Annotated in this window: 51 protein-coding genes, 1 other RNA gene, 1 pseudogene and 1 other annotated feature; of the genes and pseudogenes, 24 read left to right on the plus strand and 29 right to left on the minus strand. The window is 53.1% G+C overall.

Annotated elements, in window-relative coordinates; genetic code table 11:
- Positions 1-26 precede the first annotated feature (26 nt).
- From FDW95_RS00545 to FDW95_RS00580, 8 genes are all read right to left on the minus strand, one after another.
- The gene (locus tag FDW95_RS00545) at positions 27-1,028 is read right to left on the minus strand and encodes a L,D-transpeptidase family protein (RefSeq protein WP_115258626.1); all 1,002 of its coding nucleotides are present in this window, start codon (positions 1,026-1,028) and stop codon (positions 27-29) included.
- Positions 1,029-1,151: 123 nt separating this feature from the next.
- Positions 1,152-1,568: a cysteine desulfuration protein SufE gene (gene sufE, locus FDW95_RS00550; protein WP_115258627.1), complete on the minus strand. Its 417-nt coding sequence runs from the start codon at positions 1,566-1,568 to the stop codon at positions 1,152-1,154.
- Between the two features lie 12 nt (positions 1,569-1,580).
- On the minus strand, positions 1,581-2,801 hold the full coding sequence (gene sufS / locus FDW95_RS00555; RefSeq protein ID WP_115258628.1) for a cysteine desulfurase SufS: 1,221 nt from the start codon (positions 2,799-2,801) through the stop codon (positions 1,581-1,583).
- Entirely contained in the window at positions 2,798-4,069 is a 1,272-nt protein-coding gene (gene sufD / locus FDW95_RS00560; protein ID WP_115258629.1) for a Fe-S cluster assembly protein SufD, read from the minus strand. The genes sufS and sufD overlap by 4 nt, the downstream gene beginning before the upstream one ends.
- Positions 4,044-4,790 (minus strand): Fe-S cluster assembly ATPase SufC, encoded by a 747-nt coding sequence (gene sufC / locus FDW95_RS00565; protein ID WP_115258630.1) that lies wholly within the window; start codon positions 4,788-4,790, stop codon positions 4,044-4,046. The genes sufD and sufC overlap by 26 nt, the downstream gene beginning before the upstream one ends.
- 16 nt (positions 4,791-4,806) lie before the next feature.
- Entirely contained in the window at positions 4,807-6,294 is a 1,488-nt protein-coding gene (sufB, locus tag FDW95_RS00570; protein ID WP_096757217.1) for a Fe-S cluster assembly protein SufB, read from the minus strand.
- 8 nt (positions 6,295-6,302) lie between these two features.
- Positions 6,303-6,671 carry a Fe-S cluster assembly scaffold SufA gene (sufA, locus tag FDW95_RS00575; RefSeq protein WP_115258631.1) on the minus strand — a complete coding sequence of 123 codons (369 nt, stop codon included), beginning with the start codon at positions 6,669-6,671 and terminating at the stop codon, positions 6,303-6,305.
- A gap of 499 nt (positions 6,672-7,170) precedes the next feature.
- Complete coding sequence (locus FDW95_RS00580) at positions 7,171-8,046, minus strand: LysR family transcriptional regulator (RefSeq protein ID WP_115258632.1); 876 nt, start codon at positions 8,044-8,046, stop codon at positions 7,171-7,173.
- A 122-nt stretch (positions 8,047-8,168) separates the two neighbouring features.
- Here FDW95_RS00580 and FDW95_RS00585 point away from each other — a divergent pair, with 122 nt between their 5' ends.
- Entirely contained in the window at positions 8,169-9,020 is an 852-nt protein-coding gene (locus FDW95_RS00585) for a Vmh family MBL fold metallo-hydrolase (protein ID WP_115258633.1), read from the plus strand.
- A 68-nt stretch (positions 9,021-9,088) separates the two neighbouring features.
- Here the strand turns inward: FDW95_RS00585 and FDW95_RS00590 are convergent, their stop codons facing one another.
- The 3 genes from FDW95_RS00590 to FDW95_RS00600 form a co-directional block, all read right to left on the minus strand.
- Entirely contained in the window at positions 9,089-9,277 is a 189-nt protein-coding gene (locus FDW95_RS00590) for a YdiH family protein (RefSeq protein ID WP_135912127.1), read from the minus strand.
- Between the two features lie 77 nt (positions 9,278-9,354).
- The gene (menI, locus tag FDW95_RS00595; protein ID WP_115258634.1) at positions 9,355-9,765 is read right to left on the minus strand and encodes a 1,4-dihydroxy-2-naphthoyl-CoA hydrolase; all 411 of its coding nucleotides are present in this window, start codon (positions 9,763-9,765) and stop codon (positions 9,355-9,357) included.
- Positions 9,762-12,818, minus strand: coding sequence for an FAD-binding and (Fe-S)-binding domain-containing protein (locus tag FDW95_RS00600; protein WP_115258635.1), 3,057 nt, complete (start codon positions 12,816-12,818; stop codon positions 9,762-9,764). Before FDW95_RS00600 ends, menI begins: the two co-directional genes overlap by 4 nt.
- Positions 12,819-13,031: 213 nt before the next feature.
- Between FDW95_RS00600 and ydiK the strand changes: the two genes are divergently transcribed.
- Entirely contained in the window at positions 13,032-14,141 is a 1,110-nt protein-coding gene (gene ydiK, locus FDW95_RS00605) for an AI-2E family transporter YdiK (RefSeq protein WP_137363382.1), read from the plus strand.
- 185 nt (positions 14,142-14,326) lie between these two features.
- Positions 14,327-14,434: antisense sRNA RprA (rprA, locus tag FDW95_RS00610), an RNA gene on the plus strand.
- Between the two features lie 3 nt (positions 14,435-14,437).
- Here the strand turns inward: rprA and FDW95_RS00615 are convergent.
- A complete protein-coding gene (locus tag FDW95_RS00615; RefSeq protein WP_115258637.1) occupies positions 14,438-16,813 on the minus strand; it encodes a glycoside hydrolase family 3 N-terminal domain-containing protein in 2,376 nt (791 codons plus the stop codon).
- 272 nt (positions 16,814-17,085) lie between these two features.
- Here FDW95_RS00615 and FDW95_RS00620 point away from each other — a divergent pair, with 272 nt between their 5' ends.
- The 7 genes from FDW95_RS00620 (at position 17,086) to FDW95_RS00650 (ending at position 24,775) form a co-directional block, all read left to right on the plus strand.
- The gene (locus FDW95_RS00620; protein WP_115258638.1) at positions 17,086-17,442 is read left to right on the plus strand and encodes a YdiL family protein; all 357 of its coding nucleotides are present in this window, start codon (positions 17,086-17,088) and stop codon (positions 17,440-17,442) included.
- Positions 17,443-17,489: 47 nt separating this feature from the next.
- On the plus strand, positions 17,490-18,701 hold the full coding sequence (locus FDW95_RS00625) for an MFS transporter (RefSeq protein ID WP_115258639.1): 1,212 nt from the start codon (positions 17,490-17,492) through the stop codon (positions 18,699-18,701).
- 239 nt (positions 18,702-18,940) lie between these two features.
- Complete coding sequence (locus tag FDW95_RS00630; RefSeq protein WP_115258640.1) at positions 18,941-20,176, plus strand: MFS transporter; 1,236 nt, start codon at positions 18,941-18,943, stop codon at positions 20,174-20,176.
- A 21-nt stretch (positions 20,177-20,197) separates the two neighbouring features.
- Positions 20,198-21,064 carry a quinate/shikimate dehydrogenase gene (gene ydiB, locus FDW95_RS00635; protein WP_115258641.1) on the plus strand — a complete coding sequence of 289 codons (867 nt, stop codon included), beginning with the start codon at positions 20,198-20,200 and terminating at the stop codon, positions 21,062-21,064.
- Between the two features lie 35 nt (positions 21,065-21,099).
- Positions 21,100-21,858 (plus strand): type I 3-dehydroquinate dehydratase, encoded by a 759-nt coding sequence (gene aroD, locus FDW95_RS00640; RefSeq protein WP_096757228.1) that lies wholly within the window; start codon positions 21,100-21,102, stop codon positions 21,856-21,858.
- 156 nt (positions 21,859-22,014) lie between these two features.
- The gene (locus FDW95_RS00645) at positions 22,015-23,610 is read left to right on the plus strand and encodes an acyl CoA:acetate/3-ketoacid CoA transferase (RefSeq protein ID WP_115258642.1); all 1,596 of its coding nucleotides are present in this window, start codon (positions 22,015-22,017) and stop codon (positions 23,608-23,610) included.
- 13 nt (positions 23,611-23,623) lie between these two features.
- Entirely contained in the window at positions 23,624-24,775 is a 1,152-nt protein-coding gene (locus FDW95_RS00650) for an acyl-CoA dehydrogenase (protein WP_115258643.1), read from the plus strand.
- Positions 24,776-24,828: 53 nt separating this feature from the next.
- Here the strand turns inward: FDW95_RS00650 and FDW95_RS00655 are convergent, their stop codons facing one another.
- Entirely contained in the window at positions 24,829-25,719 is an 891-nt protein-coding gene (locus FDW95_RS00655) for an AraC family transcriptional regulator (RefSeq protein WP_115258644.1), read from the minus strand.
- 507 nt (positions 25,720-26,226) lie between these two features.
- On the opposite strand from FDW95_RS00655, the gene FDW95_RS00660 reads away from it, so the two are divergent.
- The 5 genes and pseudogenes from FDW95_RS00660 to fadK all read left to right on the plus strand — a co-directional run bounded on the left by FDW95_RS00660 (position 26,227) and on the right by fadK (position 31,293).
- Complete coding sequence (locus tag FDW95_RS00660) at positions 26,227-26,991, plus strand: electron transfer flavoprotein (RefSeq protein WP_115258645.1); 765 nt, start codon at positions 26,227-26,229, stop codon at positions 26,989-26,991.
- A gap of 21 nt (positions 26,992-27,012) precedes the next feature.
- Positions 27,013-27,948, plus strand: coding sequence for an electron transfer flavoprotein subunit alpha (locus FDW95_RS00665; RefSeq protein WP_115258646.1), 936 nt, complete (start codon positions 27,013-27,015; stop codon positions 27,946-27,948).
- A 59-nt stretch (positions 27,949-28,007) separates the two neighbouring features.
- On the plus strand, positions 28,008-29,297 hold the full coding sequence (locus tag FDW95_RS00670; RefSeq protein ID WP_115258647.1) for an FAD-dependent oxidoreductase: 1,290 nt from the start codon (positions 28,008-28,010) through the stop codon (positions 29,295-29,297).
- Positions 29,294-29,587: a ferredoxin family protein gene (locus FDW95_RS00675; protein WP_115258648.1), complete on the plus strand. Its 294-nt coding sequence runs from the start codon at positions 29,294-29,296 to the stop codon at positions 29,585-29,587. Before FDW95_RS00670 ends, FDW95_RS00675 begins: the two co-directional genes overlap by 4 nt.
- 81 nt (positions 29,588-29,668) lie before the next feature.
- Positions 29,669-31,293: pseudogene (gene fadK / locus FDW95_RS00680) on the plus strand (medium-chain fatty-acid--CoA ligase).
- Between the two features lie 93 nt (positions 31,294-31,386).
- Here the strand turns inward: fadK and ppsA are convergent.
- Positions 31,387-33,765 carry a phosphoenolpyruvate synthase gene (gene ppsA / locus FDW95_RS00685; protein ID WP_115258649.1) on the minus strand — a complete coding sequence of 793 codons (2,379 nt, stop codon included), beginning with the start codon at positions 33,763-33,765 and terminating at the stop codon, positions 31,387-31,389.
- Between the two features lie 329 nt (positions 33,766-34,094).
- Between ppsA and ppsR the strand changes: the two genes are divergently transcribed.
- From ppsR to FDW95_RS00725, 8 genes are all read left to right on the plus strand, one after another.
- Positions 34,095-34,928, plus strand: coding sequence for a posphoenolpyruvate synthetase regulatory kinase/phosphorylase PpsR (gene ppsR, locus FDW95_RS00690; RefSeq protein WP_096757238.1), 834 nt, complete (start codon positions 34,095-34,097; stop codon positions 34,926-34,928).
- 155 nt (positions 34,929-35,083) lie between these two features.
- Positions 35,084-36,130, plus strand: coding sequence for a 3-deoxy-7-phosphoheptulonate synthase AroH (gene aroH, locus FDW95_RS00695; protein WP_115258650.1), 1,047 nt, complete (start codon positions 35,084-35,086; stop codon positions 36,128-36,130).
- Positions 36,131-36,308: 178 nt separating this feature from the next.
- Positions 36,309-36,497 carry a hemin uptake protein HemP gene (gene hemP, locus FDW95_RS00700; RefSeq protein ID WP_115258651.1) on the plus strand — a complete coding sequence of 63 codons (189 nt, stop codon included), beginning with the start codon at positions 36,309-36,311 and terminating at the stop codon, positions 36,495-36,497.
- Positions 36,498-36,572: 75 nt separating this feature from the next.
- A complete protein-coding gene (locus tag FDW95_RS00705; protein WP_115258652.1) occupies positions 36,573-38,555 on the plus strand; it encodes a TonB-dependent hemoglobin/transferrin/lactoferrin family receptor in 1,983 nt (660 codons plus the stop codon).
- A 46-nt stretch (positions 38,556-38,601) separates the two neighbouring features.
- Positions 38,602-39,630 (plus strand): ChuX/HutX family heme-like substrate-binding protein, encoded by a 1,029-nt coding sequence (locus FDW95_RS00710; RefSeq protein WP_115258653.1) that lies wholly within the window; start codon positions 38,602-38,604, stop codon positions 39,628-39,630.
- Complete coding sequence (locus FDW95_RS00715; protein ID WP_115258654.1) at positions 39,627-40,448, plus strand: hemin ABC transporter substrate-binding protein; 822 nt, start codon at positions 39,627-39,629, stop codon at positions 40,446-40,448. The genes FDW95_RS00710 and FDW95_RS00715 overlap by 4 nt, the downstream gene beginning before the upstream one ends.
- Positions 40,448-41,434, plus strand: a complete 987-nt coding sequence (locus tag FDW95_RS00720) for an iron ABC transporter permease (protein ID WP_115258655.1) — start codon at positions 40,448-40,450, stop codon at positions 41,432-41,434. Before FDW95_RS00715 ends, FDW95_RS00720 begins: the two co-directional genes overlap by 1 nt.
- The gene (locus FDW95_RS00725) at positions 41,427-42,206 is read left to right on the plus strand and encodes a heme ABC transporter ATP-binding protein (protein ID WP_115258656.1); all 780 of its coding nucleotides are present in this window, start codon (positions 41,427-41,429) and stop codon (positions 42,204-42,206) included. Before FDW95_RS00720 ends, FDW95_RS00725 begins: the two co-directional genes overlap by 8 nt.
- Here the strand turns inward: FDW95_RS00725 and selO are convergent.
- The 14 genes from selO to thrS form a co-directional block, all read right to left on the minus strand.
- Complete coding sequence (selO, locus tag FDW95_RS00730) at positions 42,203-43,645, minus strand: protein adenylyltransferase SelO (protein ID WP_115258657.1); 1,443 nt, start codon at positions 43,643-43,645, stop codon at positions 42,203-42,205. The genes FDW95_RS00725 and selO overlap by 4 nt on opposite strands.
- Positions 43,646-43,706: 61 nt before the next feature.
- Complete coding sequence (locus FDW95_RS00735) at positions 43,707-44,420, minus strand: EAL domain-containing protein (RefSeq protein WP_115258658.1); 714 nt, start codon at positions 44,418-44,420, stop codon at positions 43,707-43,709.
- Between the two features lie 318 nt (positions 44,421-44,738).
- The gene (locus FDW95_RS00740) at positions 44,739-45,203 is read right to left on the minus strand and encodes an NlpC/P60 family protein (RefSeq protein WP_096757248.1); all 465 of its coding nucleotides are present in this window, start codon (positions 45,201-45,203) and stop codon (positions 44,739-44,741) included.
- 77 nt (positions 45,204-45,280) lie between these two features.
- A complete protein-coding gene (btuD, locus tag FDW95_RS00745) occupies positions 45,281-46,030 on the minus strand; it encodes a vitamin B12 ABC transporter ATP-binding protein BtuD (RefSeq protein WP_115258659.1) in 750 nt (249 codons plus the stop codon).
- Positions 46,030-46,581 (minus strand): glutathione peroxidase, encoded by a 552-nt coding sequence (locus tag FDW95_RS00750; protein WP_115258660.1) that lies wholly within the window; start codon positions 46,579-46,581, stop codon positions 46,030-46,032. The genes btuD and FDW95_RS00750 overlap by 1 nt, the downstream gene beginning before the upstream one ends.
- A gap of 66 nt (positions 46,582-46,647) precedes the next feature.
- Positions 46,648-47,628 (minus strand): vitamin B12 ABC transporter permease BtuC, encoded by a 981-nt coding sequence (gene btuC, locus FDW95_RS00755; protein WP_096757251.1) that lies wholly within the window; start codon positions 47,626-47,628, stop codon positions 46,648-46,650.
- A 279-nt stretch (positions 47,629-47,907) separates the two neighbouring features.
- The gene (gene ihfA / locus FDW95_RS00760) at positions 47,908-48,207 is read right to left on the minus strand and encodes an integration host factor subunit alpha (protein WP_003030571.1); all 300 of its coding nucleotides are present in this window, start codon (positions 48,205-48,207) and stop codon (positions 47,908-47,910) included.
- Between the two features lie 4 nt (positions 48,208-48,211).
- Entirely contained in the window at positions 48,212-50,599 is a 2,388-nt protein-coding gene (gene pheT / locus FDW95_RS00765) for a phenylalanine--tRNA ligase subunit beta (protein WP_115258661.1), read from the minus strand.
- Between the two features lie 15 nt (positions 50,600-50,614).
- Positions 50,615-51,598, minus strand: a complete 984-nt coding sequence (gene pheS / locus FDW95_RS00770) for a phenylalanine--tRNA ligase subunit alpha (protein ID WP_045442121.1) — start codon at positions 51,596-51,598, stop codon at positions 50,615-50,617.
- 125 nt (positions 51,599-51,723) lie between these two features.
- Positions 51,724-51,848 (minus strand) — a sequence feature (Phe leader region).
- Positions 51,799-51,843, minus strand: a complete 45-nt coding sequence (gene pheM, locus FDW95_RS00775) for a pheST operon leader peptide PheM (RefSeq protein ID WP_001386830.1) — start codon at positions 51,841-51,843, stop codon at positions 51,799-51,801. It overlaps the preceding feature by 45 nt.
- 120 nt (positions 51,849-51,968) lie before the next feature.
- On the minus strand, positions 51,969-52,325 hold the full coding sequence (rplT, locus tag FDW95_RS00780) for a 50S ribosomal protein L20 (RefSeq protein ID WP_003030578.1): 357 nt from the start codon (positions 52,323-52,325) through the stop codon (positions 51,969-51,971).
- Between the two features lie 55 nt (positions 52,326-52,380).
- Positions 52,381-52,578, minus strand: coding sequence for a 50S ribosomal protein L35 (gene rpmI, locus FDW95_RS00785; protein ID WP_003030583.1), 198 nt, complete (start codon positions 52,576-52,578; stop codon positions 52,381-52,383).
- A gap of 96 nt (positions 52,579-52,674) precedes the next feature.
- Positions 52,675-53,217: a translation initiation factor IF-3 gene (gene infC, locus FDW95_RS00790; protein WP_071830666.1), complete on the minus strand. Its 543-nt coding sequence runs from the start codon at positions 53,215-53,217 to the stop codon at positions 52,675-52,677.
- 3 nt (positions 53,218-53,220) lie between these two features.
- Positions 53,221-55,149: a threonine--tRNA ligase gene (gene thrS / locus FDW95_RS00795; RefSeq protein ID WP_137363383.1), complete on the minus strand. Its 1,929-nt coding sequence runs from the start codon at positions 55,147-55,149 to the stop codon at positions 53,221-53,223.
- A gap of 305 nt (positions 55,150-55,454) precedes the next feature.
- Here thrS and yniD point away from each other — a divergent pair, with 305 nt between their 5' ends.
- Entirely contained in the window at positions 55,455-55,562 is a 108-nt protein-coding gene (gene yniD, locus FDW95_RS00800) for a small membrane protein YniD (protein WP_096757254.1), read from the plus strand.
- A gap of 186 nt (positions 55,563-55,748) precedes the next feature.
- On the opposite strand, the gene FDW95_RS00805 is transcribed toward yniD, so the two are convergent.
- A complete protein-coding gene (locus FDW95_RS00805; RefSeq protein ID WP_096757255.1) occupies positions 55,749-55,982 on the minus strand; it encodes a hypothetical protein in 234 nt (77 codons plus the stop codon).
- Positions 55,983-56,095 lie beyond the last annotated feature (113 nt).

Raw genomic sequence — 56,095 nt, forward strand, 5'->3', positions numbered from 1 at the left:
TTTTGCCCTTCATTCCTCCTTCCCTGTTACTGCATCGTCCGCACGTCCCCTGCTTCTGGCAATCCATTCTGTGCCGACTTCACCTCTGGCCCGTTGGCCACAATCGGTGCCTGCCCGGCCGTAACGGTAACCGGATAACCTGCCCGACGATACAGCGCCCGATCCACCAGCCCCAGGTCTACGGCTTTACTGTCTTTAAACTGGGTAAAACCGGCAGGCAGTACATACGGCATGGTCTGTACGTTTTGTTCTTCCTCTGGCGACAATGGTCGGTGCACTTCAACATAACGCATGCCGTTAGGCTCGATGGCGTACTTTATCGGCTCATTAATCACTCTGACCGGCGTGCCGGTTCTGACCTGAGCAAACAGGGCTTTGATGTCCGGCGCGTTCATGCGAATACAGCCAGAGCTGACGCGCAGGCCTACACTATCGGGTGCGCTGGTGCCGTGGATGAGGTATTCACCGTTTCCATGCGCCAGACGCAGCGCAAAGCGTCCTAACGGGTTATTGGGCCCGGCGGGCACTACAGGGGGTAGCGTAATGCCGCGCTCTAGAGAACGCTTACGGATGCCTGGTGTTGGGGTCCATGTAGGGTTAGGGATTTTCTGTCCCACCCGAGTTTCCATCACCGGGGTCTCCAGTCCCTGTAAACCAATGCCAATCGGGAATACCTGAACAATATTCTCTCCCGGCGGGAAATAATACAGACGCAATTCTGCCAGATTAACAATAATACCTTCGCGCGGCGCATCCGGTAACAGCAGTTGCGAAGGAATCGTAATCAGGGTGCCGGGGCTGGGTACCGGGGCGATCGTATTATTCGCTTCGAGGATCAGCATCGCGGCGGTATCAAACCGGCGGGCTATTGCCTGCAAGTTTTTATCGCCTTCCTGCACGGTGTAGGTTTGATTCTGCCCGACAAGACGACTGTTCGCCGCAGGCAAAGGATAATCGACCGCCCAGGCGGCCTGTATAGCGCTGTAAGCGCCAATTAGCATTAGAGTAATAATAGACGCGCGTTTCATACTCACTCACCCCCCTGGCGTTATTGCCGGATAACGGCTGCTGCGGTATCCGGCCGACGAGTCATTGCATAAATCTGCTCAGCGTTATCTTGCAAGGTTTGCCGGATAACGTGTTTTATCAGTTTAGCTAAGAGTTGCCGCTTGCGTACGAATAGCGCGAATCATCGCTTCCAGCCCCTGTGAACGCGATGGCGTGAGATGTTGCGTCAGTGCCATTTTCTCGAACCACGGACGCACATCAAAACGCACAATATCTTCGGCAGTCATTCGATCATATAAAATGAATACCACAGCAATCAGTCCTTTCACAATTGCCGCATCACTGTCGCCCTGTAATTCAATAATTCCGTCAGCATTCTGACGCATTGTTATCCATACCTGACTCTGACAGCCCTGAATACTATTTTTCTCACAGCGATCATCAGCATTTAATTCTGGTAAACGCTGACCTAATTCAATGATATACAGATACTTCTCTTCCCAGTTCGCGCAGCGCAGAAAATTACGCAACAACTTTTCTTTATCCGGTAGCGCAGCCATACCCCCTCCCTGTTATCCCAATAAGTGATGAATACGTTTAAGTCCCGTTACCAGTCGATCCACCTCTTCCTGAGTGTTGTACATGGCAATCGAGGCCCGGCACATCGCAGGGACGTTATAATATGCCATCAACGGCATGGCGCAGTGGTGCCCGGTGCGTACGGCAATACCGTAGTTATCAAGAAAACTACCCACGTCGTAGGCGTGGTGTTTACCGAGGTTAAACGCGATGACGCCCAGACGCTCCTGCGGACCGTACAACGTCAGATCCGGCACACTGGCCAGCTGTTCTAGCGCGTAGCACATCATGAACTGCTCGTACTCGCTGATGTTATCCAGACCCAGCGCACTCACATATTCAATGGCAGCGCCCAGGCCGATAATACCGCCGGTATTGGGCGTTCCCGCTTCAAAACGCCACGGCGCTTTCGTCCAGGTGGTTCCCTGGCTCAGGCTAACCGTTGCTATCATTGAACCCCCGCCTTCCCAGGGCGGCATCTCCTGCAACAGCGACTCACGGGCATACAGCACGCCAATGCCGGTGGGTCCATACAGCTTATGGGCGGAGAAAACATAAAAGTCGCAATCCAGCGCCTGCATGTCTACTTTATGGTGCATCACCGCCTGCGCGCCATCGACCAGCACTTTTGCCCCGTGCTGATGCGCCAGCGCAATCATCTCTGCTAACGGGTTTTCGGTACCCAGCACGTTGGATACATGGGTAATCGCCAGCAGTTGGGTGCGTTCGTCGAACAGAGTTGGCAGAGTATCCAACTGCAAGGTGCCATCAGCATTCAGGGGGATGACACGCAGCTCAGCACCCACGCGGGCACACAGCATCTGCCATGGCACGATGTTGGCGTGGTGTTCCATCTCACTGATGATGATGTTATCCCCCGCCCGCACATTGCTGGTGCCCCAACTGTTGGCTACCAGATTAATGCCCTCGGTCGTGCCACGCACAAATACCAGTTCTTCAGCGGAGCGGGCATTAATAAACAGCGACGCCAGCTTACGCACATTCTCCATTTTTTCCGTCGCCTGGGCGCTTAGGGTATGAATACCACGGTGAACCGCCGCATAGCCATGGCGGTAAAACTCAGCTTCGGCATCAATCACCTGATTCGGCTTTTGCGCGCTGGCAGCGCTGTCCAGATACGCCAGCGGCAGGCCGTTCACTTCACGGGTCAGGACCGGAAAATCGGCCCGCACTTTTTCAATCGGAAATGTCATGCTACGCCTCCCGGCAGGCGTTGGGCTATACGCGCCAGAACCTGTTGTTTAAGCGTTTCATCGCTCAGGGCTTCCGTCAGCTCAGCGGCAAACGCATAGAGAATCATCTGTTGAGCATCCTGCTGGCCGATCCCACGCGAGCGCAGATAGAACATCTGCTCATCGTCGATCCGCCCTACCGTCGCGCCGTGGCTGCATTTCACGTCATCGGCATAGATTTCCAGTTGCGGTTTGGTGTCCACTTCCGACAGCTTACCGAGCAGCAAATTATTGTTCGTCATCTGTCCATCGGTTTTAATCGCGTGCTGCGCCACGTTGATCAGACCATTGAACACCGCCCGACCTTTATCGCTGACGATGGTTTTATGCAGTTGGCGGCTGTTGCAATAGCCTTTGTTATGCTCAAGCCAGGTGCGGGTATCGCAGACTTCGTTTTTCACCGGCATCGCCAGACTGTTAATCCGCAGCGTGGTGTTTTCGCCGTTCAGTTGGGTGCTGGTGTTATGACGCAACACCGCGTCGCCGAGCAAAAAACTGTGGCTCACCGCCGTAGCATCTGCGCCCAGCTGAATGTCGTTATGGGCGAAGTGATGGCTGACCGGGTTCTCAAACGCCAGCTTGATATGCTGCAAGTGGGCATTGGCCGCCACGTTCATCGTAACGCGCGCGCCGGTAAAGTGCTTCAGCGCATTGAGGCTGACAAAATGTTCGATGAGGGTGGCTTCTGCGCCCTCCGCCAGTTCAAGGTGGTGGCGATAATGCGCGGTATTGACGTCATCGCCCGCCACTCCCTGGGTGATGTGCATCAACAGTAGCGGTTTCGCCGGGCGCTGATTACGCTTCACCTTGATATGCGTCACACTGCGCGACAGGCTTTCCGTCAGATGCAGAAAAACCTCTGGCTGAATCGGTGCCGGTAGCGACAGGTGCGCATCGTCAACAGTAATGTCAAAGCCGCTACCGTCCGTGCTGTCGCTAAGCGCTTCGCAGAATTGCCCGTCGACAAACACCAGACGCACAGCATCAATGCCAGTGGCTAACGCCTCGCACTGCGCCGGGGTTATCGCGGCAAGATGACTAACAAACTGGCTACTGGTTAATCCTTCCAGCGGCGTGTATTTCCAGTCTTCATGCTTACGCGTAGGCAGCCCAAGACGCAGCATCTGCTGTAAGTGCTGCTGCGCGTGCTGCGAGCGGGTTTCGCCCTGTGACTCAAACAAGTGATGCCACTGCTGCAGCACATTACTGCTGTTCACTAAGCCAGCCATATCCTTGCTCCTCCAGCTGTTTAACCAGCGTGAAATCGCCGGACTTAACAATGCGTCCCTGATACAAAACATGGACGTAATCGGGTTTGATATAGTCGAGGATGCGCTGATAGTGGGTGACAATAATGAATGAACGCTTGCCGTCGCGCAGCGAATTGACGCCATCAGCGACAATTTTTAGCGCATCAATATCCAACCCCGAATCAGACTCGTCGAGAATGCACAGCTGAGGCTCCAGCACCGCCATCTGCAAAATATCATTGCGTTTTTTCTCACCGCCGGAGAAACCGACGTTTACCGAGCGGGTGAGCAAATCCTCCGGCATTTTCAACAGCGCGATTTTCTCCTCCATCAAATCCTGGAAGTCGAATCGATCCAGCGCGTCTTCGCCACGGTAACCGCGCACTGCATTAAGCGCGGTTTGCAGGAAAAACTGATTGCTGACGCCGGGAATTTCCACTGGGTATTGAAACGCCATAAAGATGCCTTCACCAGCCCGGTCTTCCGGCGACAGTTCCAGTAAATCTTTACCGTTAAATTCCACTGTTCCCCCGGTGACGGCATAATCATCACGCCCGGCCAATGTTGCCGACAGCGTGCTTTTTCCTGAACCGTTCGGCCCCATAATGGCGTGAACTTCACCCGGGCGGACCTCCAGGCTCAGCCCACGCAGGATCGCCTTCTCTTCGACGCTGACCTGTAAATCTTTAATGCTTAACATGTGCTTTCCTTAAATTTTAACCGACGCTGTGTTCAAGGCTGATGGCGAGAAGTTTTTGCGCTTCAACAGCGAACTCCAGCGGCAGTTCAGAGAACACGTCTTTACAGAACCCGTTGACGATCATCGAGATGGCGTCTTCTTCGCTGATACCGCGCTGCAGACAGTAGAACAGCTGATCTTCACCAATACGTGAGGTGGTGGCTTCGTGTTCAAGCTGGGCGCTGTTGTTGCGACACTCTACGTACGGGAAGGTGTGCGCCCCGCAGTCCGCACCAATCAGCATCGAGTCACACTGGGTATAGTTACGGGCGTTGGTGGCCGTCGGCATGATTTTTACCAGGCCGCGATAGCTGTTCTGGCTGTGCCCGGCGGAGATCCCTTTCGAGATAATGGTCGATTTGGTGTTCTTGCCGATGTGGATCATCTTGGTGCCGGTATCGGCCTGCTGATGACCGCTGGTCAACGCAACGGAGTAGAATTCGCCGATGGAGTTATCGCCGCGCAAAATACAGCTGGGGTATTTCCAGGTGATGGCCGAGCCAGTTTCCGACTGGGTCCACGACATTTTGCTGTTTTCGCCTTCACACAGTGCACGTTTGGTCACGAAGTTCAGAATGCCGCCGGTGTTGCCATCGCCAGGGAACCAGTTTTGCACCGTCGAGTATTTCACTTCAGCATCTTTGTGGATGATCACTTCCACCACCGCCGCGTGCAGCTGATAGCTGTCGCGCACCGGAGCAGAACATCCTTCAATGTAGCTGACGTAGCTGCCTTCATCCGCCACCAGGATAGTGCGTTCAAATTGCCCGGTTTTTTCCGCATTAATACGAAAATAGGTGGAAAGCTCCATTGGGCAGCGTACGCCTTTCGGCACATAGATAAACGTACCGTCTGAGGCAACCGCCGCATTCAGCGCGGCAAAGAAATTGTCGTTGCCCGGCACCACCGTGCCGAGATATTTTTTCACCAGTTCCGGGTGATCATGAATGGCCTCACCGAACGAGCAGAAAATAATGCCTTGCTCCGCCAGCTTTTCACGATAGGTGGTCGCCACCGATACCGAGTCAAAAATGGCATCGACCGCCACTTCTCGCCCTTCACGTACCGGCACGCCAAGTTGTTCGAAAGCGTCCTCAACCTCTTTACTTAAAAACGCATTCGCGCCCGTTTGCTGTACCGCTCCCGGCTCGGAGGCGCAGGTCTCATCGCAGTTACCGCAGGAAGGTGCGGAGTAATAGCTGTAATCCTGATAATTCAGCTTATCGTAATGCGCTTTTAACCAGTGCGGCTCCTCCATCGTCAGCCACGCCTTAAACGCATCCAGGCGAAATGCCAGCATCCAGTCCGGTTCGTTGCGTTTCGCGGAAATCGCCCGCACGACCTCTTCATTGATGCCCTTCGCCAGTTCATCAGTTTTTAGTTGGGTGAAGAATCCCTCTTTATAATTGAGGTGTCCGCCAGCCCAGGTGTTGACATCGTCAGTTGCTTCAGTGTTACGCGACATAGTACCGCCTATACCCCAAAACTTTCGCCACAGCCGCATTCGTTCTGGGCTTTCGGGTTATGAAATTTAAATAACTGATTTAATCCTTCACGAACAAAATCGACTTCGGTTCCGTCAATAAACGGCATCGCCTGTAACGGCACATACAGCCTGGCGCCATCGGTTTCGAACACCAGATCGTCTTTTTCCGGTTGGCTGACGGTATCCAGCACATAGCCAAACCCCGCACATCCTGTTTGCTTCACGCCTAACCGCACGCCCAGCATATCGGGCTGTTTTGCCACCAGTTCACGAATATGCGCCGCTGCGGCTGGCGTTAACGTCAACCCACGCCATGCAAAATCGTTCGGATTAAATGTTCCTGAATGCAATTCCATAGGGTTACCTCGAGTCATTAACCTGCACGCTACAACACCATGTTAGTGATAATGATTATCACTTCAACCCCCTGTTCAGCAGGGGCATTCGGGTTAACCGCCCTTTTTGGTTACTTTTATTAAGCATAGACCTTGCGGCGAGGGTTTACAGAGAGGGATTATTTTGTTCAATGCTTTGATAAATAATGGATTACAAACCGTTAATCGTTCAGCAAGGTAAAACGCAAAAAGATGTATAGAAAATGTCTATTTAAGAGATAGGGGAAAGACGGAGAAATAGAGGTAACCGCGTGCAAAACAGCGCAGACAGACAATAAAAAAACCCTTAAGGCTGCTCTATTAGCAGGCTTAAGGGTTCCGACCCCATCCGGCGCTTATCTCCGGCACTCACGATGGCTTAGCTCTTGAAGGGGCGATAAGAATAGTCTCACGACCTGACGCCGTGTTTTTAACACAAACTGCGGTTTGTCTGATTTACAGGCAGACGCAGCTCACATATTCAGACCAGAATCTCATGCAGGGCATCCAATAGCAGACGCAGCCCTGCCGGTTGATGCTCACGAGACAGGTATAAGCCGTAAATTGGCAGACGTCGCGGCTTGAGTTGGGGCAAAAGCCGGATCAACTGGCCGCGTGCCAGCCCTTCACGCGCCTCTTGTTCCGGCACCAGCGCAATACCCATACCAGCCAGCGCCGACTCACATAATAGCGCAGAGATCCCCGCGCTGAGATTTCCCTTTATCGCCACCGATACAGCGTTGCCCTGCTCATCATCAAAGTGCCATGATTTTCCGGCAAACCCGCTGTAGTAAAGGCAATTATGCTGGGCGAGACAGTCCAGGGTTTGCGGAATGCCATGCTGGCGCAGGTAGTCCGCAGAGGCGCATAACACCGACTCACAGTCACCCAGACGACGGGCGATAGTACCCGGTTCAGGATTATCCGTAATGCGGATCGCCGCATCAATACGTTCACCGACCAGGCTCACCGGTTGATTGTTAATCTCAACCTCAATGCGCAGTTCAGGGAAACGCGCCAGAAAAACGGGCAGTACCGGCGCCAAAATATGCATCGCAGTAAAATGCGCACAAGCCACACGTAGCGTGCCGGAAGGAATCTCTGCTGCGCTGGCGGCGCTGATATCCAGCGACAGCTGCGCCAGCGAGCGTGTCTTCACTAACGCCTCTTCCCCCGCGGGCGTAATGGTCAGCCGACGCGATGAACGGTGGATTAACCTTGCACCCGCCCATTTTTCCATCTCGTCGAGGTAGCGACTGACCATCGGACGGGAAAGCCCCAGCGCGCGCGCTGCGGCGCTCAGGCTGCCCAAATCGCAGATGTGGTTAAACACCGTTGCCGCCATGACTCTGTCCATTGCATCCCATCCGATCGTTTTATGAAACTCAGCATGTCCTGATAGAGGAATTCTAACAGATCCAAATATCCGTAAAATAAAGAACAAGAAAAAGACATTTCATCTGCAAAAGGTTATCCCCCATGAAAGTGAACGCCCTGGCCCTGCTGTTACCTCTGTTTGCCTCGCCGGTATTCGCCGCACCACTCCAGCTTGACGTCTACAATCCCAAGGAAAAAGCTATTTTCCCGGTATCCTCAACGCTGGTGTCCGGCCCGAAAGAGGCCATTTTATTTGATGCGCAATTCAGCACCAAAGACGGTGAAAAGCTGGCGCAGATGATTCGCAACAGCGGCAAAAAACTGCAGGCCATCGTGATCACCTCTGGCGATCCGGATTTTTATTTTGGTCTGCAGCCGATTGTTAACGCCTTTCCCGAGGTAAAGATTTTGGCAACACCGCACGTCGTGGAGCACATTCGTGCTACCAAAGATGCCAAACTGCAGTTTTGGGGCCCGCAGATGAAAGACGGCGCACCAACGACGCTCATCGTGCCGCAGGTCACGACGCAAACGCGCTTTACCATTGATGGTGAAACGCTGGAACTGCGCCGCTCAAATGATTACGCGGCCTATGTCTGGATCCCGGCTAACCGGGCGATCCTCGGCGGCACCGGCGTGGCTTCCGGTATTCATGTCTGGACTGCGGACACACAGTCTCCTGAACAGCGTCGCGCATGGCGCAACGTGCTGAGCGAAATGCAAACCTTACGCCCAACCGAGGTGATCCCCGGTCACTACATCGGCGAACGCCCGGCAGGCGATCAAGCGATCCGCTTCACCGGTGATTACTTGCACGCTTTTGAGCAGGCGCTGGGCGCAAAAAAAGGGTCTGCATATGTGATTAAAACGATGAAGGCGGCATGGCCAGGGCTTGCGGACGAAAGCTCGCTGGAGCTGAGTGCGAAGGTCAATACCGGGGAGATGAAATGGTAAACCCGATTTAAGGCAAAAAATAACCCCGAACAGGTGTCGGGGTTTTCATCACGATAAGCATACTGGAATCAATGAACGCCGTGCCGCCAGGCAAAATAGATTTCTTCTTTGAGTTCAGTCGAAGAAAGCGCCAGTAAATCAGCAAACTCCAGCTCTAATTGTTTCAGTCTTTTCAGGTACTGAGCCGGTGAAAGATCGCTGTTATCACGACGTATAAATTCTATTGCCAGTTGGGCCGGGTCTAATTGGGTAGACATATCATCCTCGCTTGTGTTCAAAACCTGCACAGTATAGCACCTTTCCCTGCGCAGATAATGACCAAACGCAACATGCGTCACAAAATAGCGGTCGTCAGACGCGAGGTGCAACACAACCGTCCCTGTTCATCGAAGATTTCGATTTGCCAGACCTGATGGCGAGAACCGGTATGCAGCGCGCTGCACACCCCTCTCACTCGCCCTTCCCGTGCGGAGCGGATATGGTTGGCATTGACCTCAAGACCCACCACTTTTTGATCACCTTGAGTGCATAAATACCCGGCCACCGAGCCAATGCTTTCGGCCAGCACCACCGACGCGCCACCGTGTAACAGGCCAAAAGGCTGTTTGGTCCGGTGATCCACCGGCATCGTGGCTTCCAGCGTATTGTCACCAATGTGCTCAAAACGAATATCAAGCAGACCAACCATATTTCCCTCACCCATGGCATTGAGCGCCTCGAGTGAAACTTCACGTTTCCAGATCATCCAATAATCTCCAGCAGTGCCTGTAATGGGTGGCGAACGCCCGTACCTTCCACGCGTTTCACCTGGCTGCGACAAGAATATCCCGCAGCCAGACAGCGATTGCGCGGTAGTCTCTGCATCGCCTGATGCCATGATAGCTCATAGATGCCCAGCGAGTTCTGGTGATTCTTCACTTCATGACCGTACGTGCCCGCCATGCCGCAGCACCCGACACTGACGTTTTCCAACTGCGCGCCAAATTTGGCAAAAATGGCCGCCCACTGCGCTGGCGCACCCGGCAGGGCCGTTACTTCGGTGCAGTGTCCAAAGAAATACCACGGCTCACCCGCAACAGCAGCTGGCTGCTGAGAGGCCAGGACGGTTGACAGCCACTCGTTCACCAACAGTACATGGAAGTCGCCACGCTGCTCGCCAAGCGCCAGCTTGTATTCATCGCGATAGCACAATACCAGCGCCGGATCGACGCCGACCATCGGGATGTTCAACGTCGCCACCCGATTGAGAAATTCAGAGGTCTTTTTCGCCGTTTTGGCAAAACGGTTTAAGAAACCCTTAATGTGCTGCGCCTTGCCATTAGGCGAGAACGGTAGCAGGACCGGCTGTAAACCGAGTTTTTCCACCAGGCGGATAAAATCAGCTACCACCTGCGCATCGTAATAGCTGGTGAACGGATCCTGGACCACCAGCACAGTGCGGGCTTTCTGTTCCTGACTCAATAGCTCGAGCTGTTCCAGCGTCATATTGGCGGAGCGGTGCCCGACCAGCTGACGTTGTAACGACGGCGCGGACAGTAGCGGCAAATCCACCATGCCAATATGCTTTTTGGCCAGCGTACGCACCAGCGGCTGGTTAATGAAGAAGTTGAATGTTTTTGGCGCACGCGCCATTAGCGGCGCATAGCTTTCGACGGTTGCCACCATATGATCGCGCAGCGGGCGCAAATAGCGCGTGTGGTACAGTTGCAGGAAGCGAGAGCGAAATTCCGGGACGTCAATTTTGATCGGGCACTGCGTGGAACACGCTTTACATGCCAGACAGCCGGACATCGCCTCTTTGACTTCGTGCGAGAAATCGTACTCCCCCTTGCGCGCATGCCAGCTGTTACGCGTGCGGGCGATTAACGTGCGCAAGCTGGCACCTTTTTCCGGTAACTCTTTTTCCAGGCGAACCAGATCGATGCCGCGGTCAGCCAGCAGGCGTAACCATTCCCGTACCAGCGTTGCGCGTCCTTTGGGGGAGTGAATTCGGTTCATGCTGATTTTCATCGACGGGCACATGGGGCTGTTGGCATCGAAGTTAAAACATAACCCGTTGCCGTTACACTCCAGCGCCCCACGCCACTCCTGCCTTACGGCCAGTGGGATCTGGCGATCGTAGGTACCGCGTTTAACCGCATCGACTTTCATCATCGGCGCATCGACGCCTTCCGGTGGGCATATTTTACCAGGGTTCAGTCGGTTTTGCGGGTCAAACGCCGACTTCACCTTGCGCAGTTCACTGTACAATTCATCGCCAAAGAAAGCCGGACTGTACTCCGCGCGGAATCCTTTGCCGTGTTCGCCCCACAGCAGGCCGCCGTATTTTGCCGTCAATGCCACCACGTCATCAGAAATGCGTTTCATCAGCACTTCCTGCTGCGGATCGCACATGTCCAGCGCAGGCCTGACGTGTAACACCCCGGCATCCACGTGACCAAACATGCCATAGCTCAGGCCGTGGCCGTCAAGCAGCGCGCGGAACTCCGCGATATAATCCGCCAGATGCTCAGGCGGTACGCAGGTATCCTCCGCGAACGGAATCGGCTTGGCGGCCCCTTTTGTATTACCCAGCAGACCGACGGCTTTTTTGCGCATCGCGTAGATACGCTCCACGCCCGCCAGCTCAGTACACAGCTGCCAGCCAATGACGCCAGCTTCCTGACGGGCAATTAAACCGTCCAGGCGTTCACACAACGCGCTGACCTGCTCATCAATCAATGCTTCGTCGTCACCGGCAAACTCGACGATATTCAGTCCCAACATCTCTTTATTCGGTACATCGGTAATCAGTTCGCTAACCGAATGCCAGACAATGTCTTCGCGTGCCAGATTCAGCACCCTGGAGTCCACGGTTTCTACCGACAGCGCGCGCGCGTCAACCATTACCGGGGCATTGCGCAAAGCGGAATCAAATGAGTCATATTTGACGTTGACCAGCCGCCGCACTTTCGGCAATGGCGTGATATCGAGGCGAGCCTCGGTAATAAATGCCAGCGTGCCCTCGGAACCGGTGAGGATGCGGGTTAAATCAAACTCGGTCATCTCATCGTTAAAGACGTGCCGCAGATCGTAGCCGGTTAAAAACCGATTCAGCTTCGGAAACTTATCCACGATCAGCTGACGATTTTCGCGACAGCGCTGGTAAACGGTCTTATAGATGCGCCCGATGGTGGTATTGGTGTTACCGAGCATTTCAGCCAGTTCCACCGGCATCGGCTGCGTATCAAGGATATCGCCGCCCATCAGTACCGCACGTACGCCCAGTACGTGGTCGGAGGTTTTACCGTATACCAGCGAGCCCTGTCCGGACGCATCGGTGTTGATCATCCCGCCAAGCGTTGCCCGGTTACTGGTCGACAATTCTGGTGCGAAGAAATAGCCGTACGGCTTTAGATACTGGTTAAGCTGGTCTTTTATCACCCCGGCTTCGACCCGTACCCAACCCTCCTGCGGATTGATTTCAATAATGCGGCTCATATAACGGGACATATCCACGATAATGCCCTGATTCAGCGCCTGACCATTGGTACCCGTGCCGCCGCCGCGCGGGGTAAAAATCAACGAGGAAAAGAGAGGTTCTGCCGCCAGACGGGCGATCAGCGCCACATCCGCCGTTGAACGGGGAAAAACCACGGCATCAGGAAGAAGCTGATAAATACTGTTATCTGTCGACATTGTCAGGCGATCGGCATAGCTCGTTGCCGTGTCGCCCGTAAACCCTTGCTGCTCCAGCGCCTGCAAAAAATTAAGCACCAGTTGAACGACACCAGGTGCCTGAGAAATTTGTGGAATCATTATAGTGACCCTTTCCTGCGGTCTGTGTTGTGAATTTAATCGTTTGCGTGTTGCTTTGTTTGTTGTATCACATTTTTTTCTAATACGCCCGGCAGATTTAAAGGCAGAATCTGCCTGTTAAAAACCGCTGAAATTGCTCATCATTATAGGGTGGGGTTTTAGCGTTCACGTCGCGTCAACGTCCTGACGTACAGAAAAGGTGAAAAAGTATTTATGGTAAATTTCCGTCAGCCCAGGGATATCGCACAAGTGCTGCTCTCGGTGCTGTTTTTAGCCATCCTGATTGTGGCCTGTTTGTGGATAGTGCAGCCCTTTATCCTTGGTTTTGCGTGGGCTGGAACCGTGGTCATTGCGACCTGGCCTATCTTGCTACGCATACAGAAATTGTTATGGGGACGCCGTTCTCTGGCCGTGCTGGTAATGACCCTGCTGCTGGTCCTTTTGTTTATCATTCCCATCGCGCTATTGGTCAACAGTATTGTTGATGGCAGCGGACCGTTGATCCATGCCGTAACCGCGGGCGATATGACCTTGCCGGACCTGGAGTGGCTGAACAGTATTCCATTAGTGGGCGCCAAAATTTATGGCGCATGGCACAGCCTGCTGGATATGGGCGGCGCGGCAATTATGGCCAAAGTGCGTCCTTATATCGGTTCCACAACGACCTGGTTTGTTGGTCAGGCCGCGCATATTGGTCGCTTTATAATGCACTGTGGCCTGATGCTGCTGTTCAGCGCCCTGCTCTACTGGCGCGGCGAGCAGGTGGCATTAGGGATTCGGCACTTCGCCTGTCGCCTGGCTTCTAAGCGTGGTGATGCTGCTATTTTGCTGGCGGCACAAGCGATCCGCGCGGTGGCATTGGGTGTGGTCGTCACCGCACTGGTGCAGGCCGTTCTCGGGGGTATTGGTTTGGCGGTAACGGGTGTGCCGTACGCCACGCTGCTGGCGGTGTTGATGATCCTGTCCTGCCTGGTGCAGTTGGGTCCTCTACCGGTGCTAATCCCGGCCATTATCTGGCTGTACTGGACGGGGGACTCCACCTGGGGCACGGTGCTGCTGGTCTGGAGTGCCGTGGTCGGCACGCTGGATAACGTAATCCGCCCGATGCTGATTCGTATGGGCGCCGATTTACCGCTGATCCTCATCCTGTCGGGTGTCATCGGCGGGTTAATTGCCTTCGGCATGATTGGCTTGTTTATCGGCCCAGTGGTCCTGGCGGTATCCTGGCGTCTGTTCTCTGCTTGGGTGAACGAAGCCCCGGCTCCAGGTAACGATCCGGACGAAATCCTCGAAGAAATCGCTGAAATCGAAAACAACAAATAACCCTGACATCAGGCGGCATCGCCGCCTGATTGTTTAGCGCAGCTTATTGATGCTTCAGCACTCATTGCCCCAATCCCACGCCTCCGGCCCTAAAACCCTCATTTGTGTCGCAATTTCTTTACAGTTTTTAAACTATTGAGATGAATCTGATCGACGTGAAAAATCGACATGCCTACTATTGTCTCAAGGCTTTAGATCAACACATTGATTTATAAGCATGGAAATCCCCTGAGTGAAACAACGAATTGCTGTGTGTAGTCTTTGCCCATCTCCCACGATGGGCTTTTTTTTAACATTTACTCGCAGCTCACCACGCAGCGGCTCATCATCTGCCAATTCTTCGGCATAATCTGTAGCGTACCAACCACATTGACCGTCGTGCTCGCCCAGATGTTCGCAGATGAATTCCCGACCATCAGGTCGAACTCGCCAGGTTCAACCACCCGTTTGCCATCCCGGCGGGTGAAGTTAAGCATATCCACCGGCACATAAAAGGTCAGCGTCGCGCGTGCACCGGGCTCCAGCGTGAGGCGTTGAAACGCTTTCAGCTCTTTAACGGGGCGTACCATCGAAGCCACTTTATCGTGGACATACACCTGCACCACCTCACTTCCCCTGCGCTCGCCACGGTTACTTAACCTTACCTGCAAAGCAATCTCGCCTTCCACTGGGACATCCTTCGCCAGCGCTGCTACCTCCTCACAGGCAAACTCGGTCCAGCCTTTGCCGTAGCCGAAGGGATAGCGGGATCCAAAGTGGAACGCAAACGGCGTTCCGCCGCTTTTCAGTTTGTGATTGTAGTAATAGGGCATAGCACCTGCGCTTTTCGGCACGCTAACCACCAGCCTGCCCAGCGGCTCAGCCCGTCCGGTCAGCACATCGGCAATAGCCCAGCCACCTTCCTGACCCGGCGCCCAGGCCCCTAACAGCCCGGCGACATGGTCCTCCAGCCCCTGTAGGTTGTATGGCCTACCGCCTGTCATCACCACAACAACCGGTTTACCCGTCGCCACCAGAGCCTCCAGTAGTTGTTGCTGTACACCCGGCAGAGTGAGGCTGTCTGTATCCGAGCCTTCTCCCACCGTGCCGCTCTGGAAAAGTCCGGCCAGATCGCCGACACAGACCACCACCACATCGTTGCGACGGGCGACGGCAACCGCTTCAGGAATCAAACGTTGGTCAGTGGAGACCGGGGAGGACTGCATCAGTTTGCCACTGCTGTCACCGGGAAACACCGGTGCGCCCGCCAACCGTTTCTCTATGATATGACAGCCCTTCGCATAGTCGATATGGTCATCGCCCAGATAGTGGCGCAGCGCGGCCAGCGGGGTCGTCACCTGCACGGCGCTGTCAGCCATATCGCTGATGATCAGATGCACCGGGAAGCTGTAACCACTGAGCAGCGCCAGCGGGTCGTCCGCCGTGGGGCCGATCACCGCAACGCGCGGTCTGCCCTGCAGCGGCAAAATACCGTTATTTTCCAGTAGCGTTATCGAGCACGTGGCAACATCACGCGCGGCCTTGCGTGCCTCATCGGACTGTAGGTCAATCGCGGACACATCGGTATACGGCTGTTCGAACAGGCCAAGACGGAATTTCTCCGTCAGGATGCGGGAGACAATCTCATCGACTTTGGTCATGGTTATCAGTCGACGCTCAACCGCCGTAGCTAAATGGCGGGCGCAGTCGTCTTTCGGCAACTCAACGTCCAACCCGGCATTAAAGGCCAGCGCTGCAGATTGCGCAGCATCATGCGACACGCCATGATGCTGATGCAGCAAACTCACACCACCGTAATCCGCCACAATAATCCCATCAAATCCCCATTGCTCGCGCAAAACGGTGGTTAACAGATAATTGTCACTGTGCCCCGGCTGGTTATCAATATCATGATAGGCAGGCATTACCGATCCGGCATTGGCCAATTTAACCGCCATCTCGAACGGCAGCAGGAAGGTATCGTTAAGCTCACAGAATCCCAGATGCACCGGCGCATGGTTGCGCGCACCTTCGCTGAACGAATGCCCGACATAATGCTTCAGCGTCGCCAGCACATCGCGTTTTTCGCCCTGCAAGCCCTGCACGTAGGCACAGGCCATCACCCCCACTAGCCATGGATCTTCACCAAAGGTTTCTTCCGTCCTACCCCAGCGGACATCGCGTGAGACATCCAGCACCGGTGCCAGCCCCTGGCGGCATCCGGTTGAACGCGCCTCCAGGCCAATCAGCCTGGCGGCACGCTTGACCAGTTCAGGATCCCAAGTTGAACCGTAGTTCAGCGACGAGGGAAACAGGGTGGCATCTTTACATAACAACCCCACCAGGCACTCCTCATGAAACAGCGCGGGAATGCCCAGTCGCGTCTCTTCCACTAACATCTTTTGTAAACGATTCGCCGCCCGCACGCCCGTTTTTGCCTCAACGATATGGGTACCCAGCGGGCGCGTAATCTGTCCAACACCCATTCTCAGTCGCTCGGTGAGTGCCGCCTGATCGCTCACACCGGCAAACTCGTCACTCATGTCGCTGCGTTCCCGGTGGTCGCCCTTTTCAGATAGCACCAACCAGTAAGCATGCATTTGCGCGAACTTCTCTTCAGGTGTCATGCGCGCCAGCAAATCAGCCACGCGTTCGTGCACCGACCGTTTTGCATCCTTGTAAATACTCATCATTGTAACTCCCCTCTCTCCATCAACCATTGCTCTGACAAGTATCGAGAGGCGCGACAACGTGAACAATTGCGGAAATAACCAGTGGAATTACGTTATTTAGTTAATGTGATCGGCCGCAAGGGGTGATTTACTCGCGACCTGAAAGGCCAATCACCGTCGTATTCACAGATTAATAACAAATAATATTGCACAAGATACTGTGACTTTCTTCAAGTTGAAATATTCGCAGTAATGTTATTACTACTCCACCGTTTTTATTAAGTGATGACATGATGAACGCATTCGAATTGCAGGCATTCCGCCACCTTTTTGCGCTATCGATGGAAGAAAGTGCGATTTATATTGCAGGTGATGGCAATGTTACCGCCTGGCAACAATGGGAAAATGGTGATCGTGATATACCAGAGATCATTGTGCAGCACTGTGCAGAAATGAAAGCAAAGCGCAAATTGCGAATTAATGCCATCATCGAAAAAATCAACAATCGTATTGGTAATAATACGATGCGTTTTTTCCCCGACCTGATGTCTTTTCAGGCGGTCTATCACGACGATAATTTCATCGACTGGAAAATTTATCAATCGACGGCAGTTGAACTTTTTGCCCATGACCTCGAGCGTTTGTGCTAGGAAACCGCGACGCCACACCCTTTAGCCTCTTCGCTGAGTAACACATTATGAAAAATACCTATTTCTCCACTGCGATAGGGCTGTACCTTAATTATCTGGTGCATGGTATGGGGGTCATTTTGATGAGCCTCAATATGTCCTCACTGGAACAACAGTGGCAAACCAATGCGGCAGGCGTGTCGATTGTTATTTCTTCTCTCGGCATTGGTCGATTAAGCGTCTTATTACTGGCGGGTTTACTCTCCGATCGCTATGGGCGCAGGCCGTTTATCCTGCTCGGCATAACCTGCTATCTCTGTTTCTTCGTGGGTATTATCAATACGCACAATATTTACATTGCCTACGCGTTTGGTTTTTTAGCCGGGATGGCGAACAGTTTTCTCGATGCGGGAACATACCCCAGCCTGATGGAGGCATTTCCCCGCACACCCAGCACCGCGAATATTCTGATTAAAGCCTTTGTCTCCAGCGGCCAGTTCCTGTTGCCGATGGTCATCAGTCTGTTGGTGTGGGGTGAATGTTGGTTTGGCTGGTCCTTCCTGCTGGCGGCAGGCATCATGATTTCCAACGGCATATTTTTATTTCGCTGCCGATTTCCTGCGCATCCGAGACGCCAACCCACCGTCAAGGAAGCACCCGAAACAACGATGGCTACGCATCGTTGTTCCCTGATCGATCTTGGCAGCTACACCCTGTACGGCTACATCTCAATGGCCACCTTTTACCTGGTGAGCCAGTGGCTGGCTCAGTACGGTCAGTTTGTCGCTGGCATGTCCTATACGTTATCCATCAAGCTGTTGAGCGTTTACACGTGCGGTTCGCTACTGTGCGTGCTGATCACCGCCCCGCTGGCGAGGAAGGCCGAACGCGCACCGACGCTGTTAATGCTTTACACCTTCATCTCGTTTATTGCTCTGCTGGCGGTCTGCCTGCACCCTACGCCAACGGTGGTGATCGCGTTTGCTTTTGTCATCGGTTTTTCATCTGCTGGCGGCGTGGTGCAAATCGGGCTAACGCTGATGGCGGCGCGCTTCCCGCATGCCAAGGGGAAAGCCACCGGGATTTATTACAGTGCGGGCAGTATTGCCACTTTCACCATTCCCTTGATTACGGCAAAACTCTCACAATCCAGTATTGCCCATATCATGTGGTTTGATACCGGCATGGCTGCCATCGGCTTCTTGCTGGCACTGTTCATTGGTTATCGCAGCCGCATGGCGACAAAGTATCCATTAAAAATGGCGCCACTCGCCGAATAGCACGGATGCAATATTGTTCCCCCCGTCTGCAAAATAATTTGCGGACTATTTAAAACAACAGCAAAACGGCAACAGGAAGAATTAATTTCACACTTTGCTATGCAATATACCTGGTCACTTAAGCGTCATGCTATGTAGGTACAGCATCCGTCACTCGGTATAGTAATGACATCATCATCGCAATCAATATTATCACGATGAAAATGAACCCTATTAAAATCTGCAAGGAGTTATGCGAAATGTCTCAGAGCAAGGCTTTTAATACGCCATTTCTTCTGGCGATAACCTGTATTTATCTCAGTTATTTCCTGCATGGCATTAGTGTCATTACGCTGGCACAAAACATGACTTCCCTGGCAGAGAAATTCTCCACCGACAATGCGGGGATTGCCTATTTAATTTCCGGTATTGGATTGGGCCGTCTGGTCAGTATTTTATTCTTTGGCGTACTCTCCGATAAATTTGGTCGTCGGGCCATTATCCTGTTAGGCGTCATTCTTTATATGCTGTTCTTCTTCGGTATTCCCGCCAGCCCAAATCTGATGATTGCTTTTATTCTGGCGGTTTGTGTGGGCGTCGCCAACTCCGCGCTGGATACCGGTGGCTATCCGGCGTTAATGGAGTGCTTCCCCAAAGCGTCCGGTTCGGCGGTTATTCTGGTGAAGGCGATGGTGTCTTTTGGGCAGATGCTCTACCCGCTCGTTGTCAGCACCATGTTATTGAATCATATCTGGTACGGCTATGCCGTCATTGTCCCGGGCATCCTGTTCGTGGTGATTACCTTAATGCTGCTCAAGAGTCGCTTCCCCAGCCAAGTAGTGGACGCAGGCGTGGCGAAAGATCTGCCGCAGATGAACAGTAAGCCGCTGGTGTGGCTGGAAGGTGTGGCATCAGTGATGTTCGGCGTGGCCGCATTTTCAACCTTTTACGTCATCGTGGTGTGGATGCCGAAATACGCCATGGCTTTTGCCGGGATGGCCGAAGCCGACGCGCTGAAAACCATCTCTTACTACAGTATGGGTTCCCTGGTCTGCGTGTTTATTTTTGCTGCACTGCTGAAGAAATTAGTCCGTCCGATCTGGGCCAACGTCTTTAACGCCGGGCTGGCAACGATTACAGCAGCGGTTATCTATTTGTACCCCTCGCCGCTGGTTTGTAACGCAGGCTCATTTCTCATCGGGTTCTCTGCCGCTGGCGGTATTTTACAACTGGGCGTCTCGGTGATGTCGGAGTTCTTCCCGAAGAGCAAAGCCAAAGTCACCAGCGTTTATATGATGATGGGCGGCGTTGCTAACTTCATTATCCCGCTGATCACCGGATACCTGTCTAACATCGGCCTGCAATACATTATTTTGCTCGATCTGGTCTTTGCCCTGCTGGCATTTATCACGGCCATTATCGTCTTTATCCGTTACTACCGCGTATTTGATATACCCAAAAACGATGTGCGGTTGGGCGAACGTTATTTTCAATAAAGAGTTCACAAGGAGTTAAAAATGGATGTTACTGCAAAATATGAACTGATTGGCCTGATGGCCTACCCCATCAGACACAGCCTGTCGCCAGAAATGCAAAATAAGGCGCTGGAAAAAGCCGGACTGCCGTTTACCTATATGGCATTTGAAGTCGATAACACAACTTTTGCGGGTGCCATTGAAGGGTTGAAAGCGTTAAAGATGCGCGGTACCGGCGTCTCGATGCCCAATAAACAGCTGGCGTGCGAATATGTCGATGAATTAACCCCGGCCGCTAAACTGGTCGGTGCCATCAATACCATCGTCAATGACAATGGCTATCTTCGTGGCTACAACACCGACGGCACCGGCCATATTCGCGCCATTAAGGAAAGCGGCTTCGATATAAAAGGCAAAACCATGGTACTGTTGGGCGCGGGCGGTGCATCGACCGCGATCGGCGCACAGGCCGCCATTGAGGGCATTAAAGAGATTAAACTGTTTAACCGTCAGGATGATTTCTTTAGCAAGGCGCTTGAGTTCGCCAAACGCGTGAATGAAAACACCGACTGTGTGGTGACCGTTATCGATCTGGCCGACCAACAGGCGTTCGCCGAGGCTCTGGCCAGTGCAGACATTTTGACCAACGGCACAAAAGTCGGCATGAAACCACTGGAAAACGAATCCATTGTTAGCGATGAATCGCTCCTACGCCCGGATCTGCTGGTAACCGAATGCGTCTACAATCCGCATATGACCAAGTTACTGCAGCAGGCGCAGCGTGCCGGTTGCAAAACCATTGATGGTTACGGCATGTTGTTATGGCAAGGTGCTGAGCAGTTCAAATTGTGGACCGGGAAAGATTTTCCGCTGGAATACGTTAAGCAGGTTATGGGGTTTGCCGCCTGACGGGCAACAATCTGTGAATTTTTAAAGGGTAATCAATGAAAACCGTAACCGTAAGAAACCTCGTGATTGGCGAGGGTGCGCCGAAGATCATTGTTTCGTTAATGGGTAAAGACATCGCCACGGTAAAAACCGAAGCGCTGGCCTACCGCGACGCGGACTTCGACATCCTGGAATGGCGTGTTGACCATTTTGCCGATGTCTCTTCCATTGACGCGGTGCTGGAAGCGGCCCGCACGATCCGCGACGTGATGAGCGATAAGCCGCTACTTTTCACCTTCCGCAGCGCCAAAGAAGGCGGTGAACAGGCGCTTTCTGTTGCAGACTATATTGCGCTTAACCGTGCGGCGGTGGATAGCGGGCTAGTGGATATGATCGATCTGGAACTGTTCACCGGCGATGAACAGGTCAAAGCCACCGTCGAGCATGCGCACGCGAAGCAGGTCTTGGTGATTATGTCGAATCATGATTTCCACAAAACACCGGCAGCAGAAGAGATTATCCAGCGGCTGCGTAAAATGCAGGAACTGGGCGCAGATATCCCGAAAATTGCGCTGATGCCACAAAACAAGACGGATGTCCTGACGCTGCTTAGCGCTACGCTTGAGATGCAGGAGCACTACGCCGACCGCCCAATCATTACTATGTCGATGGCCAAAACCGGCGTAATTTCGCGACTGGCGGGTGAAGTTTTTGGTTCTGCGGCGACCTTTGGTGCGGTGAAAAAAGCCTCAGCGCCCGGGCAGATCTCGGTTTCCGATTTGCGCAGCGTACTGACCATTTTACATCAGGCTTAATAACAGAATATTTCTGTACTGTTTTAAATACCCCCCCTGCCCTGTTATTCATATTATTTTGAATATCGGGCAGACGGTTAGTTATTTTTAAAATAAATAAATTTCTTTTATCGAATAAAACGATAGGCAGCCTCACGCCTGTAACCTGGAGTTTATATGAAACTTAACAGACCTGAACGTATTAACGGTCGGGTGCCGGTATTATCGGCAGCGGATGCAGTTGATTATATTCCTGATGAAGCCACGCTCTGCGTATTAGGCGCCGGCGGCGGTATTCTGGAGGCCACCACATTAATTAGCGCACTGGCCGAAAAATATAAAACCTGCCAAACTCCGCGTAATTTATCGCTAATTAGTCCGACGGGATTGGGCGATCGCGCCGACCGGGGTATTAGCCCGTTGGCACAAGAAGGATTGGTCAAATGGGCGCTATGCGGACATTGGGGGCAATCACCGCGCATTTCCGATTTAGCTGAACAAAATAAAATCGCCGCCTATAACTATCCTCAGGGCGTATTGACGCAAACGCTGCGTGCAGCCGCAGCCCACCAGCCGGGTATTCTGAGTGATATTGGGATCGGCACGTTTGTTGACCCCCGCCAGCAGGGCGGCAAGCTCAATGACGTAACCACCGACGATCTGATCAAACTGGTGGAGATAGACAACAAGGAGTACCTCTACTACAAGGCCATCGCGCCCACCATCGCCTTCATTCGCGCTACCACCTGTGACAGCGAAGGCTACGCCACTTTTGAGGATGAGGTGATGTACCTCGATGCGCTGGTGATTGCCCAGGCCGTGCATAACCACGGCGGCATCGTCATGATGCAGGTACAAAAAATGGTCAAGAAAGCCACCTTACACCCCAAAGCGGTGCGGATCCCGGGCTATCTGGTGGACATCGTGGTGGTTGACCCTGATCAGACCCAACTGTACGGCGGGGCGCCGGTTAACCGTTTTATTTCCGGCGACTTTGTCCTTGATGACAGCCAGCAAATCGCCCTGCCGCTCAACCAGCGCAAACTGGTGGCCAGGCGCGCCCTGTTCGAAATGCGCAAAGGCGCGGTGGGTAACGTTGGGGTCGGTATCGCTGACGGTATTGGTCTGGTTGCTCGTGAAGAAGGCTGCGCCGACGACTTTATTCTGACGGTCGAAACCGGCCCAGTGGGAGGGATAACCTCGCAAGGCATTGCCTTCGGTGCCAACGTTAACACCCGTGCCATTATGGATATGACCACCCAGTTCGATTTCTACCACGGCGGCGGTCTGGATGTGTGCTATTTGAGTTTTGCTGAAGTGGACAGCCACGGCAACGTCGGCGTACATAAATTCAATGGCAAGATTATGGGCACCGGTGGATTTATTGATATTAGCGCCACTTCCAAGAAAATTATTTTCTGCGGCACACTCACTGCCGGAAGTCTGAAAACAGACGTCGCCGACGGCAAGCTGAATATTGTCCAAGAAGGTCGGGTGAAAAAATTCGTCAGTGAATTACCTGAAATAACCTTCAGTGGAAAAATTGCTCTCGAACGCGGATTAGAGGTGCGTTACATCACCGAACGTGCCGTCTTTACCTTAAAAGAGGATGGTCTCCATTTGGTAGAAATTGCCCCCGGCGTTTCTTTGCAAAACGATATTCTGGACAAAATGGATTTCGCCCCGGTTATTTCCCCTGAGTTAAAACTGATGGACGAAAGATTATTTATCAATACCCCCATGGGTTTTGTCTTGCCCGACGCAGCCAATTAAAAGGAGTACCCTAATGGACTTTTCGTTAACTGAAGAACAAGAGCTGCTGCTTGCCAGCATTCGCGAACTGATCACCAGCCATTTTCCGGAAGAATATTTCCGCACCTGCGATCAGACCGCCACCTACCCAAAAGAGTTTATGCGCGCCCTTGCGGATAACGGTATTTCGATGCTGGGCGTGCCGGAAGAGTTCGGCGGCATACCGGCAGATTATGTCACCCAGATGCTGGCGCTGATGGAAGTGTCAAAATGCGGCGCTCCGGCATTTTTAATCACTAACGGGCAGTGTATTCACAGCATGCTCCGTTTTGGTTCCGCCGAGCAGTTACGCAAAACGGCGGAAAGCACCATGGAAACCGGTGATCCCGCATATGCTCTGGCGTTAACCGAACCGGGTGCCGGATCTGACAACAACAGTGCCACCACCAGCTACACGCGAAAAAACGGCAAAGTGTATCTCAACGGGCAAAAAACGTTCATTACCGGTGCTAAAGAGTACCCGTACATGCTGGTACTGGCCCGCGACCCGGAGCCAAAAGATCCGAAGAAAGCCTTTACGCTGTGGTGGGTCGATTCCAGTAAACCGGGTATTAAGGTGAACCCGTTGCACAAGATCGGCTGGCACATGTTAAGCACCTGCGAAGTCTACCTCGACGACGTTGAAGTTGACGAAAGCGATAGGGTTGGTGAAGAAGGCATGGGCTTCCTCAACGTAATGTACAACTTCGAAATGGAGCGGCTGATCAACGCCGCACGCAGTACCGGCTTTGCCGAGTGTGCCTTCGAAGATGCCGCGCGTTATGCTAATCAACGAATTGCCTTCGGCAAGCCGATCGGCCACAACCAGATGATCCAGGAAAAACTGGCGTTAATGGCGGTTAAAATCGAAAACATGCGCAATATGGTGTTGAAGGTCGCCTGGCAGGCCGATCAGAAGCAATCACTGAGGACCAGCGCTGCGCTGGCAAAACTGTACTGCGCCCGTACGGCGATGGAAGTGATTGACGACGCGATTCAAATTATGGGAGGACTGGGGTATACCGATGAGGCTCGCGTGTCCCGCTTCTGGCGCGACGTACGCTGTGAGCGCATTGGCGGCGGCACGGATGAAATCATGATTTACGTTGCGGGCCGTCAGATCCTGAAAGATTACCAGAACAAGTAAGCGTTAATGGCCCGGTAGGCGTCAAACTTACCGGGCACGCAGAAAACCGCTAATTAGATCTCCGGCATCAGGCATTCCTGCTCAAGCAAATTGTTTTTAAATTGCTTGCGATACTCGCTGGGCGAGCAGCCTACGTGGCGCTGAAAGAGTTTGGCAAAGTGATCGACATTTTCATATCCCACTCGCCACGAAATTTCTGCCAGTGATGATTCGGTATTGGTCAGAGAAAATTTAGCCTCCGTCATTCGCCGCTGAATAACATAATTAATCGGTGAGATCCGATACTCTTTAGTAAATTCATGACAAATGTAACTAACGCTGGCGCGAAATTTTTTTGACAACTGTTCAAGTGTGATTTTTTCCCGAAAGTTGTTATTTAAATACACCAGCACATCTTTAATTAAGATATCTTTTTTAATATATCCCTGCTCCGAACGGTACGCATTTTTGAAATTTTCATAATACAGCACGGTTAACGCATAGGCGAAAGCTGCGTAAGCCGTCGAGGTCGGGTTATTTTTGCTTCGTGGCAGCATAATACTCAGTTCATTAAAAATACTTTTAATCACCTCCTTTCCCTGTCCGACGCTGATAACCGGGCACGAATGCGCCTGCAGCAGTTGGTTATCCTGCCAGCCGTTAAAGCGGAATCCTGCCAGTGCGCAAGTGTAGGTGGTAGCCGGTGCGCTGCTGTCAGACGCGACCGCATGCAGCCTGCCTTGCTCTATCACCACAATATCGCCGGCGTGGGCAACATACAGTGACGAGTCGATAATGAACCTGGCGACACCTTTTTTGACATAAATGAGCTCGGTTTCATTGTCATGGACATGGTGGCCTGACTCCCAGTTCGGATCGTCGCTGATGACGAAGCGTGAAAACACAGGGGTTTTCCCCTGCTCAAAAAGGGTTTCCATGGCATTATCAAAACATCGTTGATACATGACAACCTCCACCTTAAGACCGGATAATTTTGGATGAATAATAGCGATGAAATAAAGGGACTGAGCATGTTATACAACGTTATTTCACCCTGAAGAAACAAAATTATTGGGGCCTCCTGCAAGATGGTACGCATAGTCAACAGGCATTATCCGCACAGTTTATTCACGTTTTAAAATTAATAAAAATCGCAAATGTTATTATTTAGCCGTCAACTATTCACATAACAGAAACATAAATAATCATATGTTAATTAAAAACATGATGCATTTCGCAATTTTCACATCCTGCGCGTTTTTTCTGTTTATTGCCGCCCCCCATGACATTTAATCAGCGCTTATCAGTAAAGCGTCCGGTCGACACTTTTTTTTGCAAGATTGTTGGAAACGAAAACAGATTGTCCCGTCGAAAATGCCCCTCACCTGCCGCACACTAATTTCAGTCAACTTTCCCTACTGCCGATAATGACGCTCCCCGTCATCATCTGAACATGATTCACCGGAGATGCCATGAAAATAGTCACCTGCTTTAAGTTGGTCCCTGAAGAACAGGACATTGTCGTCACCCCTGAGCGTTCGCTTAATTTCGACCGAGCCGAAGCCAAAATCAGCCAATTTGACTTAAACGCCATCGAAGCCGCAGCGCAACTGGCTGCAGAAGGTGACGAGATCGTCGCCTTAACGGTTGGCGGCTCGCTGTTGCAAAACTCCAAAGTGCGTAAAGACGTCTTGTCCCGCGGGCCGGACAGCCTGTTTATGGTCCAGGATGCGCAACTGGAACATGCACTGCCCAGAGATACCGCCCAGGCGCTGGCCTGCGCCGCAACAAAAATCGAATGTGACCTGATGTTATTCGGCGAAGGGTCGGGCGATATCTATGCACAGCAGGTGGGCTTGCTGGTAGGCGAACTCCTGCAGTTGCCCGTCGTCAACGCGGTGAGCAAGATTGAACGTCACGGTGAGCGGATTCTGGTCGAGCGCACGCTTGAGAACGAGATCGAAGTGCTTGAACTCCCGCTCCCCGCCGTGCTTTGCGTCACGTCAGATATCAACACGCCGCGCATTCCGTCAATGAAAGCCATTCTTGGCGCCGGGAAAAAAGCCGTCACCCCCTGGCAGGCCAGCGACATTGGCTGGACGCCTGTGCCGCCGTTAGCGGAACTGGTGGCAATAACGGTTCCGCCACAAACCGAGCGTAAACGCATCATTCTGGAAAATGATTCAGCGGACGCCATTGCTGAACTGGCCGACCACCTGAAAAAAGCCCTGAATTAAGCCCAACGGAGAGAAAACATTATGAGTAAATTAGCCAACGTCTGGGTATTTAGCGATAACGCTGAACGCTACGCAGAATTAATGACCGGCGCGCGTCAATGGGGTGAACAGGTCCATATCATTGTGCAAGGTAGCGAGCAGGCAAATCAGGTTCTGCCGCTGGGGGCCGATAGCGTTATCGTGCTTGAGCAATCTTCCGGCTTACAGCGCATTGAAAACTATGCCGAAACCTTCACTTCGCTGCTGCAAGATCACAACGGTTTACTGCTGATGCCCGCCACCAAGCGCGCGAAATCCCTTGGCGCGCGTCTGAGCATTCAACTCAATGCGGCGATGGTGAATGACGCCACCTCGGTAAGTCTTGATGCTGGCGCACTGTTCGTTGAACACCGCATGTATGGCGGTCTGGCATTCGGTAAAGAAAAACTCAATAGCGCGCTGGCCATAATCACGCTTGCATCCGGCGTACTGGAGTCGAGCGAGGCCAACCCGGCACACACCTGCCCTGTTACCGCTGCGCCGTACATCCCCCCTCGCCATGAAATTATGTGTCAGGAGCGTCGCGCCAAACCCCTGAGCAGCGTGGATCTCAGCAAAGCCAAACGCGTGGTGGGCGTCGGCCGCGGTCTGGTGGCACAAGCCGATCTGGAGATGGTACATAAACTGGCGGCCGTGCTGGGCGCAGAGGTCGGTTGTTCCCGTCCGATTGCTGAAGGCGAAAACTGGATGGAGCGCGAACGCTACATTGGCGTTTCCGGCGTGTTGCTGAAATCTGACCTGTACCTGACGCTGGGCATCTCCGGACAAATCCAGCATATGGTCGGCGGTAATGGTGCAAAAGTCATCGTCGCCATCAACAAAGATAAAAAAGCGCCGATCTTTAATTATGCCGATTACGGCCTGGTGGGCGATATCTACAAAGTTGTGCCGGCCCTGATCGAACAGTTAAGCCGCTAACCCCCCCCTCATTTAATCCACATCTCCCGCTGCGCTCGCGGCGGGAAGGGAGCATAAGCATGTCAGATGAAAAATTTGATGCCATTGTGGTTGGTGCTGGCGTGGCGGGAGCGGTCGCTGGCTACGTAATGGCAAAAGCCGGACTGGACGTACTGGTCATCGAGCGCGGAAACCGTGCGGGCAGTAAGAACATGACCGGCGGGCGTCTCTATGCACACAGCCTTGAAAGCATCATGCCAGGATTTGCCGAGGAAGCGCCTGTCGAACGCAAAGTGACGCGCGAAAAAATCTCTTTTCTAACCGAAGAAAGCGCCGTCACGCTCGATTTTCATGGTGAAAAAAACACGGCCGCAACGCAGGATTCGTACACGGTTTTACGCAGCCGTTTTGACCCGTGGCTAATGGATAAAGCCGAACAGGCCGGCGCGCAGTTTATTCCAGGCGTACGCGTCGATGCATTACTCCGCGAAGGCAATAAGGTTACGGGCGTTCAGGCCGGTGACGATGTTCTGGAGGCTAACATCGTCATCCTCGCTGACGGCGTCAACTCCCTACTCGGTCGCTCGCTCGGCATGGTCCCGCCCGCTTCAGCACACCACTACGCCGTCGGCGTTAAAGAGTTGATTGGCTTGCCGCCCGCGGTCATTGCAGACCGTTTCAATCTTTCGGGCAACGACGGCGCAGCCTGGCTGTTTGCCGGTTCCCCGTCAAACGGCTTGATGGGCGGTGGTTTTCTGTACACCAATCAGGATTCAATTTCTCTGGGCCTGGTTTGTGGGCTGGGCGATATCGCCCACGCAACGAAGAGCGTTCCACAAATGCTGGAAGACTTTAAGCAGCATCCAACCATTCGTCCGCTGATTGCCGGGGGTGAACTGCTGGAATATTCGGCGCATATGGTGCCAGAAGGCGGCCTGGCTATGGTGCCTAAATTGGTCGATGACGGTGTGATGATCGTCGGCGATGCCGCCGGCTTCTGCCTGAATCTGGGGTATACGATCCGCGGCATGGATTTGGCCATTGCCTCCGCAGAGGCGGCGGCGAAAACGGCTATCGCAGCGAAAGGACGCCAGGATTTCTCCGCCAACAGCTTGATGGAATACAAGCGCTCCCTCGAGCAGGGTTGCGTCATGCATGAGTTACAGCATTTTCGCAAGATCCCGGCACTGATGGAAAACCCACGTCTGTTCACCCAGTACCCGCGCATGGTGGCGGATATTATGAGCGAAATATTCACCGTTGACGGACGTCCGACGCCCCCAATGCGCAAAAGGATCATGCCCCATGTAAAACGCATTGGGTTAATGAACTTACTGAAAGACGGCATTAAGGGAGCGACCGCGTTATGAACCAGAACAACACCGTGAACGTTGACGTCAAGCTGGGCGTCAATAAATTCAACGTTGATGAAGGACATCCACACATTATTCTGGCCACCCACCCGGATCTGAACGAGTTTCGCAAACTGCTCTATGCCTGCCCCGCCGGGCTGTACAAGCAGGACGAGGCCGGAAATATCCATTTTGATTCCGCCGGATGTCTGGAGTGCGGAACCTGTCGGGTGCTGTGCGGCGAAACAATACTTGAACAATGGACGTACCCGCTCGGCACTTTTGGCATCGATTTTCGTTATGGATAACGGATATTGCCAGTTGCAGGCCGGATAAGGCCCAGTCGCCGTCCGGCAAGACGTATGCCGCAATCATCCAGGGACAAAGCAATGAGTGTCAGATTAACGTTTAACGCCGAGCGTCGTCATGCCTGGCGACAGCAAGGACTGTGGGGTGATGCCTCACTGGGCGATTACTGGAGCCAGACCGCCCGGGCCGTACCGGATAAAATTGCCGTGGTCGATAATCACGGCGATGCCTACACCTACGCCGCACTCGACCGCGCCGCCAGCAGCCTGGCCACCTGGTTTTTAGCCAGCGGCATTCAACCCGGCGATCGTGTGGCCTTCCAGTTGCCGGGCTGGTGTGAATTTACCGTGATTTATCTGGCTTGCCTGAAAACTGGTGCCGTTTCCGTACCGCTACTGCCTGCCTGGCGCGAAGCAGAGCTGGTATGGGTGCTAAACAAATGCAAGGCGAAGCTCTTCTTTGCGCCAACCCTGTTTAAACAGACTCGCCCGGTGGATCTGATCCTGCCCTTACAGAATCAGTTGCCGCACCTGCAACAAATTATTGCCGTGGATAAACTGGCCCCAGCAACTGCTTCGCTGGCGCTAAGCCAGCTTCTGACCTCCCCCCCGTTAACCCACACCGTTAGCGTGCACGCCGACGCGTTAGCCGCCGTGCTGTTCACTTCCGGCACAGAGGGTATGCCAAAAGGAGTAATGCTGACTCATAACAATATTCTCGCCAGCGAACGCGCCTACTGCGCCCGCCTTAACCTCAACTGGCAGGATGTTTTTTAATGCCTGCACCGCTGGGGCACGCCACCGGTTTTCTGCACGGTGTCACGGCCCCATTTTTAATCGGCGCACGTAGCGTGCTGCTGGATATTTTTACCCCAACAGCCTGTCTTGAACTACTGGAGCAACAGCGCTGTACCTGCGTCCTCGGCGCCACGCCCTTCGTCTATGACATGCTGTGCTGCGTGGAAAAACGGCCTTACGACCTCTCATCGTTACGCTTTTTCTTATGCGGGGGCACCACCATTCCGCAGAAAATTGCCCGCGAGTGTCAGCAGCGCGGCATTAAGTTGTTAAGTGTTTACGGCTCGACCGAAAGCTCACCGCATGCAGTGGTGAATCTCGATGATTCGCTTTCCCACATGATGAATACCGACGGCTACGCCGCTGCGGGCGTTGAAATTAAAGTGGTTGACGAGGCACGTAATACGCTGCCACCTGGCGTGGAGGGCGAAGAAGCCTCGCGCGGGCCGAACGTGTTTATGGGCTACCTTGATGAACCCGAAATGACTGCCAGAGCACTGGATCAAGACGGCTGGTACTACAGCGGTGACTTATGCCGCATGGACGAGGCGGGCTACATTAAGATTACCGGACGTAAGAAAGATATTATCGTGCGCGGTGGCGAAAATATCAGCAGCCGTGAGGTCGAGGACATTTTATTGCAGCATCCGCGTATTCACGATGCCTGCGTGGTGGCGATGCCGGACGAGCGTTTAGGGGAAAGGTCGTGCGCTTACGTGGTGCTTAAACCGCCACATCACTCGCTGTCGCTGGAATCGGTGGTGGCCTTCTTTAGCCGCAAGCGGGTAGCAAAATACAAATATCCAGAACATCTGGTGATTGTCGATAAATTACCGCACACCGCCGCCGGTAAAATTCAGAAGTATCAACTTCGTCAGGATATTATTCAGCGCCTGAGCAAGGTATGAATGCCGGATGGCGACGCTCTCGCGCCTTATCCGGCCTACGAATAATGCTGACCGTAGGCCGATAGGGCATTTAAGCCGCCTTCCGGCAGGGTATTACTTGTTCAGTTCCGCAAGGCTCAGCCAGGTCTGTACGACGGTGTCCGGGTTCAGCGACAGACTGTCGATCCCCTCTTCCATCAGCCAGGCAGCGAAGTCTTCGTGGTCAGAGGGGCCCTGACCGCAAATACCCACGTATTTACCCTGTTTCTTGGCCGCGCGAATCGCCATCGACAGCAGCGCTTTCACCGCGTCGTTACGCTCATCAAACAGTTCAGACACCACGCCGGAATCACGGTCCAGACCCAGCGCCAGCTGCGTCATGTCGTTCGAGCCGATAGAGAAACCGTCGAAGTACTCAAGGAACTGCTCAGCCAACAAGGCGTTGGATGGGATCTCACACATCATGATGATCTTCAGCCCGTTTTCACCGCGCTTCAGACCCTGACGAGCCAGCTCTTCCACCACTGCCTTGGCCTGCGCCACGGTACGCACAAACGGCACCATCACTTCAACGTTAGTCAGTCCCATCTCATTGCGCACACGTTTCACCGCGTCACATTCGAGTGCGAAGCAGTCGCGGAAGCTGTCTGCCACGTAACGGCCTGCCCCGCGGAAGCCCAGCATCGGGTTTTCTTCATGCGGCTCGTAACGCTCGCCGCCGACAAGGTTGGCATACTCGTTGGACTTAAAGTCTGACATCCGCACAATGACGCGTTTTGGATAGAACGCCGCACCCAGCGTCGCGATCCCTTCGGTCAGACGACCGACGTAGAATTCACGCGGCGAATCAAAACCTTTCATCATTCCGCGGATTTCGTTTTGCAGTTCCGGCGTCTGGTCATCAAATTCCAGCAGCGCGCGAGGATGCACGCCAATCATGCGGTTGATGATAAATTCCAGACGCGCCAGCCCGACACCTTCGTTTGGCAGGCAAGCGAAGTCGAATGCGCGGTCCGGGTTACCGACGTTCATCATCACCTTCAACGGCAGGTCCGGCATCGTTTCGACGCTGGAACTCTTAACGCTAAAGTCGAGCATATCGGCATACACGTAGCCGGTGTCACCTTCGGCACAGGAGACGGTCACGTTCTCGCCTTCGGTGATGCGATCGGTTGCATCACCACAGCCTACTACCGCCGGGATCCCCAGTTCACGGGCGATGATTGCCGCGTGACAGGTACGACCACCACGGTTGGTGACAATCGCCGCCGCTTTTTTCATGATCGGTTCCCAGTCCGGGTCGGTCATGTCAGTAACCAGCACGTCACCAGGTTCAATGCGGTTCATTTCGCTGATGTCATGAATGACTTTTACCGGACCCGCACCGATGCGGTGGCCGATAGCACGGCCTTCAGCAATGATTTTGCCCTGCGCATGCAGCGTATAACGCTCCATCACCTGGCCGCGAGAACGAACGGTTTCCGGACGCGCCTGCACAATAAACAGCTTGCCGGTGTGACCGTCTTTCGCCCATTCAATGTCCATCGGACGACCGTAGTGCTTCTCGATTTGCACCGCCTGCTTCGCCAGTTCCTGCACTTCCTCGTTCGTCAGTGAGAAAATATCGCGCTGTTCCTGCGGCACATCTTCGATCGTCACCTGTTTGCCGTGTTCCTGGGTCGGCGCGTAGATCATGCGGATTTTTTTCGAACCCATAGTGCGACGCACGATAGCCGGACGGTTAGCCGCCAGGGTCGGTTTGTGCACATAGAATTCATCCGGGTTAACGGCGCCCTGCACCACCATTTCGCCCAGGCCCCATGCAGAGGTGATAAACACCACCTGATCGAAGCCAGATTCTGTGTCAATAGAGAACATGACGCCCGAAGAGGCCAGGTCGGATCGCACCATCCGCTGAACGCCAGCAGAAAGCGCTACGCCGCGGTGGTCATAACCCTGGTGCACACGGTAAGAAATTGCACGGTCGTTAAACAGCGAAGCAAAGACGTGCTTGATGGCCACCAGCACGGCATCAAAGCCCTGGACGTTGAGGAACGTTTCCTGCTGACCGGCAAATGAAGCATCAGGCATATCTTCTGCGGTGGCGGAGGAGCGCACGGCAAAAGAGGCATGGGCATCGTCCGCGGAAAGCTGCGCGTAGGCATCACGGACGGCATTTTCCAGCTCAGGCTGGAAAGGAGTGTCGATAATCCACTGGCGGATCTGCGCCCCGGATTTGGCAAGCTCGGTGACATCGTCGATATCCGTTTTATCCAGCAGTTCATAAATGCGCTGGTTTACACCGCTTTGCTCCAGAAACAGGTTAAACGCATCGGCGGTCGTTGCAAAACCATTCGGTACGGAAACACCCATACCTGAAAGGTTAGTAATCATTTCACCCAGGGAGGCATTTTTGCCTCCAACTCTGTCTACATCATTCATGCCGAGTTGGTTATACCAAAGCACCAGCGGTGACGAGCCATTGTTGGACATCGAACAATCCTTATATATGAACGAGGTTAGGAAACTCAATTTTGCGTAATTATCTTTGCATATTTACCGCGGCGAAAAAAACGGTGAATCGTTCAAGCAACTTTATTTTTTATTTTTTCAGATTGTTTCCGCATTTGCGCAAACCCGCGAGCGGCACGGGATCACCACAAAAACAGTCGGTCTAAACATTCGTTCCGAAAAATGAAATGTACTTTTCAGTAAATATAAAAATACCGTTTCATTTTATAAAATGGCGACAACAATATTCGCTTCTGACGCATTTTAATTTATGCTTTCAGAGAATTATATCTGCCCCCAGGATGAGCAAAATGGATAATGCTGTTGATCGTCACGTATTTTATATTTCTGATGGCACGGCCATCACCGCAGAGGTATTGGGCCACGCAGTGATGTCGCAATTTCCGGTTACGATCAGCAGTATTACGCTGCCGTTTGTTGAAAATGAGAGCCGCGCCCGCGCGGTGAAAGACCAGATTGACGCCATTTACCAGCAAACGGGCGTACGCCCGTTAGTGTTCTACTCCATTGTATTGCCGGAGATTCGTGCAATCATTTTGCAAAGCGAGGGCTTCTGTCAGGATATCGTCCAGGCGCTGGTCGCACCGCTGCAACATGAGATGAAACTCGACCCGACTCCAATCGCTCATCGCACGCACGGACTGAATCCCGGCAACCTCAATAAGTACGACGCACGCATTGCCGCCATTGATTACGCCCTCGCCCACGATGACGGTATTTCGTTGCGCAACCTCGATCAGGCGCAGGTTATTTTGCTCGGCGTCTCCCGTTGCGGTAAAACGCCAACCAGCCTGTATCTGGCGATGCAGTTTGGCATTCGGGCGGCGAACTACCCCTTTATTGCCGATGATATGGATAACCTGGTACTGCCCGCGTCGCTAAAACCGCTGCAACACAAACTTTTTGGTCTGACCATTGATCCGGAACGTCTGACGGCGATCCGCGAGGAGCGTAGAGAAAACAGTCGTTATGCCTCGCTGCGTCAGTGCCGCATGGAAGTAGCCGAAGTTGAAGCGTTATACCGTAAAAACAAGATCCCATGGCTCAACAGTACCAACTATTCGGTAGAAGAAATTGCCACCAAGATCCTCGATATTATGGGACTAAATCGCCGCATGTACTAGAATACTAGTGTAATGGTTCATTTTTTGTTAGCATAAACTTTGGCTTGCGAGGTGTGACACGCCTCGCACTTGAAATCAGCAGGGATTGGTTTATCGTGATGCGCATCACTTCCCGGTAGTCCTGCCGTTGAAGCAACAAATTTCTGAGACACGTAATGAACCGAACTGATGAACTCCGTACTGCGCGTATTGACAATCTGGTCACTCCCGCTGAGCTGGCGCAACGGCATCCTGTGTCGTCCTCTGTCGCTCATCACGTGACGGATTCCCGACGCCGGATAGAAAAAATACTGAATGGCGAAGATCCTCGTTTGCTGGTGATCGTGGGTCCCTGCTCGATTCACGACCTCGATGCGGCCCTGGAGTACGCCACGCGCTTGCAGACGCTGCGCACCCAACACCAGGCACGCCTGGAAATCGTGATGCGGACCTATTTTGAAAAACCGCGCACCGTCGTCGGCTGGAAAGGCTTAATTTCCGACCCGGACCTGAACGGCAGCTACCGCGTTAACCACGGCATTGAGCTGGCGCGTAAACTCCTGCTACAGGTCAACGAGCTGGTGGTCCCTACGGCCACCGAATTCCTCGATATGGTCACCGGCCAGTTTATTGCCGATCTGATCAGCTGGGGCGCTATCGGCGCACGTACTACCGAAAGCCAGATCCACCGTGAAATGGCCTCTGCGCTGTCCTGCCCGGTTGGGTTTAAAAACGGGACGGATGGTAATACGCGTATCGCCGTCGATGCGATTCGCGCTTCCCGCGCCAGCCATATGTTCCTCTCACCGGATAAAACCGGTCAGATGACCATCTATCAGACCAGCGGCAACCCGTACGGGCATATCATCATGCGCGGTGGTAAAAAGCCGAATTACTTTGCAGAAGATATTGCCGCCGCCTGCGATACGCTGCATGAATTTTCGCTGCCGGAGCATCTGGTCGTCGATTTCAGCCACGGCAATTGCCAGAAGCAGCATCGCCGCCAGCTGGAAGTGTGTGATGACGTCTGTCAGCAAATTCGCAATGGCTCAACGGCCATTGCCGGGATTATGGCAGAAAGTTTCCTGCGCGAAGGGACACAAAAAATCGTCAGCGGTCAGCCGCTGGTCTACGGTCAGTCCATAACCGACCCCTGCCTGAATTGGGAAGATACCGAACTGCTGGTCGAAAAACTCGCGGCTGCGGTGGATAGCCGCTTCTAACTTTTTCGCCGGGTAGCATATGTTACCCGGTGACAATCCCTTGTTTTCCTCCTGTTTTTTCCTCTTTTTTGCTCAAAAATCGCTCTCGTCACAATTTTTTCACAAAAAGGCTTGCCGCAAATTTTTACTTTGATGATAATGATTATCATTGTTACATTGATTGTTATTTTTAAACACTATGTCACGTATGGATAACACAACGGCAACGCCTGCAAAAAAGAAGACACCACCCCCTACCCCCGTCGCTGAGCGTCGAATTGACAGCAAAAGCCTGCTGGGCAATGAGGGACGTGTGATCATTGAGCATGACGGGCAGCATTACCTGCTGCGCCAGACACATGCCGGAAAACTAATTTTAACGAAATAACCCCACACATTTCGCCAGCCACCCAGGTTATCCCCAGGCAGCCAGCGCTTTTCGAGTTTCTAATGGAGAGTTGCTATGCCTTACCTGCACACCGCGAGGATGCGCCCATCGCTGCTGGCGCTGGCGATCGTCTGCAGTCTTCCTGGCGCCGCCTACGCGGCGGTTGAAGACATGACCGTTACCGCGACCGGCAATGCTCGCAGCGCCTTTGAAGCACCGATGATGGTCAGCGTCATCGACGCGACGGCTCCGGAAAATCAAACCGCCAGCTCCGCTGCAGACCTGCTGCGCAGGGTCCCCGGCCTGACTCTTGACGGCACCGGTCGCACCAACGGCCAGGACGTCAATCTGCGCGGCTACGACCGACGCGGCGTGCTGGTACTGGTTGACGGCGTCCGTCAAGGCACTGACACCGGACACCTCAACAGCACCTTCCTCGATCCTGCCCTCATCAAGCGTATTGAAGTGGTGCGCGGCCCGTCCGCGCTGCTGTACGGCAGCGGCGCGCTGGGCGGCGTCATTGCCTATGAGACGGCGAATGCCAGCGATCTACTGGGTGCGGGAAAAAACAGCGGGTATCGCGTGTTCGGTACCGCTGCCACGGGGGATCACAGCCTCGGGATGGGTGCCAGCACGTATGGCCGCACCGATACGCTGGACGGACTGCTGTCCTGGTCCAGCCGTGACCGGGGTGACCTCCGTCAGAGTAACGGCACCACAGCGCCGAACGACGAAGCGATTAATAATATGCTGGCGAAAGGCAGCTGGAAAATTGACAACGCCCAGACGTTGGCCGGCTCACTGCGCTATTACAACAACGATGCACGGGAACCTAAAAACCCGCAGGCCAGTGACGCTGACAGCAGCAATCCAATGACCGACCGTTCGACGATCCAGCGCGATGCCCAACTGACCTACTCGGTAGCCCCGGCGGATAATAACTGGCTGAATGCCGATGCGCGCATTTACTGGTCTGAAGCGCGCATTAACGCACAAAACCCGGATGCCACCGGCGAGTTTCGTAAGCAAACCACCACAGGTGGGAAGATTGACAACCGTACGCGCCTGTTTAGCGACACCTTTGCCGCGCATCTGCTGACATATGGCGGCGAGTACTATCGTCAGGAGCAAAAACCAGCGGGAGCCACTACCGGTTTCCCACAGGCGAAAATTGATTTCAGCTCCGGCTGGCTACAGGACGAAATCACCCTGCGTGACCTGCCGGTGACCTTGCTGGGCGGCACGCGTTATGACTCTTATCGCGGTAGCAGCGACGGTTACGCAGATGTCGATGCCGATAAATGGTCGTCCCGCGCAGGAATGACCGTAACCCCAACCGACTGGCTGATGCTGTTTGGATCTTACGCCCAGGCCTTCCGTGCGCCAACCATGGGCGAAATGTACAACGATGCAAAACACTTCTCCATCGGTCGCTTCTACACCAACTACTGGGTACCTAATCCGAATCTGCGCCCGGAAACCAACGAAACGCAGGAGTATGGTTTTGGTCTGCGCTTTGACGATTTGCTGCTGGCGAACGATGCCCTTGAATTTAAAGCCAGCTATTTTGACACGAAAGCGAAAGACTATATCTCCACCCGCGTCGATTTCGCCGCCGCAACGACGATGTCCTACAACGTTGCTAACGCCAAAATCTGGGGCTGGGACGTGATGACAACTTATTCCACCGATCTGTTCAGCCTGGATCTGGCCTATAACCGCACGCGCGGCAAAGACACCGACACCGGTGAATATATTTCCAGCATTAACCCGGACACCGTCACCAGCAAGCTAAACGTGCCTGTCGCGCACAGCGGTTTCTCAGTTGGCTGGCTCGGTACCTTTGCCGACCGTTCAACCCATATCAGCAACAGCTACACTAAACAGCCCGGCTATGCGGTCAACGACTTCTATGTCAGCTACCAAGGGCAGCAGGCGCTGAAAGGCATGACCACCACGCTGGTGCTGGGTAACGCCTTTGACAAAGCGTACTGGTCGCCGCAGGGCATTCCACAAGATGGACGCAACGGCAAAATTTTCGTGAGTTATCAGTGGTAATCACTTTGCCCCGGACACCGGGGCAGCAATCGGAAAGGAAGAGGCAATGAATTACTACACCCGCTGGCTGGAACTGAAAAATGAACATCCTGGCAAATACGCCCGTGACATCGCAGGTCTGCTGCATATCAGCGAAGCTGAACTGACCTTTGCGCGCGTTGGTCATGACGCCTGGCGCCTGCGCGGCGAGGTGCGCGAGATCCTCAGTGCACTGGAGGCCGTGGGCGAAACCAAATGCATTTGTCGCAATGAATACGCGGTGCATGAAGTTATTGGCGCGTTTACGAATCAACACCTGAACGGCCATGCTGGGCTCATTCTGAATCCGCGCGCCCTCGATCTGCGCCTGTTCTTGAATCAATGGGCCAGCGCATTTCACATCAGCGAGAACACAGCTCACGGCGAGCGCCAGAGCATCCAGTTTTTCGATAGTCAGGGCGACGCGTTGCTAAAGGTCTACACCACGCAGCATACCGATATTGCTGCCTGGGGCTCGCTGCTGACCCGTTTCATCTTTGCGGAAAACCCACCGCTGATGCTGCAAACACTCGAAACCGCCGTTTCTGGCGTTAACGCAGATGCTACGGCGGTAGATGCAGAGTGGCGCGCCATGACCGATGTGCACCAGTTTTTTGGCCTGCTGAAACGCCACAACCTAACCCGTCAGCAGGCCTTTCGCCTGGTGGGTGACGATCTGGCCTGCAAAGTGGCGAACAGTGCGGTGGCCCAATTGCTGGAAACTGCACGTCAGGATGGCAACGAAATTATGGTATTTGTCGGCAACCGCGGCTGCGTGCAGATTTTTACCGGCGTGGTAGAAAAATTGGTGCCAATGAAAGGCTGGCTGAATATTTTCAACCCGACCTTTACGCTGCATCTGCTGGAAGAGACCGTCGCCGAGACGTGGGTCACGCGTAAGCCGACCGCTGACGGTCACGTCACCAGCCTGGAACTGTTTGCAGCAGACGGTACGCAAATCGCCCAGCTGTATGGGCAGCGTACGGAGGGCGAGCCAGAACAGAAGCAATGGCGTACGCAAATCGACGCGTTAGCACCGAAAGGGCTGGCCGCATGAAGATACTGTGGGTCCTGATGGCGTTTCTGCCGCTGACGGCTCAGGCCGCGCCCGAAGAGAAAGTGGTCGCCCTCGGCGGTGACGTGACAGAGATTGTCTTCGCGCTGGGCGCGCAGTCATCCCTTGTGGCGCGGGATAGCACCAGCCAGTGGCCGGCGGCGGCAACGGCATTGCCGGACGTGGGCTATTTACGTCAGCTCAATGCCGAAGGGATCCTGGCCACCCGCCCTACGCTGGTTTTGGTCAGCGCGCAGGCGCAGCCCTCATTGGTGCTTGAACAGCTCAAGCAAAGTCAGGTCAACGTTGTTACGGTGCCGGCAGGTAATGCGCTTAGCGTGATTGATGAGAAAGTCCGGGTGATTGCACAGGCAACCCATCGTCAGGCTCAAGGCGAGGCGCTACGCCAAACCCTACGCCAGGCGCTGGCTGAACTGCCCTCCTCGGAACTCAACAAACGCGTGCTGTTCATTCTCAATCACGGCGGAATGACCGCCATGGCGGCCGGACAGCAAACCGGAGCCGATGCAGCCATTCGTGCCGCAGGTTTGCGCAACGCTATGCAAGGGTTTACCCGTTACCAACCCTTGTCTCAAGAAGGAGTGATTGCCAGTCAGCCCGATCTGGTGGTGATTTCCCAAGACGGCGTCAACGCGATGGGGGGTGAAGATAATCTGTGGACGCTGCCGGGACTGGCGCAAACGCCCGCTGGTCGTAATAAGCAGGTGTTGCAGATTGACGATATGGCATTGCTGGGTTTTAGCGTGCGTACGCCGCAGGCCATCCAGCAACTGCGTGCCAAAGCGGAGCAATTGCCCTGATGCCCTGGCGTATCACCTGCTCTTTGTGGATGCTGGCCGCTACGCTGGTCGTGATGACGATTGTGGCCACCGGTTTTGGCGCATTGCGTCTGCCGGTAAGCCTTTTCTGGCGCGAGGGAGATGGCGCGCTGCGTCAAATCTGGCTCACTATTCGACTACCGCGCGTGCTGCTGGCACTGGTGATTGGCGGTTCACTGGCGCTGGCGGGCTGTGTGATGCAGGGGTTGTTTCGCAATCCACTTGCCGATCCGGGCCTGTTGGGGATCAGTAGCGGAGCCGCCTGCGCCGTCGCATTGTGGGTAGTATTACCGGTCACCTTACCGGCGCTGCTGATGCTGTATGCCCCGATGCTGGCGGCATTTCTCGGCGCACTCGCCACCACCGGAGTGATTTTTATCCTCAGTCAACAGCGCGACGGTTCGCTTTCACGCCTGTTGCTGGTGGGTATTGCCATCAATGCATTGTGCGGAGCTGCGGTCGGCGTGTTGTCGTGGGTCAGCAATGATGCGCAACTGCGCCAGTTGTCGCTGTGGGGGATGGGCAGTCTGGGAACAGCGCAGTGGTCAACACTGTTGGCGGTCACTTCGCTGATGCTGCCCACGGTGCTTTTCATCTGGCGTTTAGCCCCGACGCTGAATCTGCTGCAGCTCGGAGAGGAAGACGCGCACTATCTTGGCGTGGATGTCCGTCGGGTGCAGTGCATTTTACTGCTATGCAGCGCACTGTTAGTAGCCGTCGCGGTCTGCGGCGTAATTGGTTTTATCGGTTTGGTTATCCCTCATTTGATACGCATGTGGCTTGGTAGCGATCATCGGGCGGTGATCCCAGGTTCTGTATTGGCGGGGGCATGTTTACTGTTGATCGCCGACACCCTCGCGCGAACAGCGGTTTCGCCCGCTGAGATGCCGGTGGGTCTGTTGACCAGTATTCTCGGTGCGCCGTGGTTTTTGTGGCTTATTTTTCGTCAGCGAGGTCCGCATGGCTGAACATTTCATCGCCGAAAATCTGTACTATCATGTGGCGGATCGTTCGGTGATTCGCGACGTGTCACTGACGCTGACAAAGGGTGAACTGGTGGCGTTGATCGGCCCAAATGGTGCGGGGAAGTCCACGCTGCTGCGCCTGCTGACCGGCTTTCTGACACCGACAGCCGGGCGCTGCTTACTGAACGGAAAACCGCTGAATGACTGGCGTATACAGAGTCTGTCTCGCCATCGCGCAGTCATGCGGCAACAAACACAGATAGGCTTTGACTGGCAGGTCGAAGCCGTGATCGCCATGGGGCGAGCGCCCTGGACCCAACGACCCGAACCGGCGCTTATTGCTCAGGTGATGGCGATGACCGGATGTACACCGCTAGCTGGCAGGCACTACGCCGCGCTTTCCGGCGGCGAGCAGCAACGAGTACAGCTTGCCCGTGCGCTGGCGCAGTTGTGGTGCGACGGCGCGCCGCGCGGCTGGCTATTCCTTGATGAACCTACTTCAGCGTTAGATCTCTACCACCAGCAGCAGCTGTTACGTTTGTTAACGTCGCTAACGGCTGCGGGGGAGTTACACGTATGCGTAGTCCTTCACGATCTCAATCTTGCCGCGCTGTGGGCCGACAAAATTATCTTGCTCCATGACGGACATATTGTCTCTCAGGGGACGCCAGAAGCCGTATTACAGGCCAATGAGCTGATGCGCTGGTACGGTGCCCAGCTTCACATTGGCCTGCACCCGGCTAACGCCTCGCCGCAGGTTTTTCTCGCCCGTTAGCTTGAACAACTGACTTCCAGCCGCTTACCCCAGTCTGGCGGACGGCTGACATAGTCATCATCCCTGTCGGCATACGGCGTGCGCAACGCAATGTGTAAGCGATGCAGTTCAGCGTAATCCCCCTGCTCTGCCTGGCTAATTGCCCGCTGCGCCAGCCAGTTGCGTAACACCATTGCCGGGTTGGCAGCTTTCATTTGCGCCTGTCTTACTTCGTCCGCCACGTTATCCTGTTGCAAACGTGAACGATAGCGCGCAAACCAGTCATCAAATGCTGCGCGGTCGATAAACTCATCGCGCAACGGCGAAGACGCACTATGTTGCTCCGTCTGACTCAGCATACGAAACGTTCGCGTAAAATCGCTTCTTTCCCGTGCCATCAGGCTAAACAGTTCGCTGAGCAATTCGTTATCGTTTTTTTGCTCGCTAAAGAAGCCCAACTTTTGTCGCATCCGCTGCCCATAACGGGTCAGCAGCGCCAGTTGATAGTTATCCAGCGCGTCATTGAGTGCGTCGGCCGCAATAAACGGCGACAGGGTTTGCGCCAGCCGCTGCAAATTCCACAGCGCGGCAGCCGGTTGATTATCGAAACTGTATCGCCCCTGGTGATCCGAATGATTACAGATAAAATCAGGCACATAGTCATCCAGAAAACCGAAGGGACCGTAGTCCATCGTCAGCCCCAGAATCGACATGTTGTCGGTGTTCATCACCCCGTGCGCAAACCCTACCGTCTGCCAGTCGGCAATTAAGGTCGCGGTGCGCGTGACCACGTCCTGAAACCACCGTTGATATTTATCCGCCTCGTCCTGCCAGTGCGGCCAATAATAGCGAATCGCAAAATCGGCCAGTTGACGTACTTTTTCCGGTTCACGACGATAGTAGAAGTGTTCAAAGTGACCAAAGCGCATATGACTTTGCGCTACGCGAATCAGCATCGCCCCGGCTTCTACCGTTTCGCGGTAGACCGGCGTGTCGCTGGTGACCACCGACAGCGCTCGCGTCGTGGGGATCCCGAGATAATGCATGGCTTCGCTGGCCAGACTTTCGCGGATCGTCGAACGCAGTACCGCACGCCCGTCTCCCATGCGCGAATATGGCGTAAGTCCCGCGCCTTTCAGATGCCAGTCAAGCGTCGAGCCATCGGCGAGCAGCTGTTCGCCCAGCAGGATCCCGCGTCCGTCACCCAACTGCCCTGCCCAAACACCAAACTGATGTCCGCTATAGACCTGCGCCAACGGCGACATGCCGGGAAGCAGCGTTTCACCGCCGCAAACGCCTGCGTTATTTTCACTATTAAACAACGTAGCCGGGATCCCTGATTGCTCAGCAAGCATATCGTTATGCCAAATTACGCGCGCATTTTTCAGGGGAGTAGGCGAAAGTGCCGTATAGGTTGCTGGCAATTCATCACGCCAGCGGGTGGTAAAAGACAGGGTCATAGGGCCTCCTGCCTCTAGTGTAGACTGTTAACGAACGGTTAAACACCGGCAAATGCAAGGGTTATCCTTGCATCAATGAGGTTATCTGCGCGGGTAAGACAGCTGGCCATAGCGCACCCTGCATGGCGCTGAATCCCAGGGGCAATACCCGTTCGAGCATCTCCTGCGTATCAATGCCGCTGATGATTATTGATTCGCAGTCTGGGGATATTTGTGCCTGAATGGCGCGCATAAAAGGCTCAAACGAATTTTGCGTAATACGTTGTTGAATAAAGTGTTTATCCAATACGACACGTTTGAACAGGCCATCAAAAATTGCACGCGTGGATATGCCTGGCGCGCCGAAGTTGGTCAAGACTAATGGAAATCGCGCCGCTAATGCCGCCAGTATTGGATTTTCTTTACCCTTGTTTAACTCGGGAAAACTTTCATTAATGGTTAATTCAATAAATGAAAATCGTTCAATACGCGAAGCATATTCTGCATCTAATAATAAAGTATTAGCGACTGCCGGAGTTAAATTAAGCCACGCAGAAATGTTGCGTTGAATAAAAAAATGTTGGCATGTTTCGATTAATTCGAGTTTTTCGCTAAATAAACGACGCTGCTCATCGTCCGACATCCGAGGTATGACCAACCCTGATGGCATATGCACTACGCCGTCAGGACTAACAAAATGGGTGATGATGTCTACGTATTTAAGATCGCCTCCTGCACTTCGCGCAGGAAGAAAAGAGAACTCAGAATGATAAAGATTATCCAGTGAAACTATCATTGTGCCAGCCCCGCTGCATGGGTGTAATCCGGCATCCTGTAGCAAAGGATGGAAAAATACGTCACATCAGATGCAAATTGAGGCTCTTTCATTTTTCCCTTTTTAGCCAGTAAATCGAATCCTTTTTTTTAGCTTATCCTGATTATAAGCTAATATCCAGCTTTGTACTTTTTAATAACTCGGCATAAATCATATTTTTAGCAAAATACTCTCTTAATGCACAGGGTTATTGTCAGTGCAGCAGCTGAAGTGAAAGTTGACTTTAAATGGCGATGATGGAACTGCTTCATACATGACCAGCCCCATCACCCGGGAGATTTAAATACGTCGCGCCTGCCAGAAATTTTTACGCCAGTAGACATTATCAAGCGAGGAGCGCATCACGCCACGACTGGTAGAGGCATGAATAAATTGATTATTGGTATCGTAAATACCGACGTGTAGCCCGCTTTCACCCGATCCGGTTTTAAAGAAAACCAGATCGCCTGGTAGCAATTCATCTTTATCAATTTCGGTACCAATCTTTGACTGCGTGCGCGTATCGCGTGGTAATTGCAGGTCGAATTTATCGCGCATCGTCATCAGTACAAAGCCAGAACAATCCACGCCGCTCCGGCTCATTCCTCCATAACGATAAGGTGTACCACGCCAGTGCTGTAACTGGTCGTTAAGACCGGCAATCACGGCGATAGAGTCCGATAACCGGGCATTGGGTGCGGGAGCGCGATGGCTACTGCACCCTGCCAAAAACAAAGCTGTGATAAAAAGAAGCCAAAAACGCATGCAGGACGAATCCTCTATTTTTTATTCTTGCGCCAATTTAGCGTGGAAATAATGGGGTTTTCAAGAGCCCATTTAACTTAAGTGGTTGATATGAGCATTCTGTGGCCTTCGATATCCAGACGACGGAAGTTTACGCCATAAGCCTGAGAGAGATTAGTCGGCGTCAGCACCACATCGCGCGTACCACTGGCCAGCAGCTTCCCGCGCTTGAGTAACCAGGCTTTGTGCGCATGACGCAACGTATGGTTCAGGTCATGACTGCTCATCACAATTGCAATTCCCTGCTGACAGAGTCGGCCCAATAGGCGGTCCAGCGCATTTTGTTGCGCAACATCCAGACTGTTCATCGGTTCATCTAACAGCAACAGTTGGCCGTGCGGATTAGCCTGCGGACAAATTTGCAGTATTACCGCCGCAAGACGCACCCGCTGCCATTCGCCGCCAGAAAGCTGATTCGACCCACGTCCAAGTTTATCACCCAACCCAAGCGCGTCGGCCGTCTCCTGCAGCAAATCGGTACGCGTTTTATCAGGCTGATGCAGCGTCAGAAAATGCCAAACCGGCATGGCAAACGGGGGGTTTTGTTGTTGCGCAAGATAAGCGCGATGTTGCGCCAGTTTTGCCGCAGGCCAGTCATCGAGCGGCACATCACCCAACACGATGGTTCCTTCACCGGTCGTTAACCCCGCCATCCTCGCCAGCAGCGTGCTTTTTCCTGCGCCGTTGGGTCCGACAAGGTGTAGGATCTCCCCGGCCCTTATTTCACCGGAAAGCGGGCCAAGCCGGGTCGATTCCGCCACATTCTGGAGCTGCATCAAAGGAGACATTATTTTGCCAGCGCCGCGTTGATATGTTCCACAAGGATGGGGTCTTCAGGCGTCATATCGGGTGAAAAACGCTGTAAAACCTGGCCATCGCGCCCGACTAAAAACTTCTCGAAATTCCACAGAATATCGTCCGGGTAGAGCGGCGCGCGCCCTTTGCTCGCCATGCGCGCATAAAACCCACTGTCGGCTGGAGCTACGGCGGTGGGCGCGGCGGCAATCAGCTTCTGATACAGCGGATGGCGCGCTTCGCCGTTGACATCTATTTTACTGAACATGGGGAAAGTAACGCCCCAGGTAGTACTGCACCAGGTTTTAATTTCCTCTTCACTACCGGGTTCCTGACCGAGAAACTGATTGCAGGGGAACCCCAACACGGTAAATCCCTGCTCGTGCCATGTTTTCTGCAGATTCTCCAGTTGCTCATACTGCGGCGTTAATCCACATTTTGAGGCAACATTAACAATTAACAGAACTTTTCCGGCATACGCTTGTAATGAGACGACATCTCCGTCGATAGCCGTCACTTCGGTATTGAAAATAGTGTCTTGCATAGCATCTCCAGGTGGATAGTCAGCGATCAATTTTCCGTGTTTAATCATAGTCCGAACCGCAGACGTCTAGCGCCCGGATTTTAACAATAACCAGATAAATACCGGTGCACCCATGGTTGCCGTTACCACGCCGATAGGCAGTTCAGCCGACGCCAGCACCAGACGTGCCACAACATCCGCTAACAGTAATGCAATAGCCCCCGCCAGCGCACAGCCAGGCAGCAATACGCGATGATCGGTTAATCCACACAGTCGCAGAATATGCGGGATAACCAGACCGATAAAACCAATGGCGCCAGCAAGCGCCACGCTGACCCCCACCATCCAGCCAGTGGCCACCACCAGCAGGTTCCGCCAGAACCATAAAGGCAGCCCTAGCTGGCGCGCAGACGTCTCCCCCAGCGCCAGCATATTCATCGGCTGCGACTGACAGCAAATCCACAGTAAAACGGGCAGCAGCGCGACCATCAGCCAGGCCTGCTGCCAGTCAACACCGCCAAAGCCGCCCATCATCCAGTACATTAACTGTCGCAGATCAAAAGAGGTTGAGAAGTAGATAGCCCACGTCATCAAGGCGCTACAAATAATACCCAGCGCCACGCCCGCCAGCAGCAGACGGCTGGTCGACAGGTGGCGGCGGGCAAAACGCAGAAGGATAAGCGTGATGATCAGCGCCCCGGCAATCGCGCACAGGCCCAGCGCCCAGCCGGGTAACTGGCCCTGCCCCAATAGCACCGCGGCGATGAGTCCAACGCCTGCGCCGTTAGACACGCCCAACAGGCCTGGTTCGGCTAAGGGGTTTTCGAACAGCGCCTGCATCACAGCACCGGACAGCGCCAGCGCGGCACCGACCAGCAGTACGGCCAGCGTACGAGGAAGTCGAATTTGCCAGACGAACAGATCGCCACGGGCGCTAAACCAGTTGCCGGGCGCAATCCACTGTTCGCCTGCGCACAGGCTGAGGATCGTTGCCAGCAGCATCAGCGCTGACAGAGACAATATCCAGCGTACATTTCGTCGCTGTTGTTGATGGGCGAAGGTCAGCATGTTTTCCATTCTGCTGAAAAGAGATGGGGGGATTTTACGGTGCTGATTCGGTAGTGGAAAGGAAAAAGGCCGCAGAGCGGCCTTTTTAGTTATACCCGTCATACTTCCAGCCGCATGTACGTTGGCTTTACTCGCTCACCCCAGTCACGTACTTATGTACACTCCTGGAGATTCGCTGCGTCGCCGCCTTCCTGCAACTCGAAGTATTTAGGGTATATATACGTCATGCTTTTCACTGCCGCTTTGATGGCGGCGTAAGTGACTTAGCGGAACGTCAAATCACTCTTCTTTGGGCGTTGCGTTTTCGACCCGACTTTTTAACTTCTGTCCGGGTCTGAAGGTCACCACGCGCCGTGCTGTAATGGGAATATCTTCGCCCGTTTTCGGGTTACGTCCCGGGCGTTGATTCTTATCACGCAGATCGAAGTTACCAAAACCAGAGAGTTTTACCTGCTCACCATTTTCCAGAGCACGACGGATCTCTTCGAAAAACAGCTCGACCAGTTCTTTGGCATCCCGCTTGCTAAGCCCAAGCTTATCAAACAGATATTCTGACATTTCAGCTTTTGTAAGCGCCATAGGTTCAATCCCTCAATGATGCCTGGAATCGCTCTTTTAATGCCTCTACACATTTGGCGACGGTAGCGGCAATCTCCTCTTCTTCAAGTGTACGGCTGGTATCCTGAAGGATCAGGCTGATAGCGAGGCTCTTATAACCCTCCGCAACACCCTTACCGCGGTACACGTCAAATAAGTTTACGCCAACTACCTGATTTACGCCAACTTTCTTACACTCGGATAAAATATCCGCAGCGGGAACGTTTTCTGCCACCACCACGGCGATATCACGGCGGTTCGCCGGGAAGCGAGAAACTTCACGAGCCTGAGGCACCACGCGGTCTGCGAGCTTGTTCCACTCCAGTTCAAACACTAAAGTGCGACCGTTCAGATCCAGTTTACGTTCCAGCTCAGGATGAACAACCCCAATGAAACCAATACGTTCACCTTTCAGATAAATCGCCGCAGACTGGCCCGGATGTAATGCCGGATTGGCTTCAGCTTTGAACTGAATGTCACCCAGTTTACCGGTCAGGTCGAGAACCGCTTCCAGATCGCCTTTCAGATCATAGAAATCAACGGCCTCTTTTGCCAGGTTCCAGTGTTCATCATGACGGTTGCCGCAGATCGCACCTGCCAACATCAGATCCTGACGGATCCCGAGGTTAGCCTGGGTATCGGGAACAAAACGTAAACCCGTTTCGAAAATACGCACGCGGTTCTGCTGACGGTTCTGGTTATACACCACCGTAGACAGCAAGCCGGTCCACAGGGACAAACGCATTGCCGACATGTCGATTGAGATTGGGCTTGGCAGCAACAGCGCTTCTTCACCCGGATGCAGCAGCGCCTGAACTTTCGGGTCGACGAAGCTGTAGGTGATCACTTCCTGGTAGCCTTTATCATTGAGCATGGTTTTGACACGCTTCAGCGATAAATCTGCTTCGCGATGCGTCCCCATGATCAGGCCTGCCTGAATAGGCGTATTCGGGATATTGTCATAACCGTATACGCGGGCAATTTCTTCGACCAGGTCTTCTTCAATCGACATGTCGAAACGCCAGCTCGGTGCAACCGCCAGCCACTCATCCTGGCCTTCCGTCACGTCACAACCCAGACGACGCAGAATATCGCTCACCTGCTCATCGGCAATATGATGGCCAATCAGACGATCCAGTTTGCTACGACGAAGCGTAATGGTTGCGCGTTTTGGCAGCGTGGCTTCGGTCGTCACATCGATAACCGGACCGGCTTCGCCGCCGCAGATATCAATCAGCAGACGCGTTGCACGCTCCATGGCTTTGTGCTGCAGCGCCGGATCGACGCCACGCTCATAGCGGTGAGAGGCATCGGTGTGCAGACCGTGACGACGCGCGCGACCCGTAATGGACAGCGGGCTGAAGAACGCACATTCCAGCAGGACGTTTTGCGTCTCATCATTCACACCAGAGTGCTCTCCGCCAAAGATGCCGCCCATTGCCAACGCTTTGTTGTGGTCAGCAATAACCAGCGTATCCGCATTCAGTTTTGCTTCGCTGCCGTCCAGCAATACCAGGGTCTCACCCTCTTTTGCCATACGCACAACAATTCCGCCTTCAATGCGGTCTTTGTCGAACGCATGCATCGGCTGACCCAGTTCGAGCAGTACATAGTTGGTCACATCAACCACGGCATCGATGGAACGGATCCCGCAACGACGCAGTTTCTCTTTCATCCACAGCGGCGTTGGTGCTTTAACATTAATACCTTTAACCACACGGCCCAGATAGCGCGGACAGGCGTCAACAGCTTCAACCTGGATTGGCAGCACGTCATCAACTGTCGCCGCCACAGGGACGATTTCCGGCTCAACCAGCGGGGCTTTGTTCAGTACCGCAACATCGCGTGCAACACCGATGATGCCTAAGCAGTCGGCGCGGTTCGGCGTAACGCTGATTTCGATAGTGTTATCGTCAAGCTTCAGGTATTCGCGGATATCGGTGCCAATCGGCGCATCCGCCGGCAGTTCGATAATCCCGTTATGATCATCGGAAATACCCAGCTCAGAGAACGAGCACAGCATCCCTTCTGACGGCTCACCGCGCAGTTTGGCGGCTTTAATCTTGAAATCGCCCGGCAGAACGGCACCGATGGTCGCCACGGCGACTCTTAATCCCTGACGGCAGTTAGGTGCGCCACAGACGATATCCAGCAGACGATCGCCGCCCACATTAACTTTGGTGACACGCAGTTTGTCTGCGTTCGGGTGCTGGCCGCACTCAACCACTTCACCGACCACTACGCCGTTAAATTCACCGGCAACGGCTTCAACGCCGTCGACCTCGAGGCCCGCCATGGTGATCTGGTTTGACAGCGCATCGCTATCAATTGCCGGGTTTACCCATTCGCGTAACCACAGTTCACTGAATTTCATTGTTTTATCCTGCCTTTATTTAAACTGTTTGAGGAAACGCAGATCGTTTTCGAAGAAAGAACGCAGATCGGTGACGCCGTAACGCAGCATGGTCAGACGCTCCATACCCATACCGAAGGCAAAGCCTGAGTAGATTTCTGGGTCGATACCAACGTTACGCAGCACGTTCGGGTGGACCATACCGCAGCCCAGCACTTCCAGCCATTTGCCATTTTTTCCCATTACGTCAACTTCCGCAGAAGGCTCAGTGAACGGGAAATAGGAAGGACGGAAACGTACCTGCAGATCCTCTTCAAAGAAGTTACGCAGGAAATCGTGCAGCGTGCCTTTCAGGTTGGTGAAGTTGATGTTGGTATCAACAATCAAGCCTTCCATCTGATGGAACATCGGGGTGTGCGTCTGATCGTAGTCGTTACGATACACGCGGCCCGGTGCGATAATGCGGATTGGCGGCTGTTTTTCTTTCATGGTGCGGATCTGCACGCCAGAGGTCTGGGTACGCAGCAGGCGCGTGGCGTCAAACCAGAACGTGTCGTGGTCAGCACGCGCCGGGTGATGGCCTGGAATATTCAGCGCATCGAAGTTGTGGTAGTCATCTTCGATTTCCGGTCCCGTCGCCACGGTAAATCCGAGCTCACCGAAGAAGCTTTCAATCCTGTCGATGGTACGTGTGACCGGATGCAACCCGCCGTTTTCAATACGACGGCCCGGCAGGGAGATATCAATGGTTTCTTCTGCCAGACGTGCATTCAGCGCAGCATTTTCTAAATCAGCTTTACGCGCGTTCAGCGCCTGCTGTACCTGCTCTTTGGCTTCATTGATAACCGCACCTGCTGCCGGACGCTCTTCAGGCGGCAGTTCGCGCAGGGTTGTCATTTGCAGGGTCAAATGCCCTTTCTTTCCCAAATATTCGACGCGGACATTGTCTAATGCGGCAACATCTGAAGCCTGGTTAATGGCGGCCGTTGCACTGGCAACCAGCTCTGCGAGATGTGACATGGTTTTCCTCGTTGTGTGGCGATATTCATATGTCGCTCATATATACACAAAATCATTCAAGTTGCATCCAGGCGGCAAGAGAGCAAAATGCAGCCAATACAGGGGCCGCTTGAAGGATTACGTGTATAAAAAAAGCCTCCACCAGGGAGGCTCTTAGGCGCTGTTTTCCGTTTCTTCTTTCACGCGCTAGCCTCCCGGATTCAGGTGCTAAAGTAAAAAAAGAAGCGGAAAATAGCAGCATTCATGCTTGCGTTACCTTATGTAGTAAAAACCGGACAACCTTTATTGAAAAGGCTTACGGGTGAATTGTCAACTAATTGATTACGCTACAAATAAAAGAGAGGGAGCCAGGCTCCCTCTTTTCACCGGCTTATGCCAGAGCTGCTTTCGCTTTTTCAACCAGAGCGGTGAACGCTACTTTGTCGAATACTGCGATGTCAGCCAGGATCTTACGGTCGATTTCAACAGAGGCTTTTTTCAGGCCGTTGATGAATTTGCTGTAAGAAATACCGTTCTGACGTGCTGCTGCGTTGATACGCGCAATCCACAGTTGACGGAACTGACGCTTTTTCTGACGACGGTCACGATAAGCGTACTGACCAGCTTTGATAACAGCCTGGAAGGCAACGCGGTATACGCGAGAACGCGCACCGTAGTAGCCTTTAGCTTGTTTCAAAATTTTCTTGTGACGTGCACGGGCAACTACACCACGTTTTACGCGAGCCATATGTGCTCTCCTGTATCTATATTCTTAGTAAAAAAATTAATTAAACGTTAACGGCTTATGCGTACGGCAGGCACGCGATAACCAGACCCAGATCGCCTTTAGACACGAGGCCTTTTGGACGCAGGTGACGTTTACGCTTAGTAGATTTTTTGGTCAGAATATGACGCAGGTTTGCGTGCTTACGCTTAAATCCACCACCACCGGTTTTTTTGAAGCGCTTAGCAGCACCGCGTACGGTCTTAATTTTTGGCATTTTAATAACTTCCACTTCGCATTGTTAATAAACGAAACATAGGCGAACAAAACCTGCGAAGCCCGTAGGCTCCACAGGAATTGCTACTTGAAGGCCTTACTGTTTCTTCTTAGGAGCGAGCACCATGATCATCTGGCGGCCTTCGATCTTCGTAGGGAAGGATTCGACCACTGCCAGTTCACTCAGATCGTCACGGACGCGCGTAAGCACTTCCATACCGATCTGTTGGTGAGCCATCTCACGGCCGCGGAAACGCAGCGTGATCTTAGCTTTATCACCCTCTTCCAGAAAGCGTACCAGGCTGCGGAGTTTTACCTGGTAATCGCCATCGTCGGTGCCAGGACGGAATTTAATTTCCTTAACCTGGATAACTTTTTGCTTTTTCTTCTGTTCCTTAGAAGATTTACTCTTTTCATAAAGGAACTTGCCGTAGTCCATAATACGACAAACTGGCGGTTCGGCGTTAGGGCTGATTTCAACTAAATCTACTCCAGCTTCTTCAGCTTTTTCGATAGCTTCTCTCAGACTCACAATACCCAAAGCTTCGCCTTCCAGACCTGTTAAGCGAACTTCCAGGGCGCGAATCTCGCCATTGATACGATTCGGACGTGCCGTTTGAACTCGTTTTCCGCCTTTAATACCTTATTCCTCCAGTTGTTGAAGACTGCGGCTGCGAATCTCTTGTTGCAGCTTCTCGATAACTTCACTTACGTCCAGGCTGCCCAAGTCTTTGCCACGACGGGTACGCACGGCAACTTTGCCTGCTTCTACCTCTTTGTCGCCACAGACCAACATGTAAGGGACACGACGTAAAGTGTGCTCGCGGATTTTAAAGCCAATCTTCTCATTTCTCAAGTCTGCTTTTACACGAATACCCGCATTTTGTAGTTTCTGCGTTAATTCGTTGACGTATTCAGACTGCGAATCGGTAATATTCATGACCACAACCTGAACCGGCGCAAGCCAGGTCGGGAAGAAGCCAGCGAACTCTTCGGTCAGGATACCAATGAAACGTTCCATTGACCCAAGAATCGCGCGGTGAATCATTACCGGTACCTGACGCTCGTTGTTTTCGCCAACATAAGAGGCGCTCAGACGAGACGGCAGAGAGAAGTCCAGCTGTACAGTACCGCACTGCCATGCGCGATCGAGGCAGTCATACAGGGTAAATTCAATTTTCGGACCGTAGAATGCGCCTTCACCCAGTTGGAACTCAAACGGGATGTTGTTTTCTTCCAGCGCAACCGCTAAGTCCGCTTCAGCACGGTCCCACATTTCATCGCTACCGATACGTTTCTCGGGGCGAGTGGACAGTTTGACGACGATTTTCTCGAAGCCAAAGGTGCTGTACATATCGTAGACCATACGAATGCAGGCGTTAACTTCATCACGAATCTGCTCTTCGGTACAGAAGATATGCGCATCATCTTGAGTGAAGCCACGTACGCGCATCAGACCGTGCAGCGCACCTGACGGTTCGTTACGGTGACAGCTACCAAATTCCGCCATACGCAGCGGCAGGTCGCGATACGATTTCAGACCCTGATTGAAGATCTGAACGTGGCCTGGGCAGTTCATTGGCTTGATGCAGTATTCACGGTTCTCTGAAGAGGTGGTGAACATCGCATCCTTGTAGTTGTCCCAGTGCCCTGTTTTTTCCCACAGCACACGGTCCATCATGAACGGGCCTTTCACTTCCTGATACTGGTATTCTTTCAGTTTCGAACGAACGAAAACTTCCAGTTCACGGAAAATTGTCCAGCCATCGTTATGCCAGAACACCATACCTGGCGCTTCTTCCTGCATATGATACAGGTCAAGCTGCTTACCAATTTTACGGTGGTCGCGTTTAGCCGCTTCTTCCAGACGTTGCAGGTAGGCACTCAGCGCTTTTTTATCGGCCCATGCAGTACCATAAATGCGCTGCAGCATCTTGTTGTTGCTGTCGCCGCGCCAGTATACCCCAGCGGTCTTCATCAGTTTGAAGTGATGACAGAAACGCATGTTCGGCACGTGCGGGCCACGGCACATATCGACGTATTCTTCATGATGATACAAGCCAGGCTTGTCATCATGGGCAATATTTTCATCAAGGATAGAGACTTTATAGGTCTCGCCACGCTTCACGAACGTTTCACGCGCTTCGTACCAGCTGACTTTCTTCTTAATGACATCGTAGTTTTTCTCAGCGAGCTCGTGCATCCGCTTTTCGAGCGCGTCGACGTCTTCCTGGGTTAACGTACGGTCAAGATCGATATCGTAGTAAAAGCCGTTGTCAACAACCGGTCCGATCGCCATTTTGGTGTGCGGCCAGAGTTGTTTGATCGCGTGCCCTAACAGGTGCGCACAGGAGTGACGAATGATCTCCAGACCTTCATCATCCTTAGCGGTAATGATGGAGAGTTTCGCATCCTGTTCAATCAGATCGGAAGCATCAACCAGCTCACCGTTTACACGGCCAGCGATAGTGGCTTTCGCCAGACCTGGACCGATGTCCAGCGCAACATCCATGGGACTTACAGCGTGGTCGTAATGGCGTTGGCTGCCATCAGGAAGAGTAATAACAGGCATGTTATATCCTTATTTGCAGTGGTGCCCCACACGTAAGAGCACATACAAAGTTTCACTATTTAAAATTTATCAAAAAGGTGTGGGCTGATTCCCGCTTCACTCTGCGAAATATGTCACGCATTACCTGACTGGCAACGCTGTAACCTACACCCGCTTTTTGATAACACCGCCTGACAGTGTACACGGCATTACGGGTCGTTCAAAGCGACAATCAACGCGCCATCTATGATGTAAATCAATTCACTGGCGCCCTGCCGTCTTTGTTACACTATGCGGTAATCATTGTTACTGACCAGGAAAGAACCATGCCAAAAAATCGCTTTGCCAAAAAACACTGGAAAATGGTTGTGGTACTGCTCGTCATTTGCGCGGCAATGCTGATGTTAAGGTGGGCAGCAATGATTTGGGGTTGAACCGTCACGCCGTTAATAAATGGTACTTTGCGTTATTTCGCGATGTACACAGATGCATCCAATAAATTAAAAAAGATATTTCAATATTACTTTACTGTTTATGACAAAATAAAAACCGGTACATCAATATCCGGTTTTTTCATTACGATATTTGGCTGAATAGACGTCTGGACACTGATGAAGATATTAAGACCATTCGCCAGCAACCAGGGTATGAACATTAAACGCATCATTCATACTTTGGCCAGTTGACTGGGAACCAGGAGCGATATTTGAACCTGCTTCCACATCAGAGGCATGCGTGATGCCAACTTGTGTCGTGTTATCAGACGGTGCGTTGGTGACCGGAACGGCTGCAAACACGCCGAAGGACAGCGCAGAAAGCACGATGACAGCAGCCGTCGCTTTGATATTTTTCATAGGTATCTTCTCTTACTTGAATTAATGCTAAGGTCTGAAGGCGATTAATTGCCTGTAGGTAAGAGTGTAGATCTGGCTCACACTTTTTCCTAGGGAAGGTGCGAACAAGTTCC

The sequence above is a fragment of the Citrobacter sp. wls718 genome (assembly GCF_005280945.1).
GTDB lineage: Bacteria > Pseudomonadota > Gammaproteobacteria > Enterobacterales > Enterobacteriaceae > Citrobacter > Citrobacter gillenii.

Excerpts from the sequence above, each read along its gene's own strand:
- FDW95_RS00545 (WP_115258626.1), bottom strand. The coding sequence starts at position 1,028 with ATGAAACGCGCGTCTATTATTACTCTAATGCTAATTGGCGCTTACAGC.
- sufE (WP_115258627.1), bottom strand. The coding sequence starts at position 1,568 with ATGGCTGCGCTACCGGATAAAGAAAAGTTGTTGCGTAATTTTCTGCGC.
- sufS (WP_115258628.1), bottom strand. The coding sequence starts at position 2,801 with ATGACATTTCCGATTGAAAAAGTGCGGGCCGATTTTCCGGTCCTGACC.
- sufD (WP_115258629.1), bottom strand. The coding sequence starts at position 4,069 with ATGGCTGGCTTAGTGAACAGCAGTAATGTGCTGCAGCAGTGGCATCAC.
- sufC (WP_115258630.1), bottom strand. The coding sequence starts at position 4,790 with ATGTTAAGCATTAAAGATTTACAGGTCAGCGTCGAAGAGAAGGCGATC.
- sufB (WP_096757217.1), bottom strand. The coding sequence starts at position 6,294 with ATGTCGCGTAACACTGAAGCAACTGACGATGTCAACACCTGGGCTGGC.
- sufA (WP_115258631.1), bottom strand. The coding sequence starts at position 6,671 with ATGGAATTGCATTCAGGAACATTTAATCCGAACGATTTTGCATGGCGT.
- FDW95_RS00580 (WP_115258632.1), bottom strand. The coding sequence starts at position 8,046 with ATGGACAGAGTCATGGCGGCAACGGTGTTTAACCACATCTGCGATTTG.
- FDW95_RS00585 (WP_115258633.1), top strand. The coding sequence starts at position 8,169 with ATGAAAGTGAACGCCCTGGCCCTGCTGTTACCTCTGTTTGCCTCGCCG.
- FDW95_RS00590 (WP_135912127.1), bottom strand. The coding sequence starts at position 9,277 with ATGTCTACCCAATTAGACCCGGCCCAACTGGCAATAGAATTTATACGT.
- menI (WP_115258634.1), bottom strand. The coding sequence starts at position 9,765 with ATGATCTGGAAACGTGAAGTTTCACTCGAGGCGCTCAATGCCATGGGT.
- FDW95_RS00600 (WP_115258635.1), bottom strand. The coding sequence starts at position 12,818 with ATGATTCCACAAATTTCTCAGGCACCTGGTGTCGTTCAACTGGTGCTT.
- ydiK (WP_137363382.1), top strand. The coding sequence starts at position 13,032 with ATGGTAAATTTCCGTCAGCCCAGGGATATCGCACAAGTGCTGCTCTCG.
- FDW95_RS00615 (WP_115258637.1), bottom strand. The coding sequence starts at position 16,813 with ATGATGAGTATTTACAAGGATGCAAAACGGTCGGTGCACGAACGCGTG.
- FDW95_RS00620 (WP_115258638.1), top strand. The coding sequence starts at position 17,086 with ATGAACGCATTCGAATTGCAGGCATTCCGCCACCTTTTTGCGCTATCG.
- FDW95_RS00625 (WP_115258639.1), top strand. The coding sequence starts at position 17,490 with ATGAAAAATACCTATTTCTCCACTGCGATAGGGCTGTACCTTAATTAT.
- FDW95_RS00630 (WP_115258640.1), top strand. The coding sequence starts at position 18,941 with ATGTCTCAGAGCAAGGCTTTTAATACGCCATTTCTTCTGGCGATAACC.
- ydiB (WP_115258641.1), top strand. The coding sequence starts at position 20,198 with ATGGATGTTACTGCAAAATATGAACTGATTGGCCTGATGGCCTACCCC.
- aroD (WP_096757228.1), top strand. The coding sequence starts at position 21,100 with ATGAAAACCGTAACCGTAAGAAACCTCGTGATTGGCGAGGGTGCGCCG.
- FDW95_RS00645 (WP_115258642.1), top strand. The coding sequence starts at position 22,015 with ATGAAACTTAACAGACCTGAACGTATTAACGGTCGGGTGCCGGTATTA.
- FDW95_RS00650 (WP_115258643.1), top strand. The coding sequence starts at position 23,624 with ATGGACTTTTCGTTAACTGAAGAACAAGAGCTGCTGCTTGCCAGCATT.
- FDW95_RS00655 (WP_115258644.1), bottom strand. The coding sequence starts at position 25,719 with ATGTATCAACGATGTTTTGATAATGCCATGGAAACCCTTTTTGAGCAG.
- FDW95_RS00660 (WP_115258645.1), top strand. The coding sequence starts at position 26,227 with ATGAAAATAGTCACCTGCTTTAAGTTGGTCCCTGAAGAACAGGACATT.
- FDW95_RS00665 (WP_115258646.1), top strand. The coding sequence starts at position 27,013 with ATGAGTAAATTAGCCAACGTCTGGGTATTTAGCGATAACGCTGAACGC.
- FDW95_RS00670 (WP_115258647.1), top strand. The coding sequence starts at position 28,008 with ATGTCAGATGAAAAATTTGATGCCATTGTGGTTGGTGCTGGCGTGGCG.
- FDW95_RS00675 (WP_115258648.1), top strand. The coding sequence starts at position 29,294 with ATGAACCAGAACAACACCGTGAACGTTGACGTCAAGCTGGGCGTCAAT.
- ppsA (WP_115258649.1), bottom strand. The coding sequence starts at position 33,765 with ATGTCCAACAATGGCTCGTCACCGCTGGTGCTTTGGTATAACCAACTC.
- ppsR (WP_096757238.1), top strand. The coding sequence starts at position 34,095 with ATGGATAATGCTGTTGATCGTCACGTATTTTATATTTCTGATGGCACG.
- aroH (WP_115258650.1), top strand. The coding sequence starts at position 35,084 with ATGAACCGAACTGATGAACTCCGTACTGCGCGTATTGACAATCTGGTC.
- hemP (WP_115258651.1), top strand. The coding sequence starts at position 36,309 with ATGTCACGTATGGATAACACAACGGCAACGCCTGCAAAAAAGAAGACA.
- FDW95_RS00705 (WP_115258652.1), top strand. The coding sequence starts at position 36,573 with ATGCCTTACCTGCACACCGCGAGGATGCGCCCATCGCTGCTGGCGCTG.
- FDW95_RS00710 (WP_115258653.1), top strand. The coding sequence starts at position 38,602 with ATGAATTACTACACCCGCTGGCTGGAACTGAAAAATGAACATCCTGGC.
- FDW95_RS00715 (WP_115258654.1), top strand. The coding sequence starts at position 39,627 with ATGAAGATACTGTGGGTCCTGATGGCGTTTCTGCCGCTGACGGCTCAG.
- FDW95_RS00720 (WP_115258655.1), top strand. The coding sequence starts at position 40,448 with ATGCCCTGGCGTATCACCTGCTCTTTGTGGATGCTGGCCGCTACGCTG.
- FDW95_RS00725 (WP_115258656.1), top strand. The coding sequence starts at position 41,427 with ATGGCTGAACATTTCATCGCCGAAAATCTGTACTATCATGTGGCGGAT.
- selO (WP_115258657.1), bottom strand. The coding sequence starts at position 43,645 with ATGACCCTGTCTTTTACCACCCGCTGGCGTGATGAATTGCCAGCAACC.
- FDW95_RS00735 (WP_115258658.1), bottom strand. The coding sequence starts at position 44,420 with ATGATAGTTTCACTGGATAATCTTTATCATTCTGAGTTCTCTTTTCTT.
- FDW95_RS00740 (WP_096757248.1), bottom strand. The coding sequence starts at position 45,203 with ATGCGTTTTTGGCTTCTTTTTATCACAGCTTTGTTTTTGGCAGGGTGC.
- btuD (WP_115258659.1), bottom strand. The coding sequence starts at position 46,030 with ATGTCTCCTTTGATGCAGCTCCAGAATGTGGCGGAATCGACCCGGCTT.
- FDW95_RS00750 (WP_115258660.1), bottom strand. The coding sequence starts at position 46,581 with ATGCAAGACACTATTTTCAATACCGAAGTGACGGCTATCGACGGAGAT.
- btuC (WP_096757251.1), bottom strand. The coding sequence starts at position 47,628 with ATGCTGACCTTCGCCCATCAACAACAGCGACGAAATGTACGCTGGATA.
- ihfA (WP_003030571.1), bottom strand. The coding sequence starts at position 48,207 with ATGGCGCTTACAAAAGCTGAAATGTCAGAATATCTGTTTGATAAGCTT.
- pheT (WP_115258661.1), bottom strand. The coding sequence starts at position 50,599 with ATGAAATTCAGTGAACTGTGGTTACGCGAATGGGTAAACCCGGCAATT.
- pheS (WP_045442121.1), bottom strand. The coding sequence starts at position 51,598 with ATGTCACATCTCGCAGAGCTGGTTGCCAGTGCAACGGCCGCCATTAAC.
- rplT (WP_003030578.1), bottom strand. The coding sequence starts at position 52,325 with ATGGCTCGCGTAAAACGTGGTGTAGTTGCCCGTGCACGTCACAAGAAA.
- rpmI (WP_003030583.1), bottom strand. The coding sequence starts at position 52,578 with ATGCCAAAAATTAAGACCGTACGCGGTGCTGCTAAGCGCTTCAAAAAA.
- thrS (WP_137363383.1), bottom strand. The coding sequence starts at position 55,149 with ATGCCTGTTATTACTCTTCCTGATGGCAGCCAACGCCATTACGACCAC.
- yniD (WP_096757254.1), top strand. The coding sequence starts at position 55,455 with ATGCCAAAAAATCGCTTTGCCAAAAAACACTGGAAAATGGTTGTGGTA.
- FDW95_RS00805 (WP_096757255.1), bottom strand. The coding sequence starts at position 55,982 with ATGAAAAATATCAAAGCGACGGCTGCTGTCATCGTGCTTTCTGCGCTG.